Here is a 50,175-nt window from a genome sequence, read left to right on the forward strand (position 1 = left end):
TTCGCGACCTGGAACGACCTGCAGAAACTCAATCTCTTCAAATTCCTCGGCGGGCTCGCCTCGTGAGCCGACGCCAGCCCCCGATGGTTCCCCGAATGATTCAGAACGACAGTCGCCTCATGATCCGAACCCGTGGCCGCATCCTTGGACCTAGCGTACTGGCGCTGGCCGCCGCCGCCGGCCTGGCGGGCCCGGCGTTGGCCCAGACGTCTGCGCCGCAGCAGCCCGCAGCCCAGACGCCGCAGCCGGCCGCGCAAGCCGCCCCCGCCGCACAGGTCGAGGAGCGGGGCGTCGTCAACCGCATCGTGGTCCGAGGCAATCAGCGTATCGATCAGACCACGGTCCTGTCCTATCTGCCGATCCAGCCGGGCGACACCATCGACGCGGCGACGATTGACGTGGCCGTGCGCACCCTGTCGCGGACCGGCCTGTTCGCCAACGTGCAACTGGGCCTTCAGGCGAACGGCGACCTGATCGTCGAGATCGCCGAGAACCCGATCATCAACCAGGTGACGTTCGAAGGTAACAAGGCCCTCACCGAGAAGAAGCTGACGGACGAGGTCACGATCAAGCCGCGCGGCATCTACACCCGCGCCCGGGTGCAGGAAGACGTCGGCAAGATTATCGAACTGTATCGCCTCTCGGGCCGCATCTCGGCCACGGTGACGCCCAAGCTGGTCCAGCTGGAGCAGAACCGCATCGACGTGGTGTTCGAGATCGACGAAGGCCCCGAAACCGGCGTCGCAGCCATCACCTTCCTGGGCAATTCGGCCTTTTCGGACAGCGACCTGCGCGAGGTCATGGTCACGAAACAGTCCAGCTGGTGGCGACTGTTCAGCTCTAACGATAACTACGACCCGAACCGGCTGGATTACGACCGGGAGCAACTGCGGAAATTCTATACCAACCGCGGCTATTACGACTTCCGCATCCTGTCGTCGGTGGCCGAACTGAAGCCCGATGGCGGCGCGTTCGGCATGACCATCACCCTGGACGAGGGCGACCGTTACAATTTCGGCGAGGTCAAGGTCGTCACCGAGAACGACCGTCTGAACGCGGACTTCCTTCAGCGTCTGCTGCCGATCCGGTCGGGCGACCTGTATGAAAGCGACCGTATCGAAAGCGCGGTCGACGCCCTGACCTTTGCGGCCGGGTCGGCGGGCTACGCCTTCGTCGAGATCAATCCGACCTATCGCGCCAATCCCGAAACCGACACGGTCGACGTGACCTTCAACCTGAAGGAAGGCCAACGGGTCTATATCGACCGGATCAATGTGGTCGGAAACACCCAGACCCTGGATTCGGTCATTCGTCGCGAGCTGATGGTGGGCGAGGGCGACGCCTTCAACCGCAGTCTGGTGGAGCGGTCGCGCAACAACCTGCGCGCCCTGGGCTTCTTCAAGGACGTCAAGATCGAGGAAACGCGGGGCAGCGCGCCGGATCGCACCGTGGTCAACGTCACCGTGGAAGAGCAGCCCACCGGCGAACTGTCGGTCGGAGCCGGTTTCAGCTCGGTCGACTCCTTCGTGCTGAACCTGGGCGTCACCCAGCGCAACTTCCGCGGTCGGGGTCAGAACGTCGTGGCTCGCGCCGAGTGGGGCTCGCTGCGTCAGCAGATCGACTTCCGCTTCACCGAGCCGAAATTCATGGGCCGCGACCTGCGGGCCGGATTCGACCTGTTCCACACCCGCTACGACCTCAGCGAGTATTCGTCCTATGACTATCGCTCGACGGGCGGAGGTTTGCGGCTCAGCTACCCTCTGAACGGCTATTCGTTGTTCAGCGTCCGTTACTTCCTGAAGAACGACGAAGTCATCATTCCCTCGGGCTATTGCAACGGAACGGGGTCTTCGGCCCTGTGCGATCAGGCCGGGGCCTTCATGAACTCGTCGGCGGGCTATACGCTGATGGTCGATCGCCGCAACGATCCCGTGCGGCCGACGCGCGGCTGGAACGCTTCCTTGCGTCAGGACATCGCCGGCATCGGCGGCGATGTGAACTATCTCAAGACCGAGGCCGACGCCTCCTGGTATTGGGGCATCAGCCCGGCCTGGATCGTCAGCGTGCAGGGCTCGACCGGCTATGTGTCGGGCTGGAACGGCGATCCGATCCGGATCAACGACCGCTTCTTCAAGGGCGGCAACACCTTCCGCGGCTTCGAGACCGCCGGCATGGGCGCGCGTGATCTGACCACGACCGACGCCCTGGGCGGCAACTTCTACGCCATCGGCACGGTTGAACTGACGGTGCCCAACTATCTGCCCGATGAATACGGCATCAAGACCTCGCTGTTCGCTGACGTGGGCACGCTGGGAATGCTGGACGATCGCTATCAGGTCGACTCCGTCACCGGCCAGCCCAATCCGAACATCGTGGACAACCTCGCGCTGCGGGCCGCGGCCGGCGTCAGCATTCACTGGCGCTCGCCCATGGGACCGATCCGCTTCGATCTGTCCAAGGTCCTGTCGAAGGAAGACTACGACAAGACCGAGACCTTCCGCTTCTCCACCTCGACCCAGTTCTAACCGCAGCCTTCCAGACTGCTCAAAGGTTCAAGATGAAACTGTTCGCTATCGGCGCTTTCGCCCTCGCTTCGCTGACCGCCTCGGCGGCCATGGCCCAATCGCAAGCTCCGGCTAACCCCGGTCCGGTGCTCCCGGGCGTCTGTTCCGTTTCGGGTGAGCAAATTCTGCTCGGGTCTGCTGCCGGGCAGGCCCTGCAAGCCCGCATGGTCCAGTTGGCCCAGGAAGCCCAGGGCGAGCTCGCCCCCTACGCTCAGCAGATTCAGACCGAGTACCAGGCGCTGCAACAGGGCGCCTCGACCATTCCGGCCGACCAACTGAACCAACGTCGTCAGCAACTGGAGCAGCGCGCCCGCGAAGCCCAGCAGCTGGAGCAGACCCGCGACGCCGAACTCCGCTACACGCAAGGTGTTCAGGCCAGGGCGATCGAAGAAGCCGCACGTCCGCTCATCCTCGCAGTCTACCAGGAACGTGGTTGCGGCGTCCTGCTGCGTGGCGAAAGCGTCGCCTTTATCAACCCGGCGATGGATATCACGGGCACCGTCCTGCAACGCCTGAACACGGCCCTGCCGACGCTCAGCTTCAACCGTATGACGGTTCCGGCCCAGCCGCAGTCGTAAAGGCGGGTCAATGCCCGATCCGAGGTTCTTTCAGACCCTGTCTCCCCTGACGGTCGCCGCCCTCGCCGAGCAAATCGGCGGGGAGGTGGTCCGGGGCGGCGAAGTCGTCATCTCGGCCGTCGCGCCCCTGTCCACTACGGACCGGGGCGCGATCGCGTTTCTGGGTGACCGGAAGTTCGCAGCGGCCCTGGCTGAAACCCAGGCCGGTTGCGTTATCGTGCCCGCCTCCGCGGTCGAGGCCGCGCCAGCGGGTGCGGCGGTGATCGTGTCCGGCGAGGCCCAGGCCGCCTGGGCGCGGGCTTCGGCCCTGTTGCATCGTCCCGTCCGTCTGGATCGCGCGGCCAGCGTCGCCGACGTGATCGAGGACGACAGCGTCGTGATCGAGCCCGGCGTGGTGCTGGGCGAAGGCGTCCGAATCGGTCGCGGCACGCGCATCGGCGCCAACACCGTCATCGGCCCCGGCGTCCAGATCGGCCGCGACTGCCTGATCGGTTCGAACGTCACCGTCGGCTTCGCCCTGATCGGCGACCGGGTGAAGCTGCTGTCCGGCGCGCGTATCGGGGAATCGGGCTTCGGCGCGGCCGGATCAAAGGCCGGGCCGGTGGATATCCCGCAGCTGGGTCGCGTCATCCTTCAGGACGGCGTCACGGTCGGCGCCAACTCCTGTATCGACCGGGGCGCCTATGACGACACCGTCATCGGCGAGAATACCAAGATCGATAACCTGGTCATGATCGGCCACAATTGCGTCATCGGCCGCAACAACCTGATGGCGGCGCATACCGGCATCTCGGGTTCGGTCACGACCGGCGACAACTGCATCTTCGGCGGCCGCGCCGGCGTCGGCGACCACATCACCATCGGCGAGGGCGCGCGCGTCGCGGCCGGCGGCGGCGTTCTGGCCGATGTGCCGCCGGGCGAGACCTGGTCCGGCTATCCTGCAAAACCCCTGCGCCAATCCTTGCGCGAAGCCATCTGGCTGGCCAAACAGGCGTCCCAGAAAAAGGGCGCGAAAGAATCATGAGCGACGACAACAAGATCGACTACGCCGAAGTGATGCGGCGCCTGCCGCACCGCTATCCCTTCCTGCTGGTCGACAAGGCCGAGGACTTCGTGGCGGCGACCTCGATCGTCGGCATCAAGAACGTCACCCACAACGAGCCCTTCTTCCCCGGCCACTTCCCGATCGATCCGGTCATGCCGGGCGTCCTGATCGTCGAGGCCATGGCCCAGACGGGCGCCCTGCTGATGTCCAAGAGTCTGGATGTTGCGGTGGCCGACAAGGTCATCATGTTCATGTCGATCGACGGGGTGCGCTTCCGCAAGCCCGCCCGCCCGGGCGATCAGCTGCGCATGGAGGTCAAGGTGATCCGCGCGCGCGGCGACGCCTACAAGTTCCGCGGCGAGACCTTCATCGACGGCAAGCTGGCCGCCGAGGCCGAGTTCATGGCCATGGTCGTGACCGTGGCGGAGCCCGCCCAGTGACCATCCACCCGACCGCCGTCGTCGACGCCTCGGCCCAGATCGCCGACGGGGTCGTGATCGGCCCCTGGTGCATCGTCGGCCCGGGCGTGACCCTGGCCGAGGGCGTCAAGCTGGTCAGCCATGTGGTGGTCCAGCAGGACACCAGCGTCGGCGCGCGGACGGTCATCCATCCCTTCGCCGTTATCGGCGGCGACCCGCAGCACAACGGCTACAAGGGCGAGCCGGTGCGGCTGGAGATCGGCGCTGACAACGTCATCCGCGAGCACGCCACCTTCAACCGCGGCACGCCGCAGGGGACGGGCGTGACGCGCGTCGGATCGAACGGCCTGTTCATGACCGGCGCTCACGTCGGCCACGACTGCGTCGTTGGCGACAATGTCGTCATGGCCAACAACGCCACTCTGGGCGGCCATGCCCAGATTGGGGACAAGGTCTTCCTGGGCGGCCTGTGCGCCGTGCACCAGAATGGCCGGGTGGGGCAGGGCGCCATCGTCGGCGGTCTGGCCGCCGTGACGCGCGACGTCATCCCCTACGGCTCGGCCTGGGGCAATCACGCCAGCCTGCACGGGCTCAACCTGATCGGGCTGAAGCGCAAGGGCTATGGCAAGGACGCGGTGCGTCGTCTGCTGGCCGCCTATCGCGACCTGTTCGAGGGCGACGGCGTCTTCGCCGAGCGTCTGGATCGGGTCGAGACAACCTACGCCGACCTGCCCGAGATCATGGAGATCGTCGCCTTCATCCGCGACGGCGCCAAGCGACCGCTCTGCCTGCCGGGCAAGGAATGAAGCCGGCGCCCAAGCTGGCCCTGATCGCGGGCGGCGGCGACCTGCCGGCCCGTATCGCGGCGCGGTGCGAGGCCGAGGGACGGGCGGTTTACATCATCCGTCTGGCGGGGTTCGCCGACGCCCATCTGGTGCGCTGGCCGGGTGCCGAGTTCGGCATGGCCGAGATCGGTCGCATCCTGAAGGCGATGAAGGCTGAGGGCTGCGAGGCTGTCTGCCTGGCGGGCTATGTGAACCGACCGGACTTCAAGAACCTGAAGCCTGACTTCAAGGGCGCGACCCTGCTTCCCGGCATCGTGGCGGCGGCGACCAAGGGCGACGACGCCCTGTTGCGCAAGATCCTGTCGGTGTTCGAAGCCGAGGGTTATGCGGTCGAGGGCGCGGACGACATTCTTGGCGGCGAGGCTCTGGCAGCGGGCGCATTGGGCGCGATCACGCCGACAGCAGAGCAATTGGCAGATCTGAAGAAGGCGCTGCACGTCGCTGAAAAATCGGGTGAACTGGATATCGGTCAGGGCGCGGTCGTCTGCGACGGTCTGGTGCTGGCGGTCGAGGCGCAGGAAGGTACCGACGAAATGCTGCGCCGTGTGGCGGACCTGCCGGCGGATCTGCACGGCGCGCCGGGCGCGCTGAAGGGCGCGCTGGGCAAGGCGCCCAAGCCGATCCAGGACCTGCGGGTGGACATGCCGGTCATCGGCCCGACGACGGTAGAGCTGGCCGCCGCCGCCGGTTTGGCGGGCATCGGCGGTTTCGCCGGGCGGTTGATCGTCATCGACCATGAAGCCCTGGTCGAGGCGGCGGACCGTCTGGGCCTGTTCGTCTGGGGCGTCCAGCGATGAGCCGTCCGCTGAAGATCATGCTGGTCGCGGCCGAGGCGTCTGGCGACGCTCTGGGCGCCGGGCTGGCCCGCGCGCTGAAAACGCGTCTGGGTCCGGATGTCGCCTTCGTCGGCGTCGGCGGTCCCAAGATGGCGGCCGAGGGCGTCGCCAGCCCCTTCGACATCGCCGAACTGTCCATTCTGGGCTGGATCGAGGGGCTGAAGGCCTATGGTCTGGTCAAGCGCCGGGTGGCCGACACGGTCGCGCTGGCCAAGGCTGAGCGGCCAGACGCCGTCGTCCTGATCGACAGCTGGGGCTTTACCATCCGCGTGGCCAAGGCCCTGCGTGAGGTGCTGCCGGGCGTGCCGCTGATCAAATATGTCGGGCCGCAGGTCTGGGCCTCGCGTCCGGGCCGGGCCAAGACCCTGGCCGCCAGCGTCGATCACCTGCTGTCGCTCTACAGCTTCGACGCGCCGTGGTTCGAGCGCGAGGGCTTGCCGACGACGGTCGTGGGCTCGCAGGCTCTGCACGTGGACATGGCCAGCGCCGACGGCGCCCGTTTCCGCGCCGCGCGCGGCATCGCCGCCGACGCGCCCCTGCTGCTGGTCCTGCCGGGCAGTCGGCCCAGCGAGATCACGCGCATGACCCCCGTGTTCGAAGCGACGGTGAAGCGGCTGAAGGCGGCCGACCCCGCGCTGGAGATCGCCGTCGTCGCCGCCGGCACCGTGGCCGCCGACGTGGCCGGCCGCGTCGCCGCCTGGCCCTTCCGCGCCCATCTGGTGCAGGAAGCCGACAAGTACGATGCGATGAAGGCGGCCAACGTCGCCCTGGCCACCAGCGGCACGGTCTCGACCGAACTGGCCCTGGCGGGCGCGCCCATGGTCATCGCCTACAAGATCGACGGGCTGTCCTACCTACTGATGAAGAACCTGGTGACGGCCAAGCACATCACCCTGTTCAACATCGCCGCCGATGACCGTATCGCGCCCGAGTTCATCCAGAACGACGCCACGCCCGAGAAGCTGGCTGAGGCGGTCGGCCATCTGCTGTCAGACCCGCAGGCCGCCGCTGACCAGGCCGCACGCCAGACGGCGGCGCTGGACCTGATGGGCCGCGGCGGTCCCGATCCGTCGGAACTGGCGGCGGATGCGGTGTTGAGGGTGATCGCGGCTGGCATGAGCTGACCGGGCGGCGGGGCCGTAACCGCCTTAGGCTTTAGGGATTTTCAGTCCGTCTTCTGCTGGTTTGGCGTAGCGGTCGAACGGACGGGATGGATGAACGTGCGGAGCTTTGCGTCAATGCCCGTCGAGATTCGCCACATCTCCGCCTGATCGACTGGGCCATGGTGGTGCCAACTCGTCTCCACGAATACTCCATCGACGATAAGAGCCAGTCGGCAAGTTCGTGAAGGAGCGTCAGGCTGGCAGACGACAAGTGGCCACCGCTGGTCTGTGGTGAGAATTGGCGCGGCCTGGCTTCCGCCCGCCCGCAGCCTCGAAAAGGCGTACCAATTCGGCGACTGGGATACGCCGCTCGCATCGCGAACTTCATTGATTTCCGCGCGGACCAGGGGCTTCGCTTGAGGGGAAGACGCGCTGCCAGGCCGCTCCGCAAACGGCGGGGATGACCATTGCATCTGCCCCATCATCATTACGCGAAAACCGCGTATGCTGTCTCCGAGCGCGGCGTCCTTACGCTCGCACCCAGAGGCTACGGCGGCTTCGCCGAGATCGAGGTTGCAGAACTCTATGACGGCGGTCTGTTCGCCAGCGCTGAGTTCGAGGATATCTGCACGCCTTACCGCTTCGAAGGTGAAGGTGTCGAAATCGAGCCGGGTAGGTGTCTCACGGCAAGAGCCCAATAAGCAGGTGAGCAAGCCGACGGAGGTTGCAAGGGAGACCCTCAAGCTGATGAGCACGATTTCCGTTACCCCTATCCGTGACTTGGAGGGCGGCTTTCGCGAGCCGCAGCCTACCGCGTCATCCAGGGCTTGTTGGAGCCGGACTTGACGGTGACGGACTGGTCGCGCTGGAGGCCGCCCTTTTGGGGCGGGCCGGGGCGGGCCTTCTGGGCGGCCTGCTTGAGACGCAGCGCGCGCTGGGCGGGCGTCTCGGCGGGTTTGTCGTCCGGGTTGCTCATGAGGGCCAGCGCCTATTTCTTGCGGAACTGGTCCAGGGAGACGACCTTGGGGCCGTCGCCGTCACCCGAGGGGGGCGGGGCGGCGTTCGGGTCGCGGGCCGGGGGCGTCAGGGGCGCGATCTCGGCCTCGACGATTTCCGGCTCCTCGAACTGCAGCAGGAACTGGACGCTGGGGTCGTAGAAGCGGGTCACGGCCGAATAGGGCATGGCCAGGACCTTGGGCATGCCGCCGAACTTCAGCATGATCGAGAAGCGGTCGTGCTCGACGCTCAGATCCCAGTACTGATGCTGCAGGACGATGGTCATTTCGTCGGGGTATTTGGCCAGCACGTCCGGCGGCACCGAAACGCCGGGCGCCCGCGTCTTGAACGTGATGTAGAAATGGTGGGCCCCGGGGATGCCGGCCGGCTCGGCGGCGCGTTCCAGCGCCGAGCGGATCACGCCGCGCAGGGCGTCCTGGGCGAGCTGCTCATAGTGCATCTCATCGACCGGGGGAGTTTGATCCGACATCGGGGGCCTCGAAACTGGGAACGGCCGACTGTTACCCGCGACAGGCGAGCGACGGAAGATGGCGATGTCAGGAAAGTGGAGGGCTTCTGTTGCCAGGCGCCCTCCGGGCCCCGCCTGAGGATCTGAACCCCCAGGACTTAAGTGTTCGAAATCAACCGAACCGCATTACGCGGCGAGGCGGACTTCTCCAGCGAAGTTATCGTTCGCAGTTACAATATGGCCCGATACGGTGGGCCAGGACGAGCGAAAGCATCTTCTTTACACGTCCGTCGATGCTAGTCGGCCCCATGCTGCCTCCGCCGATAACGCGGGGAAGAAGTTGGTGGAGCCGCCGGGAATCGCACCCGGGTCCGGTCCGCTTATTACAAGCGCGTTTATCGCCATAGTCCGGGCGAACCCGAACAAATCCAATATAGGCGTTGCGCCGTCGCGTTCCAAGGGGAAGCCGTTGAAATCCGTCAGGCGAAGCCCGGATGACGCGGCCAGTCGCGGGTCTGGTTGCGGAACCAGGTCAGCTGGCGCTTGGCGTAGTGGCGGGTGGACAGGCGGATGGCGGCGACGGCCTGGTCCAGCGAGGTCTCGCCCGACAAGTGGGCGGCCAGTTCGGGGACGCCGACGGCCTTCATAGCGGGCAGGGCGGGATCGAGGTCGCGGGCCAGCAGGGCGCGGACCTCGTCCACGGCTCCGTTCTGGATCATCTGGCTGATCCGGGCGTCGCAGGCGGCGTAGAGGCGATCGCGCGGCGGCTCGACGACAAGGGCGTCGTAGGAGCCGGGCGCCAGCAGGGGCTGGGTGTCGGCCTTCCAGTCGCTGAGCGAGCGGCCGGTGGACTGGGCCACAGCCAGGGCGCGGACTAGGCGCTGGCGGTCGCCGGGGGTGATGGCGGCGGCGGCGATGGGGTCGACCTCAGCCAGACGGCGGCGGAAGATAGCCTCGCCCTCAAGGTCATAAACGGCCTGCACCGCATCGCGCACGTCATCCGGGACGGCGGGAATGTCGGCCAGACCACGCGTCAGGGCGTTGAAATAGAGGCCGGTGCCGCCGACCAGCAGGGCGGGACGACCTTCCGCGGCCAGTTCGTCCAGCAGGGGCGTGACGGCGCGGGTCCAGCGGCCGACGGACCAGGATTCGCCGGCGTCGGCGACGCCATAGAGGCGGTGCTCGGCGCGGGCTTCATCCTCGACCGTCGGGCGGGCGCTGAGGATGCGCAGGTCGGCGTAGAGCTGCTGGCTGTCGGCGTTGACGATGACGGCGCCGGTCCGCTCGGCCATCTCCAGCGCCAGACGTGACTTGCCCGAGGCGGTCGGGCCGGCGATCAGGGTGAGGCGGGGCGCTTTGGTCAAAGGAACGGGCTCGCGAACAGGACCAGAGGGCGATAGAACGCCCGCGACCGGCCCGGCAAGGGCCAAGGAGCAAAGCCTTGATCGACCGCACCGCCGTAACCGCCGCCCTCGACGCCGTTGTGGACCCGAAATCGGGACAGGGGCTGGTCGCCGCCGGTCTGGTTCAGGGGTTGATGGTGGGCGAGGACCGGGCGGGCTTCGTCATGGAGGTTCCCGCGGGCGAGACGGCGATCTACGCCCCCGTGCGCGACGCGGCCGAAGCGGCGCTGAAAGCCATCTCTGGCATGGCGCGGGTGTCGGTCGTCCTGACCGCCGAGACGGCGCCCGCCGCCGCGCCGCGCCGCACGGCGGGCCTGTCCAAGGCCGCGACCGATCAGGGCCGGGCCAAGGCGCCGGTCCCGACCGAGCGCCCCGCCCATGTGAAGCGCGTCCTGGCCGTGGCCAGCGGCAAGGGCGGGGTCGGCAAGTCGACGGTGGCGGTCAATCTGGCGGCGGCGCTGGCGGCGAAAGGCCTGTCGGTCGGGGTGCTGGACGCCGACGTCTATGGGCCGTCGCTGCCGACCATGCTGGGGGTTTCGGGCCAGCCGGCTTATGTGGACGGGGCCATCGTCCCCCACGTCGCCCACGGCCTGAAGGCCATGTCGGTCGGCCTGTTGACCAAGGCCGACGACGCCATGATCTGGCGCGGGCCGATGGCGTCGCAGGCCATCACCCAGATGCTGACCCAGACGCGCTGGGGCACGGAGGACGCGCCGCTGGACGTGCTGGTGGTCGATCTGCCGCCGGGCACCGGCGACGTGCAACTGACCCTGATCCAGAAGACGCCGCTGGACGGCGCGGTCATCGTCTCGACCCCGCAGGAGGTGGCGCTGGCGGATGCGCGCCGGGCCCACACCCTGTTCCAGCGCGTCAATGTGCCGACGCTGGGCCTGATCGAGAACATGAGCGGCCCGGTGTTCGGCCAGGGCGGGGCCGAGGCCGAGGCCGCCCGGCTGGGCGTGGCCTTCCTCGGCGACCTGCCGCTGGATGCGGCCCTGCGTCAGGCGGGCGACGCCGGCCAGCCGCTGGTTTCGGCGGAACCGAACGGCGAGGTCGCGGCCCGGTTCGCGGCGGTGGCGGCGCGGGTGGCGGAGAGCCTCGGCCTGTAAGGCCGAGACGCTTCCTCAGACGTCCAGGTCGGCGATGGCGAAGCGGGCGTTTTCCTGGATGAACTGGTAGCGGGCCTCGGCCTTGCGACCCATCAGGCGTTCGACCAGATCCTCGATCTCTTCCTCGCTCTCGGGCAGGGAGACGCGCGCCAGGGTCCGCTTCTTCGGATCCATGGTGGTCTCCTTCAACTGCGAGGCCATCATCTCGCCCAGGCCCTTGAAGCGCCCGATCTCGACCTTCTTGCCCTTGAAGACGGTGGCCATCAGCTCGTCGCGGTGGGCGTCGTCGCGGGCGTATTCCGACAGGGGACCGGCCGAAATCCGGTAGAGCGGCGGCAGGGCCATGAAAAGGCGGCCCTGACGGATGGTCTCGGGCATGGAGCGATAGAAGAAGGTGATCAGCAGGGCCGCGATGTGGGCGCCGTCGACGTCAGCGTCGGTCATTATGACGATACGCTCATAGCGCAGGTCTTCGATGTTGAACCGGCTGCCAGGCTGGACGCCCAGGGCCAGGGCCAGATCCGACAGTTCGATGTTCTGACGCAGCTTGTCCGCCGTGGCCGAGGCGACGTTCAGGATCTTGCCGCGCAGGGGCAGGATGGCCTGGGTGGTGCGGTCGCGCGCCTGCTTGGCCGAGCCGCCGGCCGAGTCGCCCTCGACAATGAACAGTTCAGTGCCCTGGGCCGACTGGCGCGAGCAGTCGGACAGCTTGCCCGGCAGGCGCAGCTTGCGGGTCGCGGCGGCGCGCTGGACCTCCTTGTCCTTGCGGCGGCGCAGGCGGTCCTCGGCCCGGTCGATCACGAAGCCGAGCAGGGTGTTGGCCTGTTTCGGGCTTTCGGTCAGCCAGTGGTCGAAGGGGTCGCGCAGCAGTTGTTCGGTCAGGCGCTGGCCCTCGGGCGAGGACAGGCGGTCCTTGGTCTGGCCCTGGAATTCCGGGTTGCGGATGAAGACCGAAATCATGGCGCCGGCGTTGGCGATGACGTCTTCGGCCGTGATCTGGCCGGCGCGCTTCTCGTTGATCAACTCGCCATAGGCCTTCAGGCCCTTGACCAGAGCCGAGCGGAAGCCCGCCTCGTGCGTGCCGCCGTCGGGGGTCGAGACGGTGTTGCAGTAGGAGGCGATGAAGCTGTCGGCGTCGCCGAAGCCGATCGGCGACCAGGTGACGGCCCATTCCAGCGCGCCTGCCTCGCCCTTGCGCTCGGCGCGGCCGGCGAAGACGGGGGTGACGGTCTCCAGTTCGCCCACGCGCTCGGCCAGGGCGTCGGCCAGACCGCCGGGGAAGTGCAGGGTGGCCTCAGCGGGCGTGGCGTCGGTGATGCGGTCCGGCGCGCAGGTCCATTTGATCTCGACGCCGCGGAACAGATAGGCCTTGGCGCGGGCCATGCGGAACAGGCGGGCGGGCTTGAAGGCCGCGCCGACGCCGAAGATCTGCTTATCCGGGTGGAAGCGGATCAGGGTGCCCTTCTTCTTCGAAGGGCCGACTTGCTGGATGGGGCCGAGAACGTGACCGCGGCTGAAGGACTGGCGCCATTCGAAGCCGTCGCGCCAGACCGTGACGTTCAGATGGTCCGACAGGGCGTTGACCACCGAGACGCCGACGCCGTGCAGGCCGCCCGAGGTTTCGTAGGCCTTGCCCGAGAACTTGCCGCCCGAGTGCAGCACGGTCATGACGACTTCCAGCGCCGACTTGCCCGGGTGCTTGGGATGGGGGTCGACCGGGATGCCGCGCCCGTCGTCCTTGACCGACAGGAAGCCGTCGGCGTCCAGGTCGACGGTGATCAGCTTGGCGTGGCGGGCCACAGCCTCGTCCATCGCGTTGTCGAGGACTTCGGCGAACAGGTGGTGCAGGGCGCGTTCGTCGGTGCCGCCGATATACATGCCGGGGCGCTTGCGGACCGGCTCCAGCCCTTCCAGCACTTCGATCGAGGAGGCGGAGTAGCCGGTGGCGGCCGCCGTCGCCGTGCTGGCGTGGCTGGCCAGCTCGACCTTGGGCTCATGCACGGCGGGCGCGGGAGCCGCGACGACGGGCGCCGGAGCGGGTTGGGGCGCCGCCGCCTCGGGGCGGGTCGGTTCAGCGTCGTCGAGCGTAGAGAACAGGTCGGCCATCGGTGCAGTCTGAGGCGATTCGGGGACCGGACTGGTAGGCTCCGCGTCGCCTCGGGGCAAGCGTGACCCGGCCGAACGAAGGTTCGGGATAAACGGCGCGCGCCAGGACGGTCAGGCACAGGGTCCAGGGCAGGGCCTGGGCGCTGACCAGCACGCTCTCGGAGAAGGTCAGCAGGATATAGACGCTGAGATAGGCGATGCTCCAGAAGCCTTCGCGCAGACCCGCCCTCGGCAGGCGGATCAGGGTCACGACGTAGGACGAGGCCATGATCGTGCCGACCAGGATCGCGCCCGGCCAGCCCAACTGGACCAGCAGGTCGATCCAGCCGTTGTGCGCCGACGGCACCAGCCAGCCCGTCTGGTAGCGCACCCAGGTGGCCGGGGCGGACTCCAGGCCCCAGAAGGCGTTGTAGCCATAGCCGGTCCAGGGCCGCTCGGCGATCTTGACGAACAGGGCGTCCCAGATGTCGGTTCGGCCGGTCAGCGACGGATCCTTGCCCAGGGCGGCCAGGATTTCGGCGGATTCATAAGTCCATAGCCACCAGCCGGCGGCGGCGCCGACCACGCCCATCCAGACGGCGGCGACCGCCAGGGCGGGACCGCCGCGCTTGAGGGTCCACAGGACGCCGATCATGCCGACGCCCAGCATGATGCAGAGCAAGGACGTCTTGGACCGGGTCGCCAGAACCAGCAGGATGCACAGCAGGATGGCCAGCAGCGGCGTCAGACGCAGCCGGTCCTCGGACGCCGCCCAGGCTGCGGCGGCGGTGCCACCCGCCGCCATGACCATGCCCATCTGGTTCTTCTCGTACCAGACGCCGCGCCACATCCCGGCGTTGATGTCCTGATGCACGCCGATGGACGGCACGGCGAAGACCATGAAGATGCTCAGCAGTCCCAGAATGAAGATGCAGCGCGTCAGCAGGCGGGGCAGGTGCGGGCCGTGGAAGGTCGAGCCAAGGTAGATGGCGAATGAGCCGCTGAAGATCATGGCGATGACACGACGGCTGGTCGTGGCCGGATCGAGCGACCAGTATTTCGAGGCGAAGGCCAGGCCGACGATGCAGGCCCAGGCCGCGATCGCCGGCCAGGCCTTGATCACGGTCTTGAAGCGCAGCAGCAACAGACCCGCCGTCAGGGCGTAAACCGGCAACCAGAACAGGCGCAGCAAAGGCGTCTCGCCCTGATCCGGCGCCAGGACCGGTCCGATCAGGGCGCCGGTCAGCATACAGATGACAAAGCCCGCCGCGACCTGTTCCCACACGGGCGGGCCGGGACGGATCGCTTCGGGCTCTGGACGGATGGCGCGCACGGCTGCACGGTCGCCGAACAGGGTTAAGGAAGGGTGGGGCATGACCAGTTTAATGCGTGTCCGGCGGGCGGGAGAGCACGCCAGGGTTGGCTTCGTCGAACTGTTTTTCGATCTGGTCTTCGTCTTCGCTATCACCCAGGTCAGCCATCTGTTGCTGGCGCATCTGACGCCGATGGGGGGGCTGGAGGCGGCGATCCTGCTGGCGGCGGTGTGGTGGGTGTGGATCGACACTAGCTGGATCACCAACTGGCTTGACCCCGAGCGGGGGCCGGTGCGGCTGATGCTGTTCGGCCTGATGGCGGCGGGTCTGATCATGTCGACGTCGCTGCCCGAGGCGTTCGGCGACAAGGGGATGGTCTTCGCCTGCGCCTTTGCCTCCATCCAGGTGGGGCGCAGCCTGTTCACCCTGTGGGCGGTGCGCGGGTCGTCGGTTCAGAAGGCCAACTTTCAGCGGATATCGGCCTGGGCGATGCTGGGGGCGGTGTTCTGGATCGGCGGCGGGCTGGCCGAGGGGCAGATGCGGCTGCTGATCTGGCTGATCGCGCTGGCGTTGGAGTTCACGGCGCCGGCCGTCGCCTTCTTCGTGCCGGGGCTGGGGCGATCGGCCACGACGGACTGGGATGTCGAAGGCGCGCACCTGGCCGAACGCGTCGGTCTGTTCATCATCATCTGCCTGGGCGAATCGATCATCATCACCGGGGCGACGTTCGCGGAACTGGCCTGGACGCCGCCGGTGGTCGCCGCCTTCGTGTCGGCCCTGATCGCCGCCATCACCATGTGGTGGCTGTTCTTCAACGAGGCGCATGAGGCGGCGTCGGAGACCTTCATCCACGCCGCCGATCCGGGCGCGATCGCGCGGCGGGTCTATACCTATTGCCCGATCATCGTGGTGGCGGGGATCGTGGTGACGGCGGTCGGGGACGAACTAGCGCTGGCCCATCCGATGGGCGTGACACCGGCGGCGACGGCGGCGGTGCTGCTCGGCGGGCCGCTGCTGTTCCTGTTGGGGACCAGCCTGTCGATCCTGGCCATCTGGGGCAAGGTGGCGTGGCCGCGCGTGGCGGGCGTGGCGGGCGTGGCGGCGCTGGGGTTGGCGGCCCTGGCCTCGCCCCTGCTCACGCCGCTGGCGCTGACCATGACGTCGACGGCCGTGTTGGTGCTGGTCGCGATATGGGAGAGCGCGATCAGCCGTCGCCGGGGCTAGGAGGCCTTCTCCACGAAGCTGTCGATGACCTTCTTCTCGCCGGCCTTCTCGAAGTCGACAACCAGCTTGTTGCCTTCGACCGCGCGCACGTCGCCGTAGCCGAATTTCTGGTGGAAGACGCGGTCGCCGCGCGACCAGTCGCCGCTCGGTTTCGGCGGGGCGATCGGGCGGCTCTGACCCTGGATGACGGCCTTGCGAGCGGGCGTGGAGCCCAAGTTCGAGCGCGAAGGCGGATTTGAGGTGAAGCTCTGGGCGCGTTTCCAGCCGGGGCTGGAATAGCCGGCGCCGAAGGAAGGGGCGTCGTCCCAGCGGCTCTTGGGCTGCTGCACGCCGGGCGAGCCGCCGCCGCTGTAGTAGCCGGTGTCCGACTGCGGATCGACGTGGGCCAGGGGCAGTTCGTCGACGAAGCGGCTGGGGAGTTGCGAGGTCCAGCGACCATAGACCAGGCGGTTGGCGGCGAAGCTGATGCGCGCGTCGCGCTTGGCGCGGGTGACGCCGACGTAGGCCAGGCGGCGTTCCTCCTCGAGGCCCTTCATGCCCTTTTCATCGATGCTGCGCTGGCTGGGGAAGACGCCTTCCTCCCAGCCGGGCAGGAAGACCAGAGGGAACTCCAGACCCTTGGCCCCGTGCAGGGTCATGATCTGCACCGAACCGGTTTCAGACTCCTGATCGGACTTGCGCTCCAGCTCCATGACCAGGGAGACGTGCTCCAGATAGGCTTGCAGGGTGTCGAACGCCTGCATGGCCTGGGTCAGTTCCTTGAGGTTGTCCAGGCGCGTCTGGCCGCTGGTGCGGTCGGCCTTCTGCATGGCGGTGTAGCCGCTCTCGTCCAGCAGGGTCTCGGTCACTTCCCAGTGCGGCATATCGGCGGCCAGTAGGCGCCAGCGGTCCAGGTCGCGCACGAAGTTGGCCAGAGGCGTGCGGGTGCGGGCCTGAAGCTCGTCCGTCGTCAGCAGGTGACGCACCGCCTGCATGGCCGAGACGCCGTTCTCGCGGGCGATGTGCAGGATCTTCTGGACGCTGGTGTCGCCGATGCCGCGCTTGGGCACGTTGACGATGCGCTCGAAGGCCAAGTCGTCGTCCTCGGACTGGATCAGGCGCAGATAGGCGTGGGCGTCGCGGATTTCCGCCCGCTCGAAGAAGCGGGGGCCGCCGATGACCTGATAGGGGACGGCCAGCATCAGGAAGCGTTCCTCGAACGCCCGCATCTGGAAGGAGGCGCGGACCAGAACCGCCATGTCCCGGTACTTCATGCCCTGCTTGCGGGCGGTCTCGATCTCGTCGGCGATCAGACGGGCCTCAGCCTCGCCGTCCCAGACGCCGCGCACGCGCACCTTGTCGCCGCTGTCGTCCTCGGTCCACAGGGTCTTGCCCAGCCGGTCCTGATTGGCGGCGATCAGGGCCGAGGCGGCTCCGAGGATATGCTTGGTCGAGCGGTAGTTGCGCTCCAGTTTGACGATCTTGGCGCCCGGGAAGTCGCGCTCGAAGCGCAGGATGTTGTCCACCTCGGCGCCGCGCCAGCCATAGATCGACTGATCGTCGTCGCCGACGCAGCAGACATTGCCGGTCGAGGAGGTCAGCAGCCGCAGCCAAAGGTACTGGGCGACGTTGGTGTCCTGATACTCGTCCACCAGGATGTAGCGGAAACGGTTGCGGTATTCCGCTGCCAGATCAGCGTGTTGCGACAGAATGGTGAGGTTGTGCAGCAGCAGGTCGCCAAAGTCGCAGGCGTTCAGCGTGGCCAGTCGCTTCTGATAGGCGGCGTAGAGGGCATGACCCTTGCCGTTGGCGAAATCCTCGCCCGGCGGCAGCTTGTCGGGCGTCCAACCGCGGTTCTTCCAGTGGTCGATCAGGTGGGCCAGCGACTTGGGCGTGTGCTTCTTGGTGTCGATATTGGCCGCTTCCAGAAGCTGTTTCAGCAGCCGCTCCTGATCGTCGGTGTCTAGGATGGTGAAGCTGGACTTCAGCCCGACCAGTTCCGAATGGCGGCGCAGGATCTGAGCGGCGACCGAGTGGAAGGTGCCGAGCCAGCGCAGGCCCTCGGCGGAGGGGCCGATCAGATGGCCGACGCGCTCGCGCATCTCGCGCGCGGCCTTGTTGGTGAAGGTGACAACCAGCAGTTCCCAAGGCTTGGCCCGGCCGGTGGCCAGGATGTGGGCGAGACGGGTGGTCAGGACGCGGGTCTTGCCGGTGCCGGCCCCCGCCAGAACCAGAACCGGCCCCTCGGTCGTCTCGACCGCCAGCCTCTGTTCGGGGTTCAGGCCGGACAGATAGTCGCGAACGCCAGCGGCGCCGTCAGGCGAAAGGGCGCGCGCGAGGTCGGAGATACGGGGGGCAGGCAGGTCGGTCACGGGATAGGCGGCTCACGCAAGGCGGATTCGGAGGAGAACATAAGCAGCACAGCGGCCAAAGTCAGGCCCCGATGGAAAATGGACAGGGGGAACCGCCAAGTCTGGCCCCCGTTCTTTGGACTTCAGGTGAGCGACGAGGAGCGCCAAATGACGGACCCCAATATCCCGCCGCCTGAACACATTGTGCACCAGACGACGATCAACACCACGAGCCCTGGGCGAAAGAGCGGGGGCGGCATTCTGGCCTTCGTCGTCGGCGGGCTGATCTTGGCCGCCGTGATCGGCTGGTTCCTTTATTCGGGCGGGCGTCCGGCTGTGCCGGAGGCGCCGGAGGTCAATCTGGACATCAACATTCCCGCGCCCAAGCTGCCGGAGGCGCCGCGACTACCCGACCGCCCGGTTCTGCCTGACGTGCCGAGCCCGGCCGAGCCGCCGACCGTGACGGCGCCGACCGCCGAACCTCGGGCCTGATCTCAGGCTGCGCGGCCCCGTGGTCGTGAAGCGCACCTATTATGGAAGGGGCGAGGTCTACTTGAGCCGGTAGCTGATCGTCGTGACCACGCGGACCTTCTTGTTCAGCGACGTCGCTTCGTCGCCGAAGCCGTCGCGGGGCAGGATTTCGAACGAGCCCTGGCCCGCCGACTTGATCGGTCCCAGCGGCGCGCCGGAGTCCTTGGCGAACTGGACGGCGCCGGTGCGGGCGGCGGCGGTGGCCTCGGCGATCATGGCGGGGCGCACATCGTTCAGCTTGGTGAAGATGTAGGACGGCCCCTGGAAGTCCTGCAGCACCACGCCCTGACGCACCAGATCATTCAGGTTGCGGGTGGTGGTCTGAACCCGGTCAACGTCGTTGGTCCGCACGATCACGGTCTGATTCAGGATGAAGCGGGGGCCGCCGGTCTGGCTGGCGTATTCGCGCGAGCGGGTGTCGGCGACGCCGAGCTGGCCTAGATCGACCGAGGCGTCGGGATAGCCCTGGGCCTTGAGGAACTGGCGCACGATGGCCAGGTCGCCGTCGATGCGGGCCTGCACGTCCGACAGAACATCGCCGGAGGCCGTGAAGCGGATCGGCAGGACGGCCAGATCGGCCTTCACGTCCTTTTCGGCCAGACCCCGCACGGTGACGGAGCGATCCCCGGCGCGGGCGTTGACCACGCCCTGACCGATCAGGGCGCCACCGCCGATCAGGCCGATCGCCAGCAGACCGCCAATGACGGCGGCGGGGATCAGGCGGCTGTCCGTGGTCATGCGTCTTCTCCTGCGAAGCTGCGGTCGCCGCCGGCCCATTGAAGGGCCAGAACGCGGCAGGCCGAGGCGAGGGGACGACGGCCGCGCCAGGCGTCGATGCGGATCAACAGCGCGGCGCGGCCGAGGTCTAGTTCAGCCCCGATGGCGTCCAGCACGGCCCAGAACTCCGGCTCCAGCGCCACCGAGGTGGCGTGGCCGGACAGCAGGACGGAACGCTTGGCGAGGCTGCTCACGGTTTAGCGGACGCCGACCATCATGATGTCCACCTTGTTCGGCGCGCCGTTGGTCAGGACCGCATGGCGCGTGTCGGTGGTGAAACGCAGGGCGCCGGCGGGGTCGCGGATCTCGGCGCGAACGGCGTAGGTGTGGCGCGGGTCGATCCGGGCGTTCGGCACCGACAGGGTGACGGCGTAGGGCGGGCCGCGGCCGTCCAGCGGCTGGGTGGTTTCGGCCATCACGCGGGCGGGGGCGTCCATCAGGCTGACGTCCTCGACCTTGACCGTCAGCACATGGCCCGGCGTCAGCATGATGCGCTCGCGATAGGCGGCGGTGACGTCGACCTGGGTCGAGGCGCTCTCCTCGCTGGGCATGCTGGAACAGGCGGCGACCACGAGGGCGAGCGGGGCGATCAGCGGAAGGAAGCGCATGATGGAGTGTCCTTTGAGGGGGATAGCTTAGCAGAACGCCCAATGAAGGCATAAGGCTGCAAGATCATGGCGGCGCCGTTCGAAAACCGGTGATAATGGGAGTTCCGGTTTCGTTTCCGTTGAGTCGCCTTGAGGCCCCGCCAGTGACCCAGTCTGTAAAGCTTCCCTCCAAGTTCCCCATGTCTCCGGCTGCCCTGGCGATCGGCGGGATCGGCGTCTGCGCCCTGATCTGGGGCACAACCTGGTACGCCATCACCTTCCAACTGGGCGCGGTCGATGCGGTGGTGTCGGTGGTGATGCGCTTCGCCATCGCTGCGGTGGTGCTGGCCCTGGTGGTCAAGGCGACGGGTGGAAAGCTGGCCATGACCCGGCCGCAGCACCTGATGGCCATGGGGCAGGGGCTGTTCGCCTTCGCGATCAGCTACGCCTTTGTCTATGCCTCGGAGGAGAAGATCGCCTCGGCCGTGGTGGCGGTGATCTTTGCGGCCCTGGCCTTCATCAACCTGATCCTGTTCCGCGTGGCCTCGAAGCAGAAGGCGGCCCCGGCGGCCTGGCTGGGCGCGGGCATGGGCGTGGTCGGCGTGGCGGTCCTGTCGGGCGGCGAGGTCATGGGGGCGGGGCTGGGTCAGCACGCGGTCGAGGGCGTGACCTTCGCCGTGATCGCGGTCGTGGCCTCGGCCTTCGGCAACTGGTTCGCCTGGAAGGGCCAGCAGGCGGGGGCTGAGGTCCTGCCCGGCACCGCCTGGGCCATGGCCTATGGCACGGGGGCGCTGGCGCTGTACGGCCTCGCGACCGGGGTGTCGTGGTCGGTGGCGTGGAGCCCGGCCTATGTCATCTCGCTGCTGTATCTGTCGCTGTTCGGTTCGGTGATCGCCTTCGGCCTGTATTTCACCATCGCCCGCGCGCGCGGCTTCGCCCTGGCCAGCTATGTCTCGGCCCTGACGCCGCCGATCGCCATGCTGGTGTCGGTGATGTTCGAGGGCGCGACCTTCGGCCTGATCGCCTTCCTGGGGCTGGCCCTGGTGCTGGCGGGACAGTTGTTCCTGATCCGCGCGCCGAAGCGCTCGGCGGCCTAGACGCACTAACAACCGCCCCTCCCGGCGGACGCCGGGATCCAGTGAGAGCCCCACGCGCGGCGGTGCAGCCAAAGAACTGGACCCCGGCGTCCGCCGGGGTGAGCGGATAGGTGGGCTAAGCCTCAGGCTCGTCCAGCTTGTGGCCGTCCAGACGGGCGGCGTCGCGGTCGCGGTCCTTCTGCGTGGTCTGCCGCTCGGTCTTGGTGCGACCGAAGGTGAGGCGGTTGGCGTCGGCGGCGCGTTTGGCCTCGGCCTTGTCGCGGGCCTTCCTCGCCTTGTTCAGGTTGACCACCTCGCCCATCAGACGTGGCCCTCGGGGCTGTCCTTGGCCCAGGCGCGCTTGAGGGCCGGACGGCCGCCGATGCGCTGGACGTAGGCGTCATAGGGCTCGCCTGGCGGCATGGCGCCCCGGAACCACTGCAGCAGGCTGCCGAACAGGATGTCGAGCGCCGAGAACTCGCCAAGAATGTAGCCGCCGTCCTTGATGGCCGTGCTCCAGCGGTGGTCCAACGCGGCGTAGCCGGCCTTCCTCAGATCGTTCCAGCTGTCGGGCGGACCCGAGGTCAGCACGCTTTCCAGCACGTTGTTGTAGAGGCCCAGCCAAGACAGATACTCGGCCCGGCGTGGATCGTTAGGGCCAGGCGCCATCTTCGCCTCGGGGAAGCGGTCGGTCAGGAACAGGAAGATCAGCACCGACTCGATCAGAAGCTGGCCGTCGACGCTGACGGCGGGCGCCTGTTTCAGCGGGTGGGGGTTGGTGGGGTCGGCATGACCGTGCCCGCCCTGCCGCTCGATCTCGACGTAGTGGATGTCGTAGCCGGCGCCCAATTCCTCCAGCAGCCAGAGCAGGCGGGTGGAGCGGGACTGGGGGGCGTGATGGACGGTCAGCGACATCGTGAACTCCCTTGAATGGCCCTTGGGCGGTCATTGTGATGGACCCGATCGCGGCGCGGGCCGTTGTTCCATCACCCCAACAGCAATGGAGAGGATCATGATAGACGCCTCGATGATCAAGGAACATCTCGAAGTCGTGGGTTCGGACGGCCGGCACGTCGGCCGGGTGGACCATGTGATGGGCGACCAGATCGAGCTGGCCAAGATGGACTTCGGCTCAGGCTGGAAACACCACATGATCCCGGTGAGCTGGGTCGATCATGTCGACGAACACGTTCACCTGAACATGACCAGGGACGAAGCCAAGGCGCACTGGGTCGTGAAGCACTAGGCCCGCCTTACCGCGAATTCACCCGGGCCCCGCTGTCATAGGCGGGGCCTTTCGCCATATCAGGGACGTCGCGCCGTTCGCGCTTGGGGAGACGACCTTGATTCGACTGATCCTGAACCTGCTGTGGTTCTTCCTGGGCGGCTTCGCCTCGGGGCTGGCCTGGCTGTTCGGCGGGCTGTTGCTGGCCCTGACCATTGTTGGCCTGCCGTGGGCGTTCTCAGCGTGGCGGATCGCCAGCTATTCCTTCTGGCCGTTCGGACGAGAGGTCGTCTGGCGCGACCCGAACCCCGCCGATCTGGGCGTCGGCTGCCTGGGCGTCGGGCTGAACGTGATCTGGCTGGTGCTGGCGGGTTGGTACATCGCCCTGGCGCACATTCTGATCGCGGTGCCGCAGTTCGTGTCGATCATCGGCATCCCGTTCGCGCTGAAGAACGTCGAACTGGCCAAGCTGTCGCTGGCGCCGGTGGGGCGGACGATCCGCAACCGATAGTCCAAACAGAAACGGCGGCGAGATCGCTCTCGCCGCCGTCGCTCTTCCGATTATCGCGGTTATCAGCCCGGCGAGATCATCTTCTCGGGGCGGACGGCTTCGTCGAACTCGGCGTCGGTCAGGTAGCCGCCGCCGACGGTTTCCTGACGCAGGGTGGTGCCGTTCTTGTGCGCGGTCTTGGCGATCTTGGCGCAGGTGTCGTAGCCCAGCTTGCCGTTCAAAGCCGTGACCAGCATCAGCGAGTTGTTCAGGCCGCGCTCGATGTTGTCTTCGCGGGCTTCGATACCGACGACGCAGTTGTCGGTGAAGCTGATGGCCGCGTCGGCGACCAGACGGACCGACTGCAGGAAGTTGTAGGCCATCACGGGGTTATAGACGTTCAGCTCGAAGTGGCCTTGCGAGCCGGCGAACGAGAGGGCGGCGTTGTTGCCGAACACCTGGGCGCAGACCTGGGTCAGGGCTTCGCACTGGGTCGGGTTGACCTTGCCCGGCATGATCGACGAGCCCGGCTCGTTTTCCGGCAGGGCCAGTTCGCCCAGACCCGAACGCGGGCCGGAGCCGAGGAAGCGGATGTCGTTGGCGATCTTGAACAGCGAGGCGGCGACCGTGTTGATCGCGCCGTGGCTGAAGACCATGGCGTCGTGGGCGGCCAGGGCCTCGAACTTGTTCGGGGCGGTGGTGAAGGCCAGGCCGGTGATGGCGGCGATGTTTTCGGCGACCTTTTCAGCAAAGCCGACGGGGGCGTTCAGGCCGGTGCCGACGGCGGTGCCGCCCTGGGCCAGTTCCATCAGCGCGGGCAGGGTCTGCTCGATGCGCTGGATGCCGTTGGCGACCTGCTGGGCGTAGCCGCTGAACTCCTGACCCAGGGTCAGGGGCGTGGCGTCCTGGGTGTGGGTGCGGCCGATCTTGATGATGTGGGCCCAGGCCTTGGCCTTGGCGTCGAGGGCAGCGTGCAGATGCTTCAGCGCGGGCAGCAGGTCGTTGACCACCTGTTCGGCGCAGGCCACGTGCATGGCCGTCGGATAGGTGTCGTTGGACGACTGGCTCATGTTGACGTGGTCGTTGGGGTGGACCGGCTTCTTGGTGCCCATCTCGCCGCCCAGCATCTCGATGGCGCGGTTCGAGATGACCTCGTTGGCGTTCATGTTCGACTGGGTGCCCGAACCCGTCTGCCAGACGACCAGCGGGAAGTGGTCGTTCAGCTTGCCTTCGATCACCTCATTGGCGGCGGCGATGATGGCGTCGGCCAGCTTGGCGTCCAGCTTGCCCAGATCGCGGTTGGTCTCGGCGGCGGCGCGCTTGACGACGCCCAGCGCACGGACGACCGGCAGAGGCATCTTTTCCCAGCCGATCTTGAAGTTGCCGAGCGAGCGCTGCGCCTGCGCGCCCCAGTAACGGTCGGCGGCGACCTCGATGGGGCCGAAGGTGTCGGTTTCAATGCGGACGTTGCTCATCGCAGGCTCGTTCTCAGACGTGGCGGGAAGATGCCGGGCGGTGTAGCACGCAGACGCGGCGGGGCAAGGCGGCCCGACCATTGGCTAAGGGAACGAGGCGCGCGTGGAAGGCTGGATCGGCACAGGCAAGGTGCGCGGACGCGAGGTCGGCGACACGGTGGAGATCACCATCGACGGCCTGACCACCCAGGCCAAATACTACAAGCCCCTGGCCTATGAGTTCTTCCGCAAGGAGTGGAGCGCGCGCCCGGCCTGGGGCGACTACACGGTCGAGATCCTGATGGAACACGTCGGCGACGCGCCGTGGATGGACCTCGACAACCTGGCCAAGGCCCTGCTGGACGCCATCAAGGGCTATCTGTTCCACGACGACAGCCAGGTCGCCCGCCTGCTGGTCGAACGCTTTGAGGGCGAACGTGAGCGGATCACGATCCGGGTGTTTCCGCGGCGCTAGCAAACGCGCCCGCTGGGTTGCTGAAGCTTAACTTGTAGAGGCGGGGTGCGCCGCTACCGTCGATATCTTTCCAAGGGAGATTGTCGATGCGTAGCCTTGCCGCTGTCCTGTTGCTGCTGTCGGCGTCGCCCGCCTGGGCTGGGCCGCAGACCTGGGTCCTTTCCGTCGACCGTTGGGGCAATGCGGAACGCAGCACGCTGACGTTGGAAGAGGAGGGCGACGCGCTTTCGGGCAAGTTGAACACCCTTGCAGTCGAGGGGCGACGTGACGGCGATGCGCTCGTCTTTTCCGCCGTGGATTCGGACGGCGCGCGCTATCGCTTCGAGGCGGCGCAGGTCGGCGACACGCTTTCCGGCTGGGCCGATTATCCGGACACCAACATTCCCGACGCGCGGGCGAGACACGCCTTCACGGCGCAACGGCTGGAGATCCCTGTCGGGCCGCCGCAACGGCGCACCTACGATCCAGAGACCTTTTCCAACGCCTTCACCGCCGAACGCGCGCCCGTCATGGTGATCCGCCCTGGGGACGTCATTGCGACCCGGACAATCGATTCTGGCGGCGTGGATGAGCATGGCCGCACGGTGGCCCTCTATGGCAATCCTCAGACGGGGCCGTTCTTTATCGCCGGCGCCAATCCGGGCGACGTCGTGGCCATTCACATCCGGAAGCTGGCGCTGAACCGCGATTATGCGGACAGCCTGGACGGCTTCACCAGCAGCGCGATGCCGTTGAGGCTGGCCGCGGGGGCCGCCGATCTGGGGCAGCGGGTGCGGTGGCGACTGGATCGCGCCGCCGGAACAGCCCGGCTGGAGAACCCGCCCACTGGGCTGAAGGATTATGTGGTTCCCGTGCGGCCGATGCTGGGGGGCGTCGGCGTTGCGCCGGACTTCGGTTTCGCGCCCTTCTCGGCCGGGGATACGGGCCGTTTCGGGGGGAATATGGACTTCAACCAGGTGGGGCAGGGCGTAACCCTGTATCTGCCAGTCTATCAGCCGGGCGCTCTGCTCTTCCTCGGGGACGGCCACGCACTTCAGGGCGATGGCGAGACGACGCAGTGGGCCCTGGAAACCTCGCTGGACGTGGAATTCAGCGTGGAGATTCTGCCGGGCAGGCCACTGTCCAGCCCCCGTGTCGAAACCGCCGACGCCATCACGGTCATTGGTCAGGCCAATTCGCTGGATGAGGCGGTCCGCGCGGCGACCGGCTCCATGGTTCAGTGGCTGGAGCAGGACTACGGCCTCAGCGTTTCGGAAACGTCGCTGATCCTGGGGACGGCGGCGCAATATCGGGTCGTGACGCTGGCGGGGCGCAATGCCGGGATGGCGCTCAGTCTCGATAAGGCGCTGCTACGCGACCTACCCAAAAAGCCAGGGCAATAGGGCGGCGTCGCCCGTCGTCGCGCCATGAAGCGCCAAACAAAAAGGCCGGGGTGTGAACCCCGGCCTTTTCCATTGCAGCTTGCCGCTGTCGATCAGCCGCGCTGTTCGATCGGCACGTAGTCGCGTTGCGTCGGGCCCGTGTAGAGCTGACGCGGGCGACCGATTTTCTGCGAGGGATCGGCCATCATTTCCTGCCACTGCGAGATCCAGCCCACGGTGCGGGCCAGGGCGAACAGGACGGTGAACATGGTGGTCGGGAAGCCCATCGCCGACAGGGTGATGCCCGAGTAGAAGTCGACGTTCGGGAACAGCTTGCGCGAGGTGAAGTATTCGTCCGACAGGGCGACGCGCTCCAGTTCCTTGGCGACCTGGAACAGCGGATCGTTCTCGCGGCCCGTGGCGGCCAGCACTTCATAGGCCGACTGCTGCATGACCTTGGCGCGCGGATCGTAGTTCTTGTACACGCGGTGGCCGAAGCCCATCAGCTTGTACTTGCGGTCCTTAACACCCTGGATGAACTCAGGAATCTTGTCCGGCGTGCCGATTTCCTTGAGCATGTTCAGCGCCTCTTCGTTGGCGCCGCCGTGCGACGGGCCCCACAGGCAGGCGATGCCGGCGGCGATACAGGCGAAGGGGTTGGCGCCCGACGAACCGGCCAGGCGGACGGTCGAGGTCGAGGCGTTCTGCTCGTGGTCGGCGTGCAGGGTGAAGATGCGGTCCATGGCGCGGACCAGGGCCGGATCGACGTGATAGTCCTCGGCCGGAACGGCGAAGCACATGCGCAGGAAGTTCTCGGCGTACGACAGGTCGTTGCGCGGCGAGATGAAGGGCTGGCCGATGTGGTACTTGTAGGCGCGGGCCGCGATGGTCGGCATCTTGGCGATCAGGCGGATGGCCGAGATGTCGCGCTGCACCGGATCATGGATGTCCAGGCTGTCGTGATAGAAGGCCGACAGGGCGCCGACGGTGCCGACCATGATCGACATGGGGTGGGCGTCGCGGCGGAAGCCTTCGAAGAAGCGGTCGAACTGAGCGTGCAGCATGGTGTGCCGCGTGATGCTCTGCTCGAACTTCTCGTACTGGGCGGCGGTCGGCAGTTCGCCGTGCAGCAGCAGGTGGCAGACTTCGACGAAGTTGGACTTCGAGGCCAGCTGGTCGATCGGATAGCCGCGGTGCAGCAGGACACCTTCGTCGCCGTCGATGAAGGTCAGGGCGCTTTCGCACGCCGCCGTCGAGGTGAAGCCGGGGTCGAAGGTGAAGGCGCCGGTCGCGCCGTACAGCTTGCGGATGTCGATGACATCCGGCCCGGTGGAGCCTGCGAGGACGGGAAGTTCGACGGTCTTGTCTTCGTACGAGAAGGTCGCCGTGCCGGCGGGTTTCGCTTGTTCAGTCATCTAGGCCCCTTATTTTTTCTTCCGGCCGGGCGCGGGGAGGCGTCCAGTCTGCATGGTTATGGACGATCACTTATCTTGTTGCAGCGCATCATCCAAGCGCCCGAGACCTTCGTCGCGTCCCAATGCCGCCAGAATTCGCGCAATGTCCGGAGACACCGATCCGCCGGTCAGGACGCCGCGCATCGAAGGCCCTATTTTTCCGAAGCCTACGCCTTCTTCCTCGGCAAAAGCCTTAAGCTCGGCTTCGAGGGCGAAGACGTCCCAGCTCTGGAAAAGACGCAGTCGCTCACGGAGTCGTGAAAGACGTTCGCCGCCTTCGCCCTCCAGCAGGCCGCGCGTCTTGTCGTCCAATGCGAGCGGGCGAGCCTTGAGCGCGAACTCGGTCTGGGTCGCCAGTTCCAGGATGGTCTTGGCGCGATCCTTGACGAAGGGCATGGCGCGCAACAGGCGGGCCTCGTCGTCAGGTTGCACGGCGCGGCCCCGCGACAGGTGGGCGTCCAGCGTCAGCTTGGCCAGGCGGTCGTCGTCGGTCAACCTGATCCAGTGGGCGTTGACGTGGGCCAGCTTGTCGAAGTCGAGGCGCGCCGGCGCCTTGCCGATGCCCGGCAGATCGAACCACTCGATGGCCTGTTCGTCGCTGAACAGTTCGTGGTCGCCATGGGCCCAGCCCAAGCGCGCCAGATAGTTGCGCATGGCCTCGGGCAGGTAGCCCATTTCGGCGTATTCATGCACGGCTTGCGCGCCGTGGCGCTTGGACAGCTTGGCGCCGTCGGGGCCATGGATCAGCGGGATGTGGGCGAAGGTCGGCCTGGGCCAGCCGAGCGCGTCATAGATCAGGCTCTGGCGGGCGGCGTTGTTCAGGTGGTCGTCGCCGCGAATGACGTGGGTCACGCCCATGTCGTGGTCGTCCACCACCACGGCGAGGTTGTAGGTCGGGGCGCCGTCCGAACGCAGGATGACCAGATCGTCCAGCGACGCCGAATCCCAGCGCACGGCGCCCTGAACCGCGTCCTCGACCAGGACGGCCTGATCCAGCGGGCGGCGGAAGCGGACGGTGTGGGGCTTGGCCAGGTCGTCGACCGTCGGCTCGCGGTCGCGCCAGGGCGAGACGAAGTCGCGGCCCTCGGCCTTGGCCTGATCGCGCAGGGCGCCGGTTTCATCGGCGGTCAGGAAGTCGCGATAGGCGTGGCCCGAGGCCAGTAACTGTTCGGCGACCTCGCGGTGGCGGTCGGCGCGGGCGAACTGGAAGACGGGCTCCTCGTCGCCGAACAGCTCCAGCCAGGAAAGGCCGTCGAAGATGGCTTTCACGGCGTCGTCGGTCGAACGTTCGCGGTCCGTGTCCTCGACGCGGATCAGGAACTTCCCGCCCCGGCTCTTGGCGTACAGCCAGTTGAATAACGCAGTTCTCGCCCCGCCGATATGCAGGTAGCCTGTGGGCGAGGGGGCGAAGCGGGTGACGACTGTCGAGGAGGGGGAGGTCATTCAGGAAGGGTCCGTTGCGGAGGCCCTTATACGCCCGCGCGCGCCAAAGCGAAGCCTTGCCGTAAGGGTTCTTGCTGCCGCGCGCGATGAAGTCGCGGCGCAGACGGATCGGTGGCGGTTGTGGGCGCCGGTCTTCTTTGGCGGCGGCTGTGCGATCTATTTCGTCCTGAAGGTCGAGCAGGCGAGCTGGCCGCTGATGGGCGCGGCCGTGCTGACCGGCGGGGCCTGGCTGGCGGGGCGGCGGTTCGGGCTGGCGCGGCGCTGGACGCTTATCCTGCTGATGCTGGCCTGCCTGTGCGGCGGGGCGGCTGTCGCCAAGCTGCGGACCGAGGCGGTCAGCGGGCCGATCGCGCCGTCGCTGGCCGAACCGACCGTGGTCGAGGCTTGGGTTATGGATGTGGACAGCCCCGGTGAGCGCGGCGCGCGAATCGTCGTCGCGCCGGTGCGGATCAGGGGGCTGGCCCCCGAGGCGACGCCGATACGGCTGCGGGCCACGGTGCGAGGCGAGCCGCCGGCGCCGGGGACGGCGGTGCGGCTTTATGGCATTCTGAACCCGCCCCCCGCGCCAGCCAGCCCAGGGGCCTATGATTTCGGCCGCAACGCCTATTTTCAGGGCATGGGCGGGACGCTGTTCGCCTTGGGGCAGGCGCGGCCGACGGTCTTGCCTGAGCCGCCGTGGCGGGTGCGGATGGCGATGAAGATCAATGCGGCGCGCTATGCCCTGGCGCAGCGCATCGTGGCGCGGTTGGGAGAGCGGACCGGCGGGATCGCCGCCGCCATGACCACGGGCCACGAGACCTGGATCGGGCGCGAGGATCTGGACGCCATGCGCGATTCCGGGCTGGCGCACATTCTGTCGATCTCGGGCCTGCACATGGCCATCGTCGGCGGCTTCGTCTTTTTTGGCGTGCGGCTGGGCGTCGCCGCTTGGCCGTGGCTGGCGCTGCGGGTGTCAGGCAAGAAGGTCGCGGCGGTCGCGGGCCTGATCGGGGTCGGGACCTATCTGGTGGTGTCGGGCGCGCCGCCGCCGGCCGAGCGGGCGGCGATCACAGCCTCCATCGCCTTCGTCGCCATCCTGCTGGACCGGCAGGCGGTGACCATGCACGCCCTGGCGGTCGCGGCCTTCGCCGTCCTCTTGCTGCAGCCGGAGGCCATCGTCACGCCGGGGTTCCAGATGTCGTTCGCGGCAACGGCGGCTCTGGTGGCCCTGGTCGAGGTCTGGCCGCGCCGCATCAAGGAGATTTCCGCGCCCTGGCCCATCGTGGCGGCGCAGCGGCTGGGCAGCTGGCTGCTGGTGGCCTGCACCGCCAGTCTGGTGGCGGGCATGGCGACGGGGCCGTTCGCCATGCAGCATTTCAACCGGACCGCCATCTATGGCCTGATCGCCAACCTGGGCACGGCGCCGATCGCGGACTTCATCCTGATGCCGGCGTTGGCCTTGGGCGCGGCGTTGGAGCCGCTGGGGCTGGGCGCGCCCTTTCTGTGGCTGGCGGGCAAGGGCGTCGACCTGATGCTGGCCATCGGCCATTGGACGGCGGGCTTGCCCGGCGCGGTGCAGACGGTGGCGAGTGCACCAGCGGCGGCCTTGCCGGCAGCCTTCCTTGGCATCCTGTTCATCTGCCTGTGGCGAGGGCGGCTGCGCTGGCTGGGCCTGCCGCTGGCGGCGGCGGTGCTGATCTGGCCGCGCCCGGCGGCGCCTGACCTTTGGATCGGCGACGGCGGGACCAATGCGGCGTTTCATCAGGCGGGGGAGGCGGTCGTGGTGCGGCCCGGCGTGCGCCAGTTCGCGGCGGACCTGTGGTCGCGGCGGCGAGGGCTAACGCTGGCTCCGAGGCCGGAAGAAGGCTGGACCTGCAAGCGATCCTTCTGCGCGCCGGAAGCGCCTGACGCCGGGCCGGTCGCGCTGTGGTGGGGCAAGAAGCCGCCGGCGGCTGAGCAACTGGACGCCCTGTGCCGGTCGGCGTCGGTCGTCAGCAGCCGGGCCGAACTGCCGACCTTGCCGGCCTCATGCGCGGGGCGGCTGGTATTGGACGGCGTGGACTATGCACGCGGCGGCTCGGTTGAGTTGTGGCGCGCTCGTGCGGGCTGGAAGGCCGTGTGGGCGGCGGATGTCAGGGGTGAGCGGCCGTGGACACGGCAGCCCGATCCCGACTTCAGTGATAGCGGCGGATGAGGCCGACCAGCTTGCCCTGAACCGCGACCTGATCCGAACCGTAGATCTTGGTCTCGTAATTGCGGTTGGCGGGCTCCAGCGCGATGGAGGCCCCCTTCTTGCGCAGGCGCTTCAGCGTGGCCTGCTCGCCCTCGACCAGGGCCACCACGATCTCGCCGGACGAGGCGTCGGCGGTCGATTTGATGATGACCATGTCGCCGTTGAGGATGCCGGCCTCGATCATCGAGTCGCCCTCGATCTCTAGCAAATAGTGTTCGCCCGCGCCGAGCATGGCTTCGGGCACCGGATAGCGGGCGGTCTCGTGCTCGATGGCGTCGATGGGCGTGCCCGCCGCGATCTTGCCCATCATGGACAGTTCACGAGTGTCGTTGGCCGGTTCAGCAGCCTTGGGGCGACCGCCGCCCTCGATCACGCCGGGCTTGAAGCCCGCATGGCCGCGCGGCGCGCCGGCCGTCGCCTGTTCCGGCAGCTTGACGACTTCCAGCGCGCGAGCGCGGTGGGCCAGGCGACGGATGAAGCCGCGCTCCTCCAGCGCCGTGATCAGGCGGTGGATGCCTGATTTGGACGCCAGATCCAGCGCCTCCTTCATCTCGTCGAAGGAGGGCGAGACGCCCGTTTCCTGAATCCGTTCGTGGATGAACATCAGGAGTTCGTGCTGCTTCTTGGTGAGCATGGGCGCAAGGCTTCCAGAACAAGGCGTGAACCGTCAGCGATGTTCTGTAAGTGTTCTTGCTGAATGTCAACTCGACCGCTGACGGTAGGAGGCCCTGCCGCGATCTCGATTTCACCTAGGAGGGCTCTCTAGGCCAAACGGCACTCGGAACCCGGTTCCACCGTAAGGCTGGTGGTCATGTGGGGCGTTACGTAACCCCCACGGGCCGTTGCACCATTTCGACAGCGCACTTCGACTACGCCCTCTAGCTTAGGCACTGCATAGAATGGGTTTCCTGGTAGTCGGTGGAGCGACTGCGCACGACCATCGCCAGTGACGACGCGAGCAGACGCCACTTGCCGTTCGGAGTCGAGGACGACAACGGACCCAGCCAGTTTGAATGCAGCAATACCTCCAACGGCCACAATGACCGTGATCCCGACCCAAAAGCGCGCCGTCATGAAGTGACTCCTCGAAGTAACTACCGGGCCTAATCGCAAATTAGCTCAACGACAGCAGAGCCTTCGTCGCCGCTTCCACATCCTCCTGACGCATCAGGCTTTCGCCGACGAGGATGGCCTGGGCGTGGGCGTCGGCGACGCGCTGGACGTCGTCGGGGGTGAAGATGCCGCTTTCGGCGACCAGCAGGGCCTTGACCGGGCTGAGCATGGACAGGCGCTCGGTCGTATCGAGGTCGACCTCGAAGGTGCGAAGGCTGCGGTTGTTGACGCCGACGAGGTCGCCACCCAATGCGCAGGCGCGGGCCATTTCGGCCTCGTCGTGGGTCTCGATCAGGGCGTCCATGCCGAAGCGTTCGGCCTCGGCCAGCAGGTCGGCGGCCAGGGCGTCGTCGACCATGGCCAGGATGATGAGGATGCAGTCGGCGCCCAGGGCGCGGCTCTCGGCCACCTGCCAGGGATCGACCAGGAAGTCCTTGCGCAGGCAGGGCAGGGCGACCGCGTCGCGCGCGGCGGCCAGGAAGGCGTCGTCGCCCTGGAAGCTGGGGCCGTCGGTCAGGACGGACAGGCAGGTGGCGCCGCCGCGCTCATAGGCCTTGGCGAGAGCGGGCGGATCGAAGTCGGCGCGGATCAGGCCCTTGGACGGGCTGGCCTTCTTGATCTCGGCGATCAGGGCGGGGCGGCCCGTTTCCTCGGCGACGCGTTCCAGGGCGGCGCGGAAGCCGCGCGGGGCCGAAGCCTGGGCGGCGAGGGCCTCGATGGCGTCCTGAGAGGTCGCAAGCTTGCGGGCGGCCACGTCCTCGCGCTTGTAGGCGGCGATCTTCGCCAGAACGTCGGTCATGCGGCCTCGGGTTCGATGGGGGTGTTGGTGACGCGCACCAGGGTTTCCAGCGCGGCGGCGGCCCGGCCGTCGTCGATGACGGCGGCGGCCAGTTCGGCGCCTTCGCGCAGGTCGGCGGCGCGGTCGGCTACGACCAGGGCGGCGGCGGCGTTCAGCACGACGATGTCGCGATAGGGACCGCGCTCGCCGGCCAGCAGGGCCTTCAGCGCCGCCGCGTTATGCTCGGCGTCGCCGCCGCGCAGGTCGTCCAGCGTCGCCAGCGGCAGGCCGGCGTCTGCGGGCGTGATGGTGAAGTGGCGGACGGCGCCGTCCTTCCACTCGGCCACCTCGGTCGGACCGGTCGTGGTCAACTCGTCCAGGCCCTGGCCGTGGACGGTCCAGGCGCGCCGCGCGCCGAGACGGCCCAGCACCTCGGCCAGAGGCTCCAGCAGGGCGGGATCATAGACGCCCATGACCTGACGCGTCGCATGGGCCGGATTACAAAGCGGCCCCAGAAGATTGAAAACCGTACGGAAACCGATCTCGGCCCGCACCGGCCCGACGTGGCGCATGGCCCCGTGATAGGTGGGGGCGAACAGGAAGGCGATGCCGGCCTGATCCAGGGCGCGGGCCTGTTGCGGGATGGTGGCGTCCAGATTGACGCCCAGCGCGGCCAGGACGTCCGACGACCCGGACTTGGAGCTGATGGCGCGGTTGCCGTGCTTGGCGACCTTGAGCCCCGCGCCGGCCAGGACGAAGGCCGCCGCGGTCGAGACGTTATAGGTGTGCTGGCCGTCGCCGCCGGTGCCGCAGGTGTCGATCACCTCGTCGAAGGGGTGGTCCAGCGACAGGGCGGCCTCGCGCATGGCGGTGGCGAAGGCGACGATCTCGTCCACCGTCTCACCGCGCAGGCGCAGGGCGGTGACGGCGGCGGCGACCTGGGACGGGGTCGGCTCGCCGCGCAGGCAGGCGGAGAAGAAGGCGTGGGCTTCGTCCGGCGTCAGGACGCGTCCGTCCACCAGCTTGGCCAGCAGGGGCTTGAAACCGTCGGCCATGATCAGACCGTCGTCCGACGCTTGACGCCCGCCAGATCGAGGAAGTTGGCGATCATCTGGTGGCCGTGCTCGGTGGCGATGGATTCCGGGTGGAACTGAACGCCGTGGATCGGCCAGGTGCGGTGGGCCAGGCCCATGATCTCGCCGTCGGCGGTCCAGGCGGTGACTTCCAGCTCAGCCGGCAGGGTCTCGCGACGGACGGCCAGCGAGTGATAGCGGGTGGCGGTGAAGGGCGAGGGCAGGCCCTTGAACAGGCTGCGGCCCTCATGCTCGATCGGCGAGGTCTTGCCGTGCATCAGGGTCTTGGCGCGGACCACCTCGCCGCCGAAGGCCTGACCGATGGCCTGATGGCCCAGGCAGACGCCGAAGATCGGCATGTCCAGCGGCGCGGTCGTGATCAGCGGCAGGCAGATGCCCGCCTGATCCGGGGCGCAGGGACCGGGCGACAGCAGCACGGCCTCGGGCTTCAGCGCCCAGGCTTCTTCCACCGTCAGGTCGTCGTTGCGGACGACATGCGTCTGGGCGCCCAGCTCCGCGAGGTAGTGGACGAGGTTGTAGGTAAAGCTGTCGTAGTTATCGACGACGAGGATCATGGCAGGGTTCTTAGGACGGGAGGGAGGACGCGCCAAGCGGAGGCGAGATGAAAGCGGACGTTAAGCTGTCCGCGCGATACAAGAGCATCGCCATCGGAAGAAATCCGTCTTGACCCGCTTAGAAGCCATCCGCGACGCCCAGGCCCTGCTGAACGAGCCGCCCATGGAGCAACCCAAGCCGCTGCGCCTGCTGGCGGCGGCGGCCTTCGCCGCGACGGCGGCGGTGATGCTGGCGGGGACCATGGTCGTGGGCCCCGGCGTGTCGTTCGACCAGGGTTCCACGGTTTCCAATCCTTAGATCTTGCCGTCGGCGCCCTGGCCGCGAGTGGTCGCGGTGAATCGCCACGCATCCTCGGCCGCCTTCATCGGAGCGCGGGCCTTGGCCAGGGTTTCGGCGTATTCGGCGGCAGGGTCGCTGTCGGCGACGATGCCGGCGCCGGCCTGAACGAAGATCTTGTTCTGGGCGAACATGGCGGTGCGCAGGACGATGCAGATGTCCGCCTCGCCGTTGGCCGAGATATAGCCCACGCCGCCGCCGTAACCGACGCCGCGCTTCTCGGTCTCCAGTTCGTCGATGATCTCCATGGCCCGCACCTTGGGCGCGCCGGACAAGGTGCCGGCGGGCAGCGCCGCAAGCAGCGTATCGACGGCGTCCAGCTTGGGATCCGCCGCGCCATGCACGTTCGAGACGATGTGCATGACTTGGCTGTAGCGCTCGACGACGAAGCTCTCCGTCACCTCGACCGAGCCGGGCGATGAGACGCGGCCCACATCGTTGCGGCCCAGGTCCAGCAGCATCAGATGCTCGGCGCGCTCCTTGGGGTCGGCCAGAAGTTCGGCCTCCAGCGCCTTGTCCGCCTCGGGGGTGGCGCCGCGCGGACGGGTGCCGGCCAGGGGGCGGATGGTGACGCGGCCGTCCTTCAACCGGACCAGGATTTCAGGGCTGGATCCAGCCAGCTGGAAATCGACGTAGTCGAGGAAGAACAGATAGGGCGACGGGTTTCCGCGACGCAGCGACCGATAGAAGGCGAACGGGTCCTGGCTACACGGCGCCGAAAAGCGGTGGGCCAGCACGACCTGGAAGATGTCGCCGGCGGTGATGTAGTCCTTGGCCCGGGCCACCATGGCGTCGAAGCCCTTGGCGTCGACCGGCGAATGGAAGTCGGGGGCCGGCAGGGGCTCGGCCTCGCGCTGGATCGGCAGCGGGCTGCGCAGCCGATCCTCGAAATCGTCGAGGCGGGCGATGGCGGCCGAGAAGGCCGTGTCGGGATCGGCGCCTCTGTCGGGATAGGCGGCGGCGATCAGGACGATCTCGTGCTTCACGGAATCGAAGATGGCGACCAGCGACGGGCGCGCCATGACGGCGTCGGGCAGGTTCAGCGGGTCGGGGTTTGCGGGGCCGAGCGGCTCCAGCAGCCGCACCATGTCGTAGCCGAAGACGCCGAACAGGCCGGCGGCCATGGGCGGCAGGTCGTCGGGCAGGTCGAACCGGGTGGCGGCGATCAGGGCGCGCAGAGAGTCCAGCGCTGGCCGGTCTTCGGCCGTGAAGCGGTCGGACAGGACGGCCTCGCCCCGCGCCATCTCGGCCTTGCCGTCACGGCAGCGCCAGACCACGTCGGGGGCCAGGGTGACGATGGAATAGCGGCCGTTGACCGCGCCGCCTTCGACCGACTCCAGCAGGCTGGCGTAGGGCCGCCCGTGACCGACCTTGAGGAAGGCCGAGACGGGCGTCTCCAGGTCATCGATCAAGCGACGCACGACGACCTGGGGGCGGCCTGATTTCAGGCCCGAGACAAACGCGGCGCGTTCAGCTTCGTGTCCGACGCCAGCGCTCATTTCTTGGCGGGCGCGGGGGCCGGAGCCGCCGGAGCGGCTGCGGGGGCTTCGATGCCCAGGGCGACGATAGCAGCGGCCGGATCGTTCTTGGCCTTCACCCGCGCGGCGGCGGCGTTGAAGCTTTGCTCGACCATGGCGTTGGCCAGTTCCTGGGTCAGACGCGGACGGACCTGCTCGACCAGCGGAGCGGCCAGGGCCGGCACGGCGCCGTGGATGGCGTCGACGCGGCCGACGACGAAGCCGCCCTGGGTCTGGCCGGAGAAGACCTGGCCCTTGCCCTGACCGAACAGGCCGCGCAGCACGCCTTCGCCGAGTTGCGTCTGGGTTTCGCGGCTTTGCTGGACGCCGGCGCGGGTCGTCAGTTGCGCGCCGACCGAGGCGGCGACCTTGGCGACGTCTTCGCCGGCGCGGACGCGACCGGCCAGTTCTTCGGCCTTGGCCGACAGGCGGCGGGCGTTTTCACGCAGGGTCCATTGCTGGGCCAGCGGGGCGCGAACCTCGGCCAGGGTCGGCAGCGAGGCCGGGCGGATGTCGTCGACGCGGACGGCGAAATACTGGCCCTCGCCGGCGTCGATCATGTCGCTCTCGCCGCCCTTGGACAGGGCGTAGGCCGACTCGAAGATCTGACGCGGCGCGTTCAACGGCTGGCCGTCGGGCAGGCGGCCATCGGCGGTGAAGGGCGGCAGCTGGATGATGCGGGCGCCGACCGACTGGGCGGCGTCAGCCAGGTTCTTGCCGTCCTGACGGGCCTTCTCGTACTGCTCGACCTTGGCGTAGGTCTGGCCCTTCACGTCTTCGGCGCGCAGTTCTTCAACCAGGGCGCTGCGGACGCTTTCCAGCGTGGCGGGCGCGCCGGCGGTCACGGCGGTCACTTTGGCGACCGTAAAGCCGAGGCGGCCCTGGACCGGGTTGGAGACCTGATTGACGGGCAGGGCGAAGACGGCGGCGGCGACGGCCGGGTCGCCCAAGGCGCTCTGCGGCGTGTCGACGTAGTTGCCGGCCTGGATCTTGTTGGCGGCGGCGACTTCGGCCGGGGCCTGACCGGCGCGCAGGGCGGCGGCGATACGGTCTGCGGTTTCCTTGTTCGGGGCGGCCAGCGTCACGAAGGTGCGCTTCTCGGCGTTGGACAGGGCTGCCTTGCGGAACTCGAAGCGTTCGCGGATGCGCTCTTCGGTGATCGGCGTCGGCTGGCTGTTGGGGGCCGGGTTGAACAGCACGATCGAGATCATGCGGAATTCGGGACGGCGCAGCTGGGCGGCGTTCTCATTGAGGAAGGCGGTCAACTGGGCGTCGGTCGGAGCAGGGGCCGAACCGGCCATGGCCTGGGTCACGTTGAACCAGCGTCCGTCGCGCGTCTCCAGCGCCTGGCCGGCCAGCAGGGCGCCGTAGATACGGGGAATGCGCGCGCCGGCGAAGACGCCCGCGCCGAACTGGCTGGCGACATACTGGTCGCGCAGGTCCTGTTCCAGCATTTCCGAGGTCAGGCCCTGGGCGGCCAGGGCCTGCTCATAGCGGTCCTGGTCGAACTGACCGGTGACCTGGTTGAAGAAGGCCGGGATCTGGCGGATTTCCTTCAGCACCAGTTCCTTGCCGGGGCGGATGCCGGCGTTCCAGGCCCAGGCCAGGAAGCCCATGCGCTGCGTCTGGCTCTCGAGATACTGGGTGTGGATGTTTTCCTTGACCATGTCGTCGAACGACACAGGGCGGCCGGCCTGCTCCTGCAGGTTGTTGCGCACGCGCTCGAAATCGGCCCGGAACTGCGGCGCGCCGATGCTGCGGTCGCCCGCGTCGATGACGTGCTTGGGCCCGAAGCTGGAGAAGACGTCCGACTGGGCGCCCACAATCAGGAAGCTGAGGATCAGCAGGGCGAACAGGCCCGCAGCCCATTTCGATTTGGCGAAGTTGCGGAACAGCGAGATCATCGAGACAGAACCTGACGAGGGCCGGCGTCAAAGGGGCGCCACGGTCGCGTATAGGGGCAGTCCCTAGGGCGCCGCAAGCGGACGCATCGCAACATCTTGGCTTCGGCGCGAGCGGCGCCTAAACAGGCCCTATGAAACAATCTGTGAAGCTGGTCGCCGGCAATTGGAAAATGAACGGCCTGGGCGCGAGCCTGGGCGAGGCTGAAGCACTGGCGAAAGCCTTGCAGGAACAGGCTGCGGCTTGCCGCGTGGCCTTGTGCCCGCCCGCGACCCTGATCGACCGCATGGCGCGCGCCTTGGCGGGCGGTCCGGTCGAACTGGGCGGTCAGGACTGCCACGCCGAGGCCTCGGGCGCATTCACCGGATCGGTGTCCGCCGCCATGCTGGGGGACGCTGGCGCGACCCTGGTGATTCTCGGTCACTCGGAACGCCGCGCCGGATTCGGCGAGACCGACGCCGATGTCGCCGCCAAGGTCGAGGCCGCTCTGGCCGCCGATCTGGAACCCATCATCTGCATCGGCGAGACCCTGGCCGAACGCGAAGCCGGGCAGGCGGTCGAGGTCGTCAGCCGTCAGGTCGCCGGTTCGCTGCCGGACAGCTTGGCGGGCAAGGCTTTCGCCGTCGCCTATGAACCGGTGTGGGCCATCGGCACCGGCCTGACGCCGACGCTGGAACAGATCGAGGAAGTCCACGCCGCCGTGCGCGCGGCCATGGTGGCCAAGCTGGGCGAGGGCGGTCGGGTTGCACCGATCCTGTACGGCGGCTCGGTCAAGCCGTCGAACGCAGCGGAAATCCTGGCCGTGGCCGAGGTCGGCGGGGCTCTGGTCGGCGGCGCCTCGCTGAAGGCCGAGGATTTCCTGGGCATTATCCGCGCCGCCTAGGTGCGGATTTCGAGCCACAGTTCGTTCGGCGTTTGCCCCGGTCCCGCATCGGTGTTAGACGCCGCCGCTTGATCGGCGCATCAGCGCGCCCACATGATTGACACCATGCTCCAGACCATCTTGCTCGTCGCCATGATCCTGATCTCGGTCGCCCTGACGGCCGTGATCCTGCTGCAACGCTCCGAGGGCGGCGCCTTGGGCATGGGCGGAGGCCCCTCGGGCTTCATGACCGCACGCGGCGCGGGCAATCTGCTGACCCGGGCGACGTCGATCCTGGCGATCGCCTTCTTCGTCTGCGCCATCAGCCTGACCATCGCCGGCAACTTCGCCCGCGGTTCGCGTTCGGTGATCGACGCCGACGCGGTCGGCGCCATCGCGGTGGGCAACGAGCAACAGACGGCTCCGGCTGAACCTGCCGCTCCGACGCCGGCCGCACCGGTCGCGCCGTCGCTGGACGATCTGGAAGCCAGCCTTCCGGCCGCTTCCGCTCCGGCGCAGGCTCCCGCTCCGGCGCAGTAAGCCGCCGACAGCGACGAAATCCCCGAAAGCGCGCCGCAGGGCGCGCTTTCTTCTTTTGTTCAACAGTTTGTTTGCGTCGGGCCATGCTCCTGCCGCGAATCATGGAGTAAGGTGTCCGCCCATGGCTCGTAGCGTCAATGAGTGGCCCCTCAAGACCACTCGACAGCACATTCCCCCGCCCAGTGGGCATTTCGGGGCGAACGACATGGAACAAGGTTGAGCAGTGTTGAGTAGTTTTAACGCCCAATTGGGGCGTTACGCCCCGCGTAACGCGCAACTTAACGCCCAGTTGAGAGGCTAATAGCATGGCTCGCTATGTGTTCATCACCGGCGGCGTGGTTTCCTCGCTAGGAAAAGGCCTCGCCTCCGCCGCTCTCGGCGCTCTTCTGCAAGCGCGGGGTTACAAGGTCCGTCTGCGCAAGCTGGACCCTTATCTCAACGTCGATCCGGGGACGATGAGCCCCTATCAGCACGGCGAGGTCTTCGTGACCGACGACGGCGCCGAGACCGACCTCGATCTGGGCCACTATGAGCGCTTCACCGGCGTGTCTGCGGCCAAGTCCGACAACGTCACGACCGGCCGCATCTATTCGACCATCCTGGAGAAGGAGCGTCGCGGCGACTATCTGGGCGCGACCGTCCAGGTCATTCCGCACGTCACCGACCAGATCAAGCAGTTCTGCCTCAGCCCGGCCAAGACCGACGGCGGCGAGGACGTCGACTTCGTCCTGGTCGAGATCGGCGGCACCGTCGGCGACATCGAGGGCCTGCCCTTCTTCGAGGCCATCCGCCAGCTGGGCCAGGATCTGCCGCGCGGCCAGTCCTGCTTCGTCCACCTGACCCTGCTGCCGTTCATCAAGACGGCCGGCGAGATGAAGACCAAGCCGACGCAGCACTCGGTCAAGGAGCTGCGCTCCATCGGCATCCAGCCCGATATCCTGCTGTGCCGCTGCGAACAGCCGATCCCGGCTGAGGAAAAGCGCAAGATCGGCCAGTTCTGCAACGTGCGCGAAAGCGGCGTGATCCAGGCCATGGACTCGGCCGACATCTACGCCGTGCCGCTGGACTATCACCACGAAGGTCTGGACAGCGAAGTCCTGGCTCACTTCGGCATCACCGACGCGCTCCAGCCCGACCTGACCGGCTGGGAAGAGATCGTGCGCCGCCGTCTGCACCCGGACGGCGAAGTCACCATCGCCGTGGTCGGCAAATACACGGTGCTCAAGGACGCCTATAAGTCCCTGATCGAGGCCCTGCATCACGGCGGCGTCGCCAACAACGTCAAGGTCAACATCGACTGGGTCGAGGCCGACACCTTCGAGGGCGACCCCCAGGCCTGTCAGGAGCGTCTGCAAGGCGCCCACGCGGTTCTGGTCCCCGGCGGCTTTGGCGAACGCGGGGCCGAGGGCAAGATCGAGGCGGCGCGCTTCGCCCGCGAACGCAAAATTCCTTACTTCGGCATCTGCTTCGGGATGCAGATGGCGGTGATCGAGGCGGCGCGGAACCTGGCGGGCTTCCCCAAGGCGACCTCGACCGAGTTCGGCCCGGCCGAAGAACCCGTCGTCGGCCTGATGACCGAGTGGACGCAAGGCAACCAGCGCGTCCTGCGTCAGCAGGGCGGCGACCTGGGCGGCACCATGCGTCTGGGCGCCTATGACTCGACGCTGAAGGCGGGCTCCAAGATCGCCGACATCTATGGATCGACCGAGATCAGCGAGCGTCACCGCCACCGCTACGAGGTGAACATCAACTATCGCGAGGCGATCGAGGAGAAGGCCGGCCTGGTCTTCGCCGGCCTGTCGCCCGACGGCGTTCTGCCCGAGACGGTCGAACGCCCGGACCACCCGTGGTTCATCGGCGTCCAGTACCACCCGGAGCTGAAGAGCCGTCCGTTCAAGCCGCACCCGCTGTTCGCCAGCTTCATCGGCGCCGCCGTGGTGCAGAGCCGCCTCGTCTAAGAGGCTAGGGCGTGCGGCCCAGGGCCGCCGCCAGCGCCCGGCGCGCCCGGGCGATACGGGTCTCGACCGCCTTGGGCGTCGCGCCGATCAGGCGGGCGACCTCGGCGTGCGAGCGACCCTCCAGCGTGGCCAGCAGCAGGGGCGTCTTCAGCGTGTCGGGCAGGGCCGCCAGGGCGCGATCCAGCGCCGCCATGCGCCGCCGATCATCCAGCTGAGCTTCGGCGGCGGGCGCGTCGTCGCCGACCGCCAGGGCCTCGGGCGCATCCAGCCCCATGACGCCGCGCACGACGCGCCTGACGGCGCGCTTGCGGCCCCAGTCGCGGCATTTGTTGATGGCGATGGCTCTCAGCCAGACCGGGAAGGGCCGCGCGGGGTCGTAGCGGCGAATGGCCAGCCAGGCCGCGACATAGGTTTCCTGCACCAGATCATAGGCGTCGTCGTCTTCGCCCACATAGCGCCGGACGAAGCGATGCAGGTCCGCCTTGGTGGCGTCCATCAGCGCCGCAAAGGCCGCGCGGTCGCCGCGCGCGGCGCGCGACGGCAAGGAAGCCGCGTCATCCACTCTCGGCCTTACCGGGCTTCTTGCAGCAGGGCGTCGGAGATGCCGCGATCAAAGGCGCGGGTCTGTTCGGGCGTCAGGACGGCGCGCATCTCGAAGACGTGGGCGATGGTGGCCTTTTGCAGCGCCCCCATGGCGTCATGGAAATGATCGACCGCCGCCTGGACCTGCGGGCTGTCGCCCTGGTTGGCGGCGATGGCGGCGGCCAGTTCGCGGTTGGCGGCGCGGACATCTTCTTCAAGCGCGGGCCGGGTCGCAGCGAAGCGGGCTTCGATGACCTTCAGGCGCGCGTCCTGATCAGGCGTCAGATCGAGGTCGTGATGGACGATGTCGTGCAGGCTGGGCGCGGCGCGTTGCTGGGACACCCAGCCGGCGCCGAGCCAGACGCCCGCGCCGCTGGCCAGGGCCGCGAGCAGGGCCGTCAGGGCGATGGACTTCCACCCGGCGATCATCGGCCGGTCTCCAGCCGGAACAGGGGCGACGAGGCGCTGGCCAGACTGAACACCTGAATGTCCGAAGGCGGCGCGGGGCGGGTGAGGGCGAACAGGCCGCCGTTGGCCGCGCCGACGACCAAGGCCATGGCCAGCGCCGCCAGCCGGACCTGACCCAGGCGTTGCTCGGATTGCTGCTGCTCGATTCGGCGCCAGATGTCGGCCTCCAGATTTCCGAGTCGGGAATCCTCGACCTGTGCGGTTCCTATCAGCCTGTCGATCTCGTGCGTCATCGCTCGCCTTCGCCTTGCCCTCAGTCTTCATACGCGGTTTCGCGGGCGATCCCTCTAGCGCCTGCGCCTAGCGCGCGAAAAAGCCCCGAACGGACGCATTCGGGGCTTCTGTCGTCGGGGTTGGGGAAGGGCTAGTGGCGGCCGTCCCGCTCGTGCTTCTTTTCCTGCGAGGTCGAGCGTTTTTCGTGCTTGGCCTTGGCGGAGTGGCCCTTGTGAACATCGCCCTCGCCGCCGCCGCCGGAAATCTGGCTGCGCGGGGACAGGTGGTCAGGGGCGTTGGCGTCCTTGACCCGAGGGTCGGGCCTGGGCTTGTTCCGGTTTTCCTGGCTGGCCCCTGGGCCGCCCCAGCGATCGGTGTCGGCGTGTTTATGCGGCATGGCGACGCTCTCCTCTGATCTGGCAAACCGCGCAGAGGAGCGGTTGTTCCCGCCCATGAAAAAGGCGCCGGACGTTTCCGCCCGGTGCCTTGATCGTCAGTCTGATCCGGGGATCAGCAGCTGTAGTACATGTCGAATTCGACCGGGTGCGGGTGCAGTTGCAGACGGGCGACTTCTTCCGACTTCAGCGCGATGAAGCTGTCGATGAAGTCGTCATCCATGACGCCGCCCTTCTTGAGGAAGGCGCGGTCGGCGTCGAGGGCGTCGAGGGCTTCCTTCAGGCTGCCGGCCACCTCGGGGATCGAGCCGCGCTCTTCCGGCGGCAGGTCGTAGAGGTTCTTGTCAGCGGGCGCGCCCGGATCGATGCGGTTTTCGATCCCGTCCAGGCCTGCCATCAGCAGGGCCACGAAGGTCAGGTAGGGGTTGCCCATCGGGTCGGGGAAGCGGGCTTCCAGACGCTTGGCCTTGGGCGACGAGACGTGCGGAATGCGGATCGAGGCCGAACGGTTGCTGGCCGAGTAGGCCAGCTTCACCGGGGCTTCATAGCCGGGCACCAGACGCTTGTAGGAGTTGGTGGTCGAGTTGGCGAAGGCGTTGATGGCCTTAGCGTGCTTGATGATGCCGCCGATGTACCACAGACATTCCTGCGACAGGCCGGCGTACTTGTCGCCGGCGAACTGGGGTTTGCCGTCCTTCCAGATCGACATATGGACGTGCATGCCCGAGCCGTTGTCGGCGAACATCGGCTTGGCCATGAAGGTCGCCGACTTGCCGTAGGCCGCGGCCACGTTGTGGATCACGTATTTGTAGAGCTGCAGACGGTCGGCCATGGTCAGCAGGTCGCTGAACTTCAGGCCCAGTTCGTGCTGGGCCGGGGCGACCTCGTGGTGATGCTTCTCCGGGTCCATGCCCAGATCCTTCATCACGCCCAGCATTTCGCCGCGTAGATCCTGGGCGGAGTCGACCGGGTTGACCGGGAAGTAGCCGCCCTTGTGGCCCGGACGGTGGCCCAGGTTGCCCTCGGCGTATTCAGCGCCGGTGTTGGACGGCAGTTCGATCGAGTCGAAGCTGTAGCCGGTGTTGTGCGGGGCGGTGTTCCAGCGCACGTCATCAAAGATGAAGAACTCGGCTTCCGGGCCGAAATAGACCACGTCGCCCACGCCCGAGGACTGGACATAGGCCAGAGCCTTCTTGGCCATCGAGCGGCTGTCGCGGTTGTAGGGCTCGCCCGTGTCGGGGCTCAGGACGTCGCAAAACAGGAACAGGGTCGTCTGCTGGTAGAAGGGATCGATGTAGGCGCGTTCCAGGTCCGGCTTCAGCAGCATGTCGGACTCGTTGATGGCCTTCCAGCCCGCGATCGACGAGCCGTCGAACATGGTGCCTTCTTCCAGGAACTCTTCATCGACCATGTCGATGTCGAAGGTCACGTGCTGCAGACGGCCGCGCGTATCGGTGAAACGGATGTCGACGTACTGGACGTCCTTGTCCTTGATCTCTTGAAGGATCTTTTGGGCGGCGCTCATGCTCGAAGTCCTGTGGGTTCGGGGAGGAGAAACGAAAAGCGGCCGCCCTTGCGGGACGGCCGTGGTGGTGGTGTCAGATGGCCTGGGCGCCGGTTTCGCCGGTGCGGATGCGGATGACGTCTTCCAGGGTGGAGACGAAGATCTTGCCGTCGCCGATCTTGCCGGTGCGGGCTGCGGTCTGGATGGCGTCGATCACGGCCGGAGCCAGATCGTCGGCTACGACCACCTCGATCTTGATCTTGGGCAGGAAGTCGATGACGTACTCGGCGCCACGATAAAGCTCGGAATGGCCTTTCTGGCGGCCGTATCCCTTGGCTTCCAGCACGGTCATGCCCTGCACCCCGATATCCTGGAGCGCATCCTTAACTTCATCCAGCTTGAACGGCTTGATGACGGCTTCAATCTTCTTCATGGCGAGTCCCGAGGCGGCTCCTTGGTTGGTCCGACGCTCGGGGCGTAAAGGGACATTGCATTGCACAATAAGGCAAGCAATTTTCGTGCGTAGAGGCCATCCGTGAACGGAATTCGATCATGAGCCCGATCAACGACCCCGTGATGTGGCGAAGCCTGCTGCCCTGGCCCGCTGTCGAGGCGCACAAGCACGCGCGAGGACGCCTCGGCGTGGTGTCCGGCGGCGCCCTGTCGACCGGCGCAGCGCGGCTGGCGGGGCGGGCGGGGCTGAGGATCGGCGCCGGGCTGGTGAAGGTCTTCTGTCCGCCCGACGCGGCGCTGGTCCTGGCCCCGACGCTGGAGGCGGTCATGCTGGCCAGCTTCGCCACGAGCGAGCAGTTGGCAGCCTTGGCTCAGCCGATGGACGCCGTGGTCATAGGCCCTGCTGCGGGCCTTACCGAGGCGACGGCGGCTAATGTGGCGGCACTGGCGCGCACGGGGGCGGCCCTGGTGATCGACGCCGACGCCCTGACCCTGTTTCGCGACCGGCCGGGCGACCTGTTCGCCTGCCTGGACCGCGACGACGTGCTGACCCCGCACGAGGGCGAGTTCGAGCGCCTGTTTCCTGGCCTTCTGGCCAGGGGGCGCGAGGCGGCGGCTGTCGAGGCTGCCGATCAGGCGGGATGCATCCTGGTGCTGAAGGGCGCCGCCACTGTCATCGCCACGCCTGGCGGACGCTGTGTCGTCAACGGCAACGGCTCGCCCTGGCTGGCCACGGCCGGCAGCGGCGACGTGCTGGCGGGAATGATTGGCGGCTTGCTGGCCCAGCATATGGACAGCTTTGACGCGGCCTGTGCGGCGGTCTGGATGCACGCCGATGCGGCGAGGCGGTTCGGGCCGGGGCTAATCGCCGAAGACTTGCCGGGCCTGATCTCGGCGGTGCTGGGCGATCTCTATCCCGGCTGAAACCTGTGGTGCGGATGAGAGGACTCGAACCTCCACGCCTCTCGGCGCCAGAACCTAAATCTGGTGCGTCTACCAGTTCCGCCACATCCGCATAGGTAGGCGGATGCCTGTAGGCGAGGGCGCGTGATTGAGCAATTGCTATCGACGCCGGCTAAGAAAAAAGGCCCCGGATCGCTCCGGGGCCTTTCTCTCTATTCTTGGCCTACCGAGCTTCGCGCTGCTTGAGGCCGGTCTGATCCGGGGATCAGTCCTTCTTGTTGTCGACGCCGTGGCCGAGAGCTTCCACGGCCGTTTCCAGCGTGGTGTCCTCGGTGATGTCGATGCCCTTGGCCAGCTTGGAGTTCCAGAAGCCATAGGCGGCGTAGATGACGGCGCCGATGACGGCGTAACCGCCCAGCAGCATCAGCGGCAGCGGGTTGTCGCTGGCTGCGTGCTGGAACATCGGGATCAGGTTCTGGCTGGCCAGGAACAGGCAGGCCAGAATGCCCAGGCCGGCGGTGAACACGCCGCCCGGCACCTTGAACGGACGCGGCAGATCCGGGTGTTTGATACGCAGGTAGATCACGCTGAGGCAAACGATCGAGAAGGCCGTGGCCGTGCCCAGCGACACCAGATCGCCCAGGATCGAGATGGGCAGGAAGGCCGCCGCGATGGCGATCAGGATGCCCAGGACGATGGTGCCGATCCAGGGGGTGCGGAACTTCGGGTGCACCACGGCGAAGGCCTTGGGCAGCAGGCCGTCGCGCGCCATGGTGTAGAAGATGCGCGTCTGGCCGTAGCACAGCACCAGCATGACCGAGGACAGGCCGGTGACGGCGCCGATCTTGATCAGGAAGGCGATCAGGTTCAGGTGGCCGTTCGGCGCGGAGGCCAGCGGCACATTGGCCCATTCCAGACCCATGCGGTCGATGGCGACGGCGATGGGCGCCGGCGAAGCCAGTTCCAGATAGGGAACCACGCCGGTCATGACGGCGGCGACGGCCATATAGATCAGGGTGCAGATGAACAGGGCGCCCAGGATGCCGATCGGCACGTCCTTGGACGGGTTCTTGGCTTCGGCGGCGGCGGTCGAGACGGCCTCGAAGCCGACGTAGGCGAAGAAGATGATGGCTGCGCCGCGGAAGATGCCGCCGACGCCGAACTGCCCCGGCTGGCCGGTCGGCTCGGGGATGAACGGAACCCAGTTGGCCGGATTTACGTACTGGATGCCCACGGCGATGAACGTCAGCAGAACGATGATCTTGATGACGACGATCGCGTTGTTGATGTTCGCCGATTCCGACACGCCCAGCACCAGCAGGCCGCAGACGGCGGCGATGCCGACCGCGGCGACCAGGTTGAACGTGCCCGTCATCGGGAAGCTGGCGCCGGCGGCGCCTTGCACGGCCTGAACCAGCGGGGTGGCCCACTGGGGACCTTCACCGCCCGCATACTGTATGGCTGGGAAGATCTGCTGACTTATCCCGAAGTCGCTGAGAATCGACACGACATAGCCGGACCAGCCGACGGCGACGGTCGAGGCCGCGACGCCGTACTCGAGCACCAGCAGCCAGCCCATGACCCAGGCGAAGACTTCGCCCAGGGTGCCATAGGCGTAGGTGTAGGCCGAGCCGGAGACCGGCATGGTCGAAGCCAGTTCAGCGTAGCAGAGACCGGCGAGGCCGCAGGCGATGCCCGCGACCACGAAGGACAGCATGATGGCCGGACCGGCGTTGGCCGAGGCCACCTGACCCGTCAGCACGAAAATACCCGCGCCGATGATGGCGCCGATGCCCAGGCTCATCAGGTTGATCGGGCCCAGGGTCCGTTTCAGCTCGCTCTTGGCGGCTTCCTTCTGGATCTGGCCGATGGATTTCTTGAGAAGTAGCCGGTTGCCGGCTGGCTTTACGCCGTCTGCGGACATGAAGTCGCGCCCCCATTGAGATACACGGCAGGCCCTCCCCGGGCTGCCTTCTTGGGCGCGGACGCTAACCATGGATGGCCCCGCGTGCAACGCGGTTTCCGAACGATGAAGCGATGACGACGCTTTCGTGAACCGGGGCGTTGCGGCTAGAGCCCATTTGATGCTGCCGATTCACGCCGTACTGGAGCCGCTGAAGGCGGCGCTGAACGCGACCCATGCGGTCGTCCTGGCCGCCCCGCCTGGGGCGGGCAAGACCACGGTCGTGCCCTTGGCCCTGCTGGATCAGCCCTGGCTGGGCGACCAAAAAGTGCTGGTGCTGGAGCCGCGCAGGCTGGCGGCGCGGGCGGCGGCGGACCGGATGGCGGCGACCTTGGGCCAGAAGGCGGGCGGGACCGTCGGCTATCGCACCCGGCTGCAGAGCCGCATCGGTCCCGAGACGCGGATCGAAGTCATTACCGAGGGCGTCTTCACCCGGATGATTCTCGACGATCCGGCGCTGGAGGGCGTCGGCGCGGTCCTGTTCGACGAGTTCCACGAACGCAGTCTGGACGCCGACCTGGGGCTGGCCCTGGCGCGCGAGAGCCAGTCGGTGCTGCGCGACGACCTGCGGCTGTTGGTCATGTCGGCCACGCTGGACATCGCCGGGGTGTCGCGCCTGCTGGCCAGTTCAACTGGAGAATGGGCGCCGGTGATCGAGGCCGAGGGGCGGATGTTCCCGGTCGAGACCCTCTATCTGGGCCGCAACGCGGCCGAGCGATTCGAGGATGCCGTGGCGCGCGCGGTCATGCTGGCGCTTGGCGAACAGACCGGATCGGTCCTGGTCTTCCTGCCGGGGCAGGGCGAGATCCACCGCACGGTCCAGCGTCTGAACGAGCGGCTGCGCGATCCCTCGGTCGATGTCGTCGCCCTTTATGGCGCGCTGGACAAGGGCGAGCAGGACCGGGCCATCGAACCGGCGCCGCCCGGACGGCGCAAGGTGGTGCTGGCGACCTCGGTGGCGGAGACCAGCCTGACCATCGAGGGCGTGCGGGTGGTGATCGACGGCGGCCTGTCGCGCGTGCCCCGCTTTGAGCCCTCCAGCGGCCTGACCCGGCTGGCGACGGTCAAGGTCAGCCGGTCGTCGGCGGAGCAGAGGCGAGGGCGGGCGGGGCGCGTCGAGCCGGGCGTCTGCTATCGCCTGTGGGACGAAGAACAGACGCGGGGTCTGGTTCCGCATCAGCGGCCGGAGATTCAAGAAGCCGACCTGACCGCCTTCGCGCTGGATCTGGCGCGCTGGGGGGCGAAGTCGGTCGAGGGATTGGCCCTGCTGGACCCGCCGCCCGCCGGGGCGCTGGCCGAGGCGCGGAAGGTGCTGACCCGGCTGGGCGCGCTGAACGCCAAGGGTGATCTGACCGCGCACGGGCGGCGGTTGACGCGCATCCCTCTGCCGCCGCGATTGGCCCACATGGTCGCCGTGGCTTCGGATCAGGACGATGCAGTGAGCGGGGCGAAGATCGCGGCGGTGTTGAGCGAACCGGGGCTGGGCGGCAACGCCGTCGATCTGCACGACCGGCTGAAGGGGTTGGAGCGGGACCGCTCGCCGCGGGCGCGCGACGCGATGAAGCTGGCCGAGCGCTGGGCGCGGGCGGCGGGCGGAGGGAGCGGCGGCGAGGCGGACGCGGGCCTGCTGCTGGC

At 67.5% G+C, this 50,175-nt stretch carries 50 protein-coding genes, 1 tRNA gene and 1 other RNA gene; 23 read left to right on the plus strand and 29 right to left on the minus strand.

Annotated features, from left to right (window positions below; all coding sequences use genetic code 11):
• Window positions 1-119 precede the first annotated feature (119 nt).
• From bamA to ACREEF_RS06510, 8 genes are all read left to right on the plus strand, one after another.
• On the plus strand, window positions 120-2,525 hold the full coding sequence (bamA, locus tag ACREEF_RS06475; RefSeq protein ID WP_431564779.1) for an outer membrane protein assembly factor BamA: 2,406 nt from the start codon (window positions 120-122) through the stop codon (window positions 2,523-2,525).
• 32 nt (window positions 2,526-2,557) lie between these two features.
• On the plus strand, window positions 2,558-3,142 hold the full coding sequence (locus tag ACREEF_RS06480; RefSeq protein WP_431564780.1) for an OmpH family outer membrane protein: 585 nt from the start codon (window positions 2,558-2,560) through the stop codon (window positions 3,140-3,142).
• A gap of 10 nt (window positions 3,143-3,152) precedes the next feature.
• Window positions 3,153-4,166: a UDP-3-O-(3-hydroxymyristoyl)glucosamine N-acyltransferase gene (gene lpxD, locus ACREEF_RS06485; RefSeq protein ID WP_431564781.1), complete on the plus strand. Its 1,014-nt coding sequence runs from the start codon at window positions 3,153-3,155 to the stop codon at window positions 4,164-4,166.
• Entirely contained in the window at window positions 4,163-4,627 is a 465-nt protein-coding gene (gene fabZ / locus ACREEF_RS06490; RefSeq protein ID WP_178826916.1) for a 3-hydroxyacyl-ACP dehydratase FabZ, read from the plus strand. The genes lpxD and fabZ overlap by 4 nt, the downstream gene beginning before the upstream one ends.
• Window positions 4,624-5,412: an acyl-ACP--UDP-N-acetylglucosamine O-acyltransferase gene (gene lpxA / locus ACREEF_RS06495; protein WP_431564782.1), complete on the plus strand. Its 789-nt coding sequence runs from the start codon at window positions 4,624-4,626 to the stop codon at window positions 5,410-5,412. The genes fabZ and lpxA overlap by 4 nt, the downstream gene beginning before the upstream one ends.
• Window positions 5,409-6,248, plus strand: a complete 840-nt coding sequence (lpxI, locus tag ACREEF_RS06500; protein ID WP_431564783.1) for a UDP-2,3-diacylglucosamine diphosphatase — start codon at window positions 5,409-5,411, stop codon at window positions 6,246-6,248. Before lpxA ends, lpxI begins: the two co-directional genes overlap by 4 nt.
• Complete coding sequence (gene lpxB / locus ACREEF_RS06505; RefSeq protein ID WP_431564784.1) at window positions 6,245-7,411, plus strand: lipid-A-disaccharide synthase; 1,167 nt, start codon at window positions 6,245-6,247, stop codon at window positions 7,409-7,411. The genes lpxI and lpxB overlap by 4 nt, the downstream gene beginning before the upstream one ends.
• Before the next feature lie 446 nt (window positions 7,412-7,857).
• Window positions 7,858-8,091: a hypothetical protein gene (locus ACREEF_RS06510; protein ID WP_431564785.1), complete on the plus strand. Its 234-nt coding sequence runs from the start codon at window positions 7,858-7,860 to the stop codon at window positions 8,089-8,091.
• Window positions 8,092-8,198: 107 nt separating this feature from the next.
• Here the strand turns inward: ACREEF_RS06510 and ACREEF_RS06515 are convergent, their stop codons facing one another.
• From ACREEF_RS06515 to miaA, 4 genes are all read right to left on the minus strand, one after another.
• Window positions 8,199-8,366 carry a hypothetical protein gene (locus ACREEF_RS06515; RefSeq protein WP_431564786.1) on the minus strand — a complete coding sequence of 56 codons (168 nt, stop codon included), beginning with the start codon at window positions 8,364-8,366 and terminating at the stop codon, window positions 8,199-8,201.
• Window positions 8,367-8,378: 12 nt separating this feature from the next.
• Window positions 8,379-8,876, minus strand: a complete 498-nt coding sequence (locus ACREEF_RS06520; RefSeq protein ID WP_431564787.1) for an SspB family protein — start codon at window positions 8,874-8,876, stop codon at window positions 8,379-8,381.
• A gap of 74 nt (window positions 8,877-8,950) precedes the next feature.
• Window positions 8,951-9,318, minus strand: a transfer-messenger RNA (tmRNA) gene (gene ssrA, locus ACREEF_RS06525).
• Between the two features lie 16 nt (window positions 9,319-9,334).
• Complete coding sequence (gene miaA, locus ACREEF_RS06530; RefSeq protein ID WP_431564788.1) at window positions 9,335-10,219, minus strand: tRNA (adenosine(37)-N6)-dimethylallyltransferase MiaA; 885 nt, start codon at window positions 10,217-10,219, stop codon at window positions 9,335-9,337.
• 77 nt (window positions 10,220-10,296) lie between these two features.
• Between miaA and ACREEF_RS06535 the strand changes: the two genes are divergently transcribed.
• Window positions 10,297-11,367 (plus strand): Mrp/NBP35 family ATP-binding protein, encoded by a 1,071-nt coding sequence (locus tag ACREEF_RS06535; protein WP_431564789.1) that lies wholly within the window; start codon window positions 10,297-10,299, stop codon window positions 11,365-11,367.
• Between the two features lie 15 nt (window positions 11,368-11,382).
• Here the strand turns inward: ACREEF_RS06535 and ACREEF_RS06540 are convergent, their stop codons facing one another.
• Window positions 11,383-13,473 (minus strand): DNA topoisomerase IV subunit B, encoded by a 2,091-nt coding sequence (locus ACREEF_RS06540; RefSeq protein WP_431564790.1) that lies wholly within the window; start codon window positions 13,471-13,473, stop codon window positions 11,383-11,385.
• Complete coding sequence (locus ACREEF_RS06545; protein WP_431564791.1) at window positions 13,439-14,827, minus strand: O-antigen ligase family protein; 1,389 nt, start codon at window positions 14,825-14,827, stop codon at window positions 13,439-13,441. Before ACREEF_RS06545 ends, ACREEF_RS06540 begins: the two co-directional genes overlap by 35 nt.
• Here ACREEF_RS06545 and ACREEF_RS06550 point away from each other — a divergent pair.
• Complete coding sequence (locus tag ACREEF_RS06550; RefSeq protein ID WP_431564792.1) at window positions 14,826-15,989, plus strand: low temperature requirement protein A; 1,164 nt, start codon at window positions 14,826-14,828, stop codon at window positions 15,987-15,989. The two genes, ACREEF_RS06545 and ACREEF_RS06550, sit on opposite strands and share 2 nt — an antisense overlap.
• On the opposite strand, the gene ACREEF_RS06555 is transcribed toward ACREEF_RS06550, so the two are convergent.
• Window positions 15,986-18,340, minus strand: coding sequence for an ATP-dependent helicase (locus tag ACREEF_RS06555; protein ID WP_431564793.1), 2,355 nt, complete (start codon window positions 18,338-18,340; stop codon window positions 15,986-15,988). The two genes, ACREEF_RS06550 and ACREEF_RS06555, sit on opposite strands and share 4 nt — an antisense overlap.
• A gap of 126 nt (window positions 18,341-18,466) precedes the next feature.
• Between ACREEF_RS06555 and ACREEF_RS06560 the strand changes: the two genes are divergently transcribed.
• Window positions 18,467-18,811 carry a hypothetical protein gene (locus ACREEF_RS06560; RefSeq protein WP_431564794.1) on the plus strand — a complete coding sequence of 115 codons (345 nt, stop codon included), beginning with the start codon at window positions 18,467-18,469 and terminating at the stop codon, window positions 18,809-18,811.
• Between the two features lie 57 nt (window positions 18,812-18,868).
• Here ACREEF_RS06560 and ACREEF_RS06565 read toward each other — a convergent pair whose 3' ends face one another.
• The 3 genes from ACREEF_RS06565 to ACREEF_RS06575 are packed head-to-tail and all read right to left on the minus strand — an operon-like array spanning window position 18,869 to window position 20,235.
• Window positions 18,869-19,588, minus strand: coding sequence for an SIMPL domain-containing protein (locus ACREEF_RS06565; RefSeq protein WP_431564795.1), 720 nt, complete (start codon window positions 19,586-19,588; stop codon window positions 18,869-18,871).
• Window positions 19,585-19,821: a ribbon-helix-helix domain-containing protein gene (locus ACREEF_RS06570; protein WP_431564796.1), complete on the minus strand. Its 237-nt coding sequence runs from the start codon at window positions 19,819-19,821 to the stop codon at window positions 19,585-19,587. The genes ACREEF_RS06565 and ACREEF_RS06570 overlap by 4 nt, the downstream gene beginning before the upstream one ends.
• Window positions 19,822-19,824: 3 nt before the next feature.
• Window positions 19,825-20,235, minus strand: coding sequence for a YbaY family lipoprotein (locus ACREEF_RS06575; RefSeq protein ID WP_431564797.1), 411 nt, complete (start codon window positions 20,233-20,235; stop codon window positions 19,825-19,827).
• 179 nt (window positions 20,236-20,414) lie between these two features.
• On the opposite strand from ACREEF_RS06575, the gene ACREEF_RS06580 reads away from it, so the two are divergent.
• Window positions 20,415-21,311 (plus strand): DMT family transporter, encoded by an 897-nt coding sequence (locus tag ACREEF_RS06580; RefSeq protein ID WP_431564798.1) that lies wholly within the window; start codon window positions 20,415-20,417, stop codon window positions 21,309-21,311.
• Between the two features lie 115 nt (window positions 21,312-21,426).
• On the opposite strand, the gene ACREEF_RS06585 is transcribed toward ACREEF_RS06580, so the two are convergent.
• Window positions 21,427-21,612: a DUF4169 family protein gene (locus tag ACREEF_RS06585; protein ID WP_431564799.1), complete on the minus strand. Its 186-nt coding sequence runs from the start codon at window positions 21,610-21,612 to the stop codon at window positions 21,427-21,429.
• Window positions 21,612-22,205: a glutathione S-transferase family protein gene (locus ACREEF_RS06590; protein WP_431564800.1), complete on the minus strand. Its 594-nt coding sequence runs from the start codon at window positions 22,203-22,205 to the stop codon at window positions 21,612-21,614. The genes ACREEF_RS06585 and ACREEF_RS06590 overlap by 1 nt, the downstream gene beginning before the upstream one ends.
• 97 nt (window positions 22,206-22,302) lie before the next feature.
• Here ACREEF_RS06590 and ACREEF_RS06595 point away from each other — a divergent pair, with 97 nt between their 5' ends.
• Together ACREEF_RS06595 and ACREEF_RS06600 are read left to right on the plus strand one after the other, a co-directional pair.
• Entirely contained in the window at window positions 22,303-22,536 is a 234-nt protein-coding gene (locus tag ACREEF_RS06595; protein ID WP_431564801.1) for a DUF2171 domain-containing protein, read from the plus strand.
• Between the two features lie 97 nt (window positions 22,537-22,633).
• Window positions 22,634-23,026, plus strand: a complete 393-nt coding sequence (locus tag ACREEF_RS06600) for a YccF domain-containing protein (protein ID WP_431564802.1) — start codon at window positions 22,634-22,636, stop codon at window positions 23,024-23,026.
• 62 nt (window positions 23,027-23,088) lie between these two features.
• Here ACREEF_RS06600 and fumC read toward each other — a convergent pair whose 3' ends face one another.
• The gene (gene fumC / locus ACREEF_RS06605; protein WP_431564803.1) at window positions 23,089-24,480 is read right to left on the minus strand and encodes a class II fumarate hydratase; all 1,392 of its coding nucleotides are present in this window, start codon (window positions 24,478-24,480) and stop codon (window positions 23,089-23,091) included.
• Between the two features lie 103 nt (window positions 24,481-24,583).
• Here fumC and ACREEF_RS06610 point away from each other — a divergent pair, with 103 nt between their 5' ends.
• A complete protein-coding gene (locus ACREEF_RS06610; RefSeq protein ID WP_431564804.1) occupies window positions 24,584-24,934 on the plus strand; it encodes a RusA family crossover junction endodeoxyribonuclease in 351 nt (116 codons plus the stop codon).
• Between the two features lie 86 nt (window positions 24,935-25,020).
• Window positions 25,021-26,316, plus strand: coding sequence for an acetamidase/formamidase family protein (locus ACREEF_RS06615; protein WP_431564805.1), 1,296 nt, complete (start codon window positions 25,021-25,023; stop codon window positions 26,314-26,316).
• Between the two features lie 92 nt (window positions 26,317-26,408).
• On the opposite strand, the gene gltA is transcribed toward ACREEF_RS06615, so the two are convergent.
• Entirely contained in the window at window positions 26,409-27,710 is a 1,302-nt protein-coding gene (gene gltA / locus ACREEF_RS06620; protein ID WP_431564806.1) for a citrate synthase, read from the minus strand.
• Between the two features lie 66 nt (window positions 27,711-27,776).
• Window positions 27,777-29,192, minus strand: a complete 1,416-nt coding sequence (gene gltX, locus ACREEF_RS06625) for a glutamate--tRNA ligase (RefSeq protein WP_431564807.1) — start codon at window positions 29,190-29,192, stop codon at window positions 27,777-27,779.
• Window positions 29,193-29,310: 118 nt separating this feature from the next.
• Between gltX and ACREEF_RS06630 the strand changes: the two genes are divergently transcribed.
• Window positions 29,311-31,365, plus strand: a complete 2,055-nt coding sequence (locus ACREEF_RS06630; protein WP_431564808.1) for a ComEC/Rec2 family competence protein — start codon at window positions 29,311-29,313, stop codon at window positions 31,363-31,365.
• Here ACREEF_RS06630 and lexA read toward each other — a convergent pair.
• The 4 genes from lexA to ACREEF_RS06650 all read right to left on the minus strand — a co-directional run bounded on the left by lexA (window position 31,346) and on the right by ACREEF_RS06650 (window position 34,943).
• Window positions 31,346-32,038, minus strand: a complete 693-nt coding sequence (gene lexA / locus ACREEF_RS06635) for a transcriptional repressor LexA (protein ID WP_431564809.1) — start codon at window positions 32,036-32,038, stop codon at window positions 31,346-31,348. The two genes, ACREEF_RS06630 and lexA, sit on opposite strands and share 20 nt — an antisense overlap.
• A gap of 480 nt (window positions 32,039-32,518) precedes the next feature.
• Window positions 32,519-33,316 carry an indole-3-glycerol phosphate synthase TrpC gene (gene trpC / locus ACREEF_RS06640; protein ID WP_431564810.1) on the minus strand — a complete coding sequence of 266 codons (798 nt, stop codon included), beginning with the start codon at window positions 33,314-33,316 and terminating at the stop codon, window positions 32,519-32,521.
• Window positions 33,313-34,350, minus strand: a complete 1,038-nt coding sequence (gene trpD, locus ACREEF_RS06645; RefSeq protein WP_431564811.1) for an anthranilate phosphoribosyltransferase — start codon at window positions 34,348-34,350, stop codon at window positions 33,313-33,315. The genes trpC and trpD overlap by 4 nt, the downstream gene beginning before the upstream one ends.
• Before the next feature lie 2 nt (window positions 34,351-34,352).
• A complete protein-coding gene (locus tag ACREEF_RS06650) occupies window positions 34,353-34,943 on the minus strand; it encodes an anthranilate synthase component II (protein WP_431564812.1) in 591 nt (196 codons plus the stop codon).
• 109 nt (window positions 34,944-35,052) lie between these two features.
• Between ACREEF_RS06650 and ACREEF_RS06655 the strand changes: the two genes are divergently transcribed.
• Complete coding sequence (locus ACREEF_RS06655; RefSeq protein ID WP_431564813.1) at window positions 35,053-35,241, plus strand: hypothetical protein; 189 nt, start codon at window positions 35,053-35,055, stop codon at window positions 35,239-35,241.
• On the opposite strand, the gene trpE is transcribed toward ACREEF_RS06655, so the two are convergent.
• Window positions 35,238-36,779 (minus strand): anthranilate synthase component I, encoded by a 1,542-nt coding sequence (gene trpE, locus ACREEF_RS06660; protein ID WP_431564814.1) that lies wholly within the window; start codon window positions 36,777-36,779, stop codon window positions 35,238-35,240. The two genes, ACREEF_RS06655 and trpE, sit on opposite strands and share 4 nt — an antisense overlap.
• Window positions 36,776-38,701 (minus strand): peptidylprolyl isomerase, encoded by a 1,926-nt coding sequence (locus ACREEF_RS06665; protein ID WP_431564815.1) that lies wholly within the window; start codon window positions 38,699-38,701, stop codon window positions 36,776-36,778. Before ACREEF_RS06665 ends, trpE begins: the two co-directional genes overlap by 4 nt.
• Before the next feature lie 131 nt (window positions 38,702-38,832).
• Here ACREEF_RS06665 and tpiA point away from each other — a divergent pair, with 131 nt between their 5' ends.
• The 3 genes from tpiA (at window position 38,833) to ACREEF_RS06680 (ending at window position 42,059) form a co-directional block, all read left to right on the plus strand.
• Window positions 38,833-39,582 (plus strand): triose-phosphate isomerase, encoded by a 750-nt coding sequence (tpiA, locus tag ACREEF_RS06670; protein WP_431564816.1) that lies wholly within the window; start codon window positions 38,833-38,835, stop codon window positions 39,580-39,582.
• A 105-nt stretch (window positions 39,583-39,687) separates the two neighbouring features.
• A complete protein-coding gene (secG, locus tag ACREEF_RS06675) occupies window positions 39,688-40,101 on the plus strand; it encodes a preprotein translocase subunit SecG (RefSeq protein ID WP_431564817.1) in 414 nt (137 codons plus the stop codon).
• Between the two features lie 305 nt (window positions 40,102-40,406).
• Entirely contained in the window at window positions 40,407-42,059 is a 1,653-nt protein-coding gene (locus tag ACREEF_RS06680; RefSeq protein ID WP_431564818.1) for a CTP synthase, read from the plus strand.
• A gap of 4 nt (window positions 42,060-42,063) precedes the next feature.
• Here the strand turns inward: ACREEF_RS06680 and ACREEF_RS06685 are convergent, their stop codons facing one another.
• From ACREEF_RS06685 to ACREEF_RS06710, 6 genes are all read right to left on the minus strand, one after another.
• Entirely contained in the window at window positions 42,064-42,621 is a 558-nt protein-coding gene (locus tag ACREEF_RS06685; RefSeq protein ID WP_431564819.1) for an RNA polymerase sigma factor, read from the minus strand.
• Window positions 42,622-42,629: 8 nt separating this feature from the next.
• On the minus strand, window positions 42,630-43,070 hold the full coding sequence (locus ACREEF_RS06690) for a Spy/CpxP family protein refolding chaperone (protein WP_431564820.1): 441 nt from the start codon (window positions 43,068-43,070) through the stop codon (window positions 42,630-42,632).
• Window positions 43,067-43,342: a hypothetical protein gene (locus ACREEF_RS06695; RefSeq protein WP_431564821.1), complete on the minus strand. Its 276-nt coding sequence runs from the start codon at window positions 43,340-43,342 to the stop codon at window positions 43,067-43,069. The genes ACREEF_RS06690 and ACREEF_RS06695 overlap by 4 nt, the downstream gene beginning before the upstream one ends.
• A gap of 131 nt (window positions 43,343-43,473) precedes the next feature.
• The gene (locus ACREEF_RS06700; protein WP_431564822.1) at window positions 43,474-43,719 is read right to left on the minus strand and encodes a hypothetical protein; all 246 of its coding nucleotides are present in this window, start codon (window positions 43,717-43,719) and stop codon (window positions 43,474-43,476) included.
• Between the two features lie 113 nt (window positions 43,720-43,832).
• Complete coding sequence (gene glnA, locus ACREEF_RS06705) at window positions 43,833-45,242, minus strand: type I glutamate--ammonia ligase (RefSeq protein WP_431564823.1); 1,410 nt, start codon at window positions 45,240-45,242, stop codon at window positions 43,833-43,835.
• Between the two features lie 73 nt (window positions 45,243-45,315).
• A complete protein-coding gene (locus ACREEF_RS06710) occupies window positions 45,316-45,654 on the minus strand; it encodes a P-II family nitrogen regulator (RefSeq protein ID WP_184268136.1) in 339 nt (112 codons plus the stop codon).
• A 119-nt stretch (window positions 45,655-45,773) separates the two neighbouring features.
• Between ACREEF_RS06710 and ACREEF_RS06715 the strand changes: the two genes are divergently transcribed.
• Complete coding sequence (locus ACREEF_RS06715; protein WP_431564824.1) at window positions 45,774-46,598, plus strand: NAD(P)H-hydrate dehydratase; 825 nt, start codon at window positions 45,774-45,776, stop codon at window positions 46,596-46,598.
• Between the two features lie 6 nt (window positions 46,599-46,604).
• Here the strand turns inward: ACREEF_RS06715 and ACREEF_RS06720 are convergent.
• Window positions 46,605-46,689 (minus strand) — tRNA-Leu (locus tag ACREEF_RS06720).
• Between the two features lie 153 nt (window positions 46,690-46,842).
• Window positions 46,843-48,501 (minus strand): amino acid permease, encoded by a 1,659-nt coding sequence (locus ACREEF_RS06725; RefSeq protein WP_431564825.1) that lies wholly within the window; start codon window positions 48,499-48,501, stop codon window positions 46,843-46,845.
• A gap of 160 nt (window positions 48,502-48,661) precedes the next feature.
• Here ACREEF_RS06725 and hrpB point away from each other — a divergent pair.
• Window positions 48,662-50,175: ATP-dependent helicase HrpB (hrpB, locus tag ACREEF_RS06730; RefSeq protein WP_431564826.1), on the plus strand; the 1,514-nt coding region annotated here is incomplete at its 3' end.

The organism is Brevundimonas sp. (assembly GCF_050729455.1).
Classification (GTDB): Bacteria; Pseudomonadota; Alphaproteobacteria; order Caulobacterales; family Caulobacteraceae; genus Brevundimonas.

Excerpts from the sequence above, each read along its gene's own strand:
- bamA (WP_431564779.1), top strand. The coding sequence starts at position 120 with ATGATCCGAACCCGTGGCCGCATCCTTGGACCTAGCGTACTGGCGCTG.
- ACREEF_RS06480 (WP_431564780.1), top strand. The coding sequence starts at position 2,558 with ATGAAACTGTTCGCTATCGGCGCTTTCGCCCTCGCTTCGCTGACCGCC.
- lpxD (WP_431564781.1), top strand. The coding sequence starts at position 3,153 with ATGCCCGATCCGAGGTTCTTTCAGACCCTGTCTCCCCTGACGGTCGCC.
- fabZ (WP_178826916.1), top strand. The coding sequence starts at position 4,163 with ATGAGCGACGACAACAAGATCGACTACGCCGAAGTGATGCGGCGCCTG.
- lpxI (WP_431564783.1), top strand. The coding sequence starts at position 5,409 with ATGAAGCCGGCGCCCAAGCTGGCCCTGATCGCGGGCGGCGGCGACCTG.
- lpxB (WP_431564784.1), top strand. The coding sequence starts at position 6,245 with ATGAGCCGTCCGCTGAAGATCATGCTGGTCGCGGCCGAGGCGTCTGGC.
- ACREEF_RS06515 (WP_431564786.1), bottom strand. The coding sequence starts at position 8,366 with ATGAGCAACCCGGACGACAAACCCGCCGAGACGCCCGCCCAGCGCGCG.
- ACREEF_RS06520 (WP_431564787.1), bottom strand. The coding sequence starts at position 8,876 with ATGTCGGATCAAACTCCCCCGGTCGATGAGATGCACTATGAGCAGCTC.
- ACREEF_RS06540 (WP_431564790.1), bottom strand. The coding sequence starts at position 13,473 with ATGGCCGACCTGTTCTCTACGCTCGACGACGCTGAACCGACCCGCCCC.
- ACREEF_RS06550 (WP_431564792.1), top strand. The coding sequence starts at position 14,826 with ATGACCAGTTTAATGCGTGTCCGGCGGGCGGGAGAGCACGCCAGGGTT.
- ACREEF_RS06545 (WP_431564791.1), bottom strand. The coding sequence starts at position 14,827 with ATGCCCCACCCTTCCTTAACCCTGTTCGGCGACCGTGCAGCCGTGCGC.
- ACREEF_RS06565 (WP_431564795.1), bottom strand. The coding sequence starts at position 19,588 with ATGACCACGGACAGCCGCCTGATCCCCGCCGCCGTCATTGGCGGTCTG.
- ACREEF_RS06575 (WP_431564797.1), bottom strand. The coding sequence starts at position 20,235 with ATGCGCTTCCTTCCGCTGATCGCCCCGCTCGCCCTCGTGGTCGCCGCC.
- ACREEF_RS06580 (WP_431564798.1), top strand. The coding sequence starts at position 20,415 with ATGTCTCCGGCTGCCCTGGCGATCGGCGGGATCGGCGTCTGCGCCCTG.
- ACREEF_RS06585 (WP_431564799.1), bottom strand. The coding sequence starts at position 21,612 with ATGGGCGAGGTGGTCAACCTGAACAAGGCGAGGAAGGCCCGCGACAAG.
- ACREEF_RS06590 (WP_431564800.1), bottom strand. The coding sequence starts at position 22,205 with ATGTCGCTGACCGTCCATCACGCCCCCCAGTCCCGCTCCACCCGCCTG.
- ACREEF_RS06595 (WP_431564801.1), top strand. The coding sequence starts at position 22,303 with ATGATAGACGCCTCGATGATCAAGGAACATCTCGAAGTCGTGGGTTCG.
- fumC (WP_431564803.1), bottom strand. The coding sequence starts at position 24,480 with ATGAGCAACGTCCGCATTGAAACCGACACCTTCGGCCCCATCGAGGTC.
- ACREEF_RS06615 (WP_431564805.1), top strand. The coding sequence starts at position 25,021 with ATGCGTAGCCTTGCCGCTGTCCTGTTGCTGCTGTCGGCGTCGCCCGCC.
- gltA (WP_431564806.1), bottom strand. The coding sequence starts at position 27,710 with ATGACTGAACAAGCGAAACCCGCCGGCACGGCGACCTTCTCGTACGAA.
- gltX (WP_431564807.1), bottom strand. The coding sequence starts at position 29,192 with ATGACCTCCCCCTCCTCGACAGTCGTCACCCGCTTCGCCCCCTCGCCC.
- lexA (WP_431564809.1), bottom strand. The coding sequence starts at position 32,038 with ATGCTCACCAAGAAGCAGCACGAACTCCTGATGTTCATCCACGAACGG.
- trpC (WP_431564810.1), bottom strand. The coding sequence starts at position 33,316 with ATGACCGACGTTCTGGCGAAGATCGCCGCCTACAAGCGCGAGGACGTG.
- trpD (WP_431564811.1), bottom strand. The coding sequence starts at position 34,350 with ATGGCCGACGGTTTCAAGCCCCTGCTGGCCAAGCTGGTGGACGGACGC.
- ACREEF_RS06650 (WP_431564812.1), bottom strand. The coding sequence starts at position 34,943 with ATGATCCTCGTCGTCGATAACTACGACAGCTTTACCTACAACCTCGTC.
- trpE (WP_431564814.1), bottom strand. The coding sequence starts at position 36,779 with ATGAGCGCTGGCGTCGGACACGAAGCTGAACGCGCCGCGTTTGTCTCG.
- ACREEF_RS06665 (WP_431564815.1), bottom strand. The coding sequence starts at position 38,701 with ATGATCTCGCTGTTCCGCAACTTCGCCAAATCGAAATGGGCTGCGGGC.
- tpiA (WP_431564816.1), top strand. The coding sequence starts at position 38,833 with ATGAAACAATCTGTGAAGCTGGTCGCCGGCAATTGGAAAATGAACGGC.
- secG (WP_431564817.1), top strand. The coding sequence starts at position 39,688 with ATGCTCCAGACCATCTTGCTCGTCGCCATGATCCTGATCTCGGTCGCC.
- ACREEF_RS06680 (WP_431564818.1), top strand. The coding sequence starts at position 40,407 with ATGGCTCGCTATGTGTTCATCACCGGCGGCGTGGTTTCCTCGCTAGGA.
- ACREEF_RS06690 (WP_431564820.1), bottom strand. The coding sequence starts at position 43,070 with ATGATCGCCGGGTGGAAGTCCATCGCCCTGACGGCCCTGCTCGCGGCC.
- ACREEF_RS06695 (WP_431564821.1), bottom strand. The coding sequence starts at position 43,342 with ATGACGCACGAGATCGACAGGCTGATAGGAACCGCACAGGTCGAGGAT.
- ACREEF_RS06700 (WP_431564822.1), bottom strand. The coding sequence starts at position 43,719 with ATGCCGCATAAACACGCCGACACCGATCGCTGGGGCGGCCCAGGGGCC.
- glnA (WP_431564823.1), bottom strand. The coding sequence starts at position 45,242 with ATGAGCGCCGCCCAAAAGATCCTTCAAGAGATCAAGGACAAGGACGTC.
- ACREEF_RS06710 (WP_184268136.1), bottom strand. The coding sequence starts at position 45,654 with ATGAAGAAGATTGAAGCCGTCATCAAGCCGTTCAAGCTGGATGAAGTT.
- ACREEF_RS06715 (WP_431564824.1), top strand. The coding sequence starts at position 45,774 with ATGAGCCCGATCAACGACCCCGTGATGTGGCGAAGCCTGCTGCCCTGG.
- ACREEF_RS06725 (WP_431564825.1), bottom strand. The coding sequence starts at position 48,501 with ATGTCCGCAGACGGCGTAAAGCCAGCCGGCAACCGGCTACTTCTCAAG.